This window comes from Streptomyces sp. NPDC051740, assembly GCF_044453165.1.
GTDB classification, from domain to species: Bacteria; Actinomycetota; Actinomycetes; order Streptomycetales; family Streptomycetaceae; genus Streptomyces; species Streptomyces atrovirens.
In genome coordinates this window covers 1-57,671 of sequence record NZ_JBITCL010000024.1, presented here as the reverse complement: position 1 = coordinate 57,671, position 57,671 = coordinate 1, and the positions used below count along the sequence as shown (strand labels likewise).

The 57,671-nt window shown below is 71.5% G+C and carries 29 protein-coding genes (1 of these 29 running past the window's edge); 7 read left to right on the top strand and 22 right to left on the bottom strand.

Going from position 1 to position 57,671, the window contains the following annotated elements; genetic code table 11:
• Together ACIA6T_RS30025 and ACIA6T_RS30020 are read right to left on the bottom strand one after the other, a co-directional pair.
• Positions 1–2,310, bottom strand: the start of a protein-coding gene (locus ACIA6T_RS30025) for a DEAD/DEAH box helicase (RefSeq protein ID WP_399449642.1). 2,385 nt of this gene lie to the left of the window's left edge; only the first 2,310 of its 4,695 coding nucleotides appear in the window; it begins with the start codon at positions 2,308–2,310; its stop codon lies beyond the left edge, outside the window.
• 90 nt (positions 2,311–2,400) lie between these two features.
• On the bottom strand, positions 2,401–5,436 hold the full coding sequence (locus ACIA6T_RS30020; RefSeq protein WP_399449641.1) for a hypothetical protein: 3,036 nt from the start codon (positions 5,434–5,436) through the stop codon (positions 2,401–2,403).
• A 187-nt stretch (positions 5,437–5,623) separates the two neighbouring features.
• On the opposite strand from ACIA6T_RS30020, the gene ACIA6T_RS30015 reads away from it, so the two are divergent.
• Entirely contained in the window at positions 5,624–6,361 is a 738-nt protein-coding gene (locus ACIA6T_RS30015; RefSeq protein ID WP_399449640.1) for a hypothetical protein, read from the top strand.
• A gap of 26 nt (positions 6,362–6,387) precedes the next feature.
• Here ACIA6T_RS30015 and ACIA6T_RS30010 read toward each other — a convergent pair whose 3' ends face one another.
• Positions 6,388–8,532: a UvrD-helicase domain-containing protein gene (locus tag ACIA6T_RS30010; protein WP_399449639.1), complete on the bottom strand. Its 2,145-nt coding sequence runs from the start codon at positions 8,530–8,532 to the stop codon at positions 6,388–6,390.
• 121 nt (positions 8,533–8,653) lie between these two features.
• Between ACIA6T_RS30010 and ACIA6T_RS30005 the strand changes: the two genes are divergently transcribed.
• Entirely contained in the window at positions 8,654–9,316 is a 663-nt protein-coding gene (locus tag ACIA6T_RS30005) for a hypothetical protein (protein WP_399449638.1), read from the top strand.
• Between the two features lie 23 nt (positions 9,317–9,339).
• On the opposite strand, the gene ACIA6T_RS30000 is transcribed toward ACIA6T_RS30005, so the two are convergent.
• The 5 genes from ACIA6T_RS30000 to ACIA6T_RS29980 all read right to left on the bottom strand — a co-directional run bounded on the left by ACIA6T_RS30000 (position 9,340) and on the right by ACIA6T_RS29980 (position 13,513).
• Entirely contained in the window at positions 9,340–9,885 is a 546-nt protein-coding gene (locus ACIA6T_RS30000) for a hypothetical protein (protein ID WP_399449637.1), read from the bottom strand.
• Complete coding sequence (locus ACIA6T_RS29995) at positions 9,882–10,952, bottom strand: ParA family protein (protein ID WP_399449636.1); 1,071 nt, start codon at positions 10,950–10,952, stop codon at positions 9,882–9,884. Before ACIA6T_RS29995 ends, ACIA6T_RS30000 begins: the two co-directional genes overlap by 4 nt.
• 207 nt (positions 10,953–11,159) lie before the next feature.
• The gene (locus tag ACIA6T_RS29990) at positions 11,160–11,696 is read right to left on the bottom strand and encodes a ComF family protein (RefSeq protein WP_399449635.1); all 537 of its coding nucleotides are present in this window, start codon (positions 11,694–11,696) and stop codon (positions 11,160–11,162) included.
• Between the two features lie 233 nt (positions 11,697–11,929).
• Positions 11,930–12,889, bottom strand: coding sequence for a DNA-processing protein DprA (dprA, locus tag ACIA6T_RS29985; RefSeq protein WP_399449634.1), 960 nt, complete (start codon positions 12,887–12,889; stop codon positions 11,930–11,932).
• Between the two features lie 135 nt (positions 12,890–13,024).
• Complete coding sequence (locus ACIA6T_RS29980; protein WP_399449633.1) at positions 13,025–13,513, bottom strand: ATP-binding protein; 489 nt, start codon at positions 13,511–13,513, stop codon at positions 13,025–13,027.
• 162 nt (positions 13,514–13,675) lie between these two features.
• On the opposite strand from ACIA6T_RS29980, the gene ACIA6T_RS29975 reads away from it, so the two are divergent.
• Both ACIA6T_RS29975 and ACIA6T_RS29970 read left to right on the top strand, forming a co-directional pair.
• Positions 13,676–14,548, top strand: a complete 873-nt coding sequence (locus tag ACIA6T_RS29975) for a Scr1 family TA system antitoxin-like transcriptional regulator (protein WP_399449632.1) — start codon at positions 13,676–13,678, stop codon at positions 14,546–14,548.
• Positions 14,545–14,745, top strand: a complete 201-nt coding sequence (locus ACIA6T_RS29970) for a DUF397 domain-containing protein (RefSeq protein WP_399449631.1) — start codon at positions 14,545–14,547, stop codon at positions 14,743–14,745. Before ACIA6T_RS29975 ends, ACIA6T_RS29970 begins: the two co-directional genes overlap by 4 nt.
• 24 nt (positions 14,746–14,769) lie before the next feature.
• Here ACIA6T_RS29970 and ACIA6T_RS29965 read toward each other — a convergent pair whose 3' ends face one another.
• The 3 genes from ACIA6T_RS29965 to ACIA6T_RS29955 form a co-directional block, all read right to left on the bottom strand.
• The gene (locus ACIA6T_RS29965) at positions 14,770–18,933 is read right to left on the bottom strand and encodes an Eco57I restriction-modification methylase domain-containing protein (protein ID WP_399449630.1); all 4,164 of its coding nucleotides are present in this window, start codon (positions 18,931–18,933) and stop codon (positions 14,770–14,772) included.
• On the bottom strand, positions 18,930–21,935 hold the full coding sequence (locus ACIA6T_RS29960) for a helicase-related protein (protein ID WP_399449629.1): 3,006 nt from the start codon (positions 21,933–21,935) through the stop codon (positions 18,930–18,932). The genes ACIA6T_RS29965 and ACIA6T_RS29960 overlap by 4 nt, the downstream gene beginning before the upstream one ends.
• A 213-nt stretch (positions 21,936–22,148) precedes the next feature.
• Complete coding sequence (locus tag ACIA6T_RS29955; RefSeq protein WP_399449628.1) at positions 22,149–27,428, bottom strand: DEAD/DEAH box helicase; 5,280 nt, start codon at positions 27,426–27,428, stop codon at positions 22,149–22,151.
• Positions 27,429–27,652: 224 nt separating this feature from the next.
• On the opposite strand from ACIA6T_RS29955, the gene ACIA6T_RS29950 reads away from it, so the two are divergent.
• Positions 27,653–28,633 carry a serine/threonine-protein kinase gene (locus ACIA6T_RS29950; protein WP_399449627.1) on the top strand — a complete coding sequence of 327 codons (981 nt, stop codon included), beginning with the start codon at positions 27,653–27,655 and terminating at the stop codon, positions 28,631–28,633.
• A gap of 57 nt (positions 28,634–28,690) precedes the next feature.
• Here ACIA6T_RS29950 and ACIA6T_RS29945 read toward each other — a convergent pair whose 3' ends face one another.
• Genes ACIA6T_RS29945 through ACIA6T_RS29930 form a run of 4 tightly spaced genes read right to left on the bottom strand, consistent with a single transcriptional unit; the run spans position 28,691 to position 38,310 of the window.
• A complete protein-coding gene (locus tag ACIA6T_RS29945; protein ID WP_399449625.1) occupies positions 28,691–31,768 on the bottom strand; it encodes a pPIWI_RE module domain-containing protein in 3,078 nt (1,025 codons plus the stop codon).
• Between the two features lie 56 nt (positions 31,769–31,824).
• Entirely contained in the window at positions 31,825–35,508 is a 3,684-nt protein-coding gene (locus ACIA6T_RS29940) for a hypothetical protein (RefSeq protein WP_399449624.1), read from the bottom strand.
• The gene (locus tag ACIA6T_RS29935) at positions 35,501–36,652 is read right to left on the bottom strand and encodes a hypothetical protein (RefSeq protein ID WP_399449623.1); all 1,152 of its coding nucleotides are present in this window, start codon (positions 36,650–36,652) and stop codon (positions 35,501–35,503) included. The genes ACIA6T_RS29940 and ACIA6T_RS29935 overlap by 8 nt, the downstream gene beginning before the upstream one ends.
• Complete coding sequence (locus ACIA6T_RS29930) at positions 36,649–38,310, bottom strand: PD-(D/E)XK nuclease family protein (protein ID WP_399449622.1); 1,662 nt, start codon at positions 38,308–38,310, stop codon at positions 36,649–36,651. Before ACIA6T_RS29930 ends, ACIA6T_RS29935 begins: the two co-directional genes overlap by 4 nt.
• A gap of 144 nt (positions 38,311–38,454) precedes the next feature.
• Here ACIA6T_RS29930 and ACIA6T_RS29925 point away from each other — a divergent pair, with 144 nt between their 5' ends.
• Positions 38,455–39,960 (top strand): serine/threonine-protein kinase, encoded by a 1,506-nt coding sequence (locus tag ACIA6T_RS29925; RefSeq protein ID WP_399449621.1) that lies wholly within the window; start codon positions 38,455–38,457, stop codon positions 39,958–39,960.
• A 56-nt stretch (positions 39,961–40,016) separates the two neighbouring features.
• On the opposite strand, the gene ACIA6T_RS29920 is transcribed toward ACIA6T_RS29925, so the two are convergent.
• From ACIA6T_RS29920 to ACIA6T_RS29890, 7 genes are all read right to left on the bottom strand, one after another.
• Positions 40,017–42,029 (bottom strand): N-6 DNA methylase, encoded by a 2,013-nt coding sequence (locus tag ACIA6T_RS29920; RefSeq protein ID WP_399449619.1) that lies wholly within the window; start codon positions 42,027–42,029, stop codon positions 40,017–40,019.
• 222 nt (positions 42,030–42,251) lie between these two features.
• Entirely contained in the window at positions 42,252–43,550 is a 1,299-nt protein-coding gene (locus ACIA6T_RS29915) for a TIGR02679 family protein (protein ID WP_399449618.1), read from the bottom strand.
• Positions 43,547–47,752, bottom strand: coding sequence for a TIGR02680 family protein (locus ACIA6T_RS29910; protein ID WP_399449617.1), 4,206 nt, complete (start codon positions 47,750–47,752; stop codon positions 43,547–43,549). Before ACIA6T_RS29910 ends, ACIA6T_RS29915 begins: the two co-directional genes overlap by 4 nt.
• Positions 47,749–49,086, bottom strand: a complete 1,338-nt coding sequence (locus ACIA6T_RS29905) for a TIGR02678 family protein (RefSeq protein WP_399449616.1) — start codon at positions 49,084–49,086, stop codon at positions 47,749–47,751. Before ACIA6T_RS29905 ends, ACIA6T_RS29910 begins: the two co-directional genes overlap by 4 nt.
• On the bottom strand, positions 49,086–50,780 hold the full coding sequence (locus tag ACIA6T_RS29900) for a TIGR02677 family protein (protein ID WP_399449615.1): 1,695 nt from the start codon (positions 50,778–50,780) through the stop codon (positions 49,086–49,088). Before ACIA6T_RS29900 ends, ACIA6T_RS29905 begins: the two co-directional genes overlap by 1 nt.
• Positions 50,781–50,905: 125 nt before the next feature.
• Complete coding sequence (locus ACIA6T_RS29895; RefSeq protein ID WP_399449614.1) at positions 50,906–52,273, bottom strand: erythromycin esterase family protein; 1,368 nt, start codon at positions 52,271–52,273, stop codon at positions 50,906–50,908.
• A gap of 137 nt (positions 52,274–52,410) precedes the next feature.
• The gene (locus tag ACIA6T_RS29890) at positions 52,411–54,132 is read right to left on the bottom strand and encodes a carbohydrate-binding module family 20 domain-containing protein (RefSeq protein WP_399449613.1); all 1,722 of its coding nucleotides are present in this window, start codon (positions 54,130–54,132) and stop codon (positions 52,411–52,413) included.
• A gap of 377 nt (positions 54,133–54,509) precedes the next feature.
• Between ACIA6T_RS29890 and ACIA6T_RS29885 the strand changes: the two genes are divergently transcribed.
• A complete protein-coding gene (locus ACIA6T_RS29885) occupies positions 54,510–57,524 on the top strand; it encodes a carbohydrate binding domain-containing protein (RefSeq protein ID WP_399449612.1) in 3,015 nt (1,004 codons plus the stop codon).
• The last annotated feature ends 147 nt before the right edge of the window (positions 57,525–57,671 follow it).

Genomic DNA, 57,671 nt, shown 5'->3' with positions numbered 1-57,671 from the left:
CGCCAGCCACCAGGCCTCGTCGTCGGTCAGGCCGAGGGAGGTGAGCACGGCGGGCGGTTGCCAGAAGGGCTCGCGGTCGAGGTCGACCCGGAGCAGTCCGAGGCCTTCGAGCGACTGGCGGTCGTCGACGCTGAGCACTTCCTGCATCACCCACAGGGCGACCTCGCGCTGCTTGGCCTGACGGGAGTGGTTGCGGCGGAAGACGCCGGCACGGTCGGCGGCGCGGATGGTGTGGGCGACGAGGTCGTCGATGTGCAGCGGCTCGTCGGGATCGGGGCAGCCCTTCAGGGCTGCCTGGGTCATCAGGCGCCGGTGCTGGATACGGGTGTACGACCCCTCGAGGTAGGGGGCGAAGTAGGCGGCGGCCTGACGGCTGTCGCTGAAGAACAGCAGCTTGCGGCCACGTCCCGGCAGCGCGGCGGCGGGCCCGTCGGTCGCCGGGGGCAGCGCCTGGTAGAGGGCGGTGCCGAGGACCGAGGCAGCGGCCTCGTTGCCCGTCTCGAAGAGACGGATCATGCCGTGGCCGCGGGCGCCGCAGGCGAGGCAGGAGGCCGGGGTTCCCTCGCGGGTGTCGAGCTGGTGGACGCGGCGCAGTTCGGTCCCCCGGCAGTCGTCCGCCGTGCAGGCCGTCGTTCCGGCGGGGTGCACGGCGGCGCAACGGGTGCACAGCCTGCGTTCGCTGAGTCCGCCCTTGGCGCTCTCGCCGAGGGTTTCGTCGTCCTCGTCGACGCCCGCGCCCGAGTCGTCCCCGTCCAGGAGCAGCCAGGTGTGGGGCTTGTCGGGGGACTTGCGGTGCGCGAGGCGGGACCGGGCACCGGGGCCGTCGAGGGTGCCGTGCAGGTGGACGGCACCGCAGCGACGGCAGGCGCCGAGCTCGAAGGAGGGCCGTGCGCAGTGCGGGCAGACCTCGTGGCGGGCCAGGTCGAGGTGGGGACCCTCCGGGTCGAGGCAGGTGAACGCGCCTTCGGTGGCCCGTGCGAAGAGGTGATAGCGGGCGGAGAGGACCGGAGCGCCGTCGGTGTCGGTCATTTGGCTCGCGAGCTGGATGAGCGCGGTGACGGCGGCCGGTCCCACCGGATCACCGGGGAAGACGGCCTGGGCGATGTCACGCACGGGCCGGGGCCCCTCGGCGAGGGCTCGGCGCAGGGCGGCGGTGCCGGCTTCGGCGGCGAGGGCGGCGGCCGGGGTGGTGTCGGCGGGCAGCCCGTGCATGCGCGCGGCCGACACGATCTCGGGGCCGGGGTCGGCCGTGGCGGCCAGGCGCAGGTACTCGGTGGTCGGCAGCGGTCCCCAGTGCGGGCCGTCGGGCGTGGCCACCCGTGTCGCGGTGACGAGGTCCTGTAGAGCGGGGTCGTCGGCGTCCCAGTGGAAGGGGACGTCGAAGAGGGCCTGGGCGAAGGCGGTGACGGCGGCGGGGTTCTCCTCCGCGCCGACGGTGGCACTGGTGGCGATGGCCTGGATGTCGCGTCCTTGGGCCACCCGGTCCTTCAGCCGGCGCAGCAGCATGGCCAGTTCGGCGCCGCGCGCCCCGTCGTAGACGTGGGCCTCGTCGACGACGATGAACTTCCAGCCGCCCGCGTGGTCCCCTTCGAAGAGGTCCATGTCCTGGGGGCGGAGCAGCAGGTACTCCAGCATGGCGTAGTTGGTGAGCAGGAGGTGGGGTGGGGTGGCGCGCATCTCGCGGCGGCTGAGCAGTTCGTTGGGCAGGCGTGGTTCGCCGGGGTTGAGCTGCTCGAAGGTGTCGGCGGCTCGGCGCGGGTCGTCCTTGGTGTCGCCCGTGTAGCGGCCGAAGGTGATGTGGGGGGCTGCGGCGAGCAGGCGGCGCAGGCGTTTCATCTGGTCGTTGGCCAGCGCGTTCATGGGGTACAGCAGGAGAGCGCGGACGCCGGGGCCGAGGGTGCCGCGGGCGTGTTCGGCGGCGAGCGCATTGAGGATGGGCAGCAGGAAGCTCTCGGTCTTACCGGACCCCGTGCCGGTGGCGACGACCAGGTTGCGTCCGGCCGCGGCCTTGCGCAGTGCCTGCTCCTGATGCCGGTACAGGGGGCGGTCGGCGGGCAGCGCGGGACCCGTCAGCTGACGGAACGCCGGGTCCAGTACGCCTTCGCCGACGAGTTCGTTCAGGGTGGCGCCCGGCGCGTAGGCGGGGGTGGCCTCCAGCAGAGGGCCCTTGGTGAGCAACGGGCTGGTGTCGATGGCCTGGGCGAGGGCCTCGGCCAGGCGGGGTTCCCGCAGGGGCAGCAGGGAGCGCAGATAACGGCGGTAGGTGTCGCTGATCAGTGTGGACGTGGCGAGCGGGTCGAGGCTGTGCACGGGCTGACTCCGGATCTGCGGCGGGCGGGGCGGGCGTGACGGGGACGATGGCCGAAGACTGAAGGCCGGTACGGCTGTCTCCGGCCGGGCTCAGCCGGTGGCCTGCACGGTCTCCGCGGTGACCAGGCATTCCGCGAGGGCCAGGTCTACGGCGGTGAGGTCGGGCGCGTGGACGGCCACGGGCGTCCACAACGACCGTAGCCCTCGCTCCAGTTTGACGGCCCGAGGGTTTCCCGCGGCGGCGAGTCGGGCGATCAGCGCGCATCCCAGCGAGAACTGGGGCACCCGCATCCACGCTTCACCGGGGCCGCGCAGCGAACCCGGCCCCCGGTCGCGGAACGCTGTGGCCAGGAGGGGATGTCCGTCACCGAGGAAGTTCCCGACGGCCGTCAGCCACTCCTCCCACTCCTCACGCTCGGCGTAGTACTGAAGGGTGCGCCGGGCGCGGAACGCCTGCCAGGCGGCTGCGGCCCGGGTGTCGGTGTCCAGGAGTCCGCGCGGCACGACGCCCGCCGTGCGCCATACGGCCTGCTGTTGGATCTCGGGAAGCTCGCTCAGGGCTCGGGCAGGAGCGTCGAACCGGCCGACGGTGCGGCTGGGGTCGTCCTGCCCGGACAGGATCGCCGTACCGGCACTTCCCAGGAACTGTCCCACCTCGTCGAGGAGTTCCTTCTCCTCCGGATACAGCTCGTCGATCCCGTAGGCCGGGTCGCCGGACAGGTAGGGCAGCAGCGGCGCCGTGAGCAGCAGCGCGCACAGGGGTGCTCGCCGCCAGACGGGGCGGACCGCGGCTGGATCCGTCACCTCCCGGATGCGCAGCGCGGCCAGGCCGCTGCCCACCAGCGCGGCGGCCAGCTCGCCGGAGCGCAGGGAGCTGTCGGCCGCTCCCAGGAGGGCGTCGGGCCCGGCGTCCCCCAGGGCCTGCACGCACTCCGCCGGTGCGGTCTCCTTCGCGCCGCACGCCTGCAGGTCCCGGCCGCGAGCGGCCACGATCCACTGGTACGGAACGGCGTCGGTGCCGCGCGGCAGTGTTCCGCGCCCGCCCAGGTACTCCGTGGTCCGGGCCGCGACGGTGCCGTCGACGACCGAGGACGTCCAGGGGGAACGGCGCAGCACCAGGGTGTCGCGGTCACGCAGGCTGGGCCAGGCCGGTGCGGCGTCGGCCGTGTGGGTCCCGGCGTGCAGGCTCACGACGAGCGGGCCGGCCGACCGCCAGGCGGCGGGCAGCGGGACACGACCGCTGTCGTCGACCGGCACGCTCAGCGGCTGCCGCCACGGGGCGAGGACCTGGTAGAGCCGTGCGGTCAGCTCGCCGGGGTGGCGCAGCCCGCGCAGCAGCAGTCCGGTGCCGTCCGGCGCGACCCCCTCCGCGATGGGCTGGGTGCGGACGGTGCCGACGTGCACGTCCTGCCCCGCGACCAGCAGCCGCAGTTCGGCCTTGGCGCAGTCGCGGACGGTGTCCGTCAGGGCGGCCAGGGAGTAGCGCAGGTCGCCCTTGCGGGTCCGGATGCGCCGCTCCGGCCGCAGGCTGACCAGGGTCGTTCCCTCGACGACGAGCGCCAGTTCGGGGGTCACGGCCACCGCCTGCTCGGGCAGGCGCACGGTCAGGGCGCTGTCCCGCGCCAGGTCGGCCGCGTCGATGTCGAGCGGCCGGATTGACCAGGGAAGAGGACTGCCGTCGAGTTCCAGGCGGACCTCGGAGTACGGGACGAGCGCCTGGACCCGGAACCCGCGCGTACCGTCGCGCAGGACGAGGTCCCTGGTGGTCTCGTACGGGGCGAACTCGACCGCGCTCCGGGAGACGGCGACCGGTCCACCGGCACGGAGGTCCAGTCGCGTCGGCGCCAGTCCGCCCTGTGGGGCCAACAGACGCCATTCGACCGAAGGCGCGGCCTCGACGCCTTCGGCCAGGAAAGCGGTGAGACGGCGTCGGCCCCGCTGCCGCCCAGGGCGGTGGACGAGGATCTCGTACGGGCCGAGCAGTGGGCCGGGAACGTGCTCCCAGGGGTCGAGGAGGGCGCCGGGCGCGCCGGTGCGGCAGGCCAGGACCGCCTCGTGGCCGGGGCGGCGCACCTCCACCTGCCAGTGCTGTGCCTCCGGCTCCCCCGGCCGGCGCCGGAGCCGGAGCGCGGGCGGCCGGTTCCACACCGGTGCTCCGTCCTCACCGGTGAGCCAGGGCAGCGTCGCGCCCCCTTCCCAGCCGAGCGACCGCCCGACGGCCACCTCCAGCCATCTGCCCGGCGCGGCTTCGGAGGTACGGAGCCGGGTCACGTCGGCCAGGGACACCTGGCTCAGGGTCCACCCGCTCCAGCCGTACGGGGTGGGCAGTTCGACGACCGCGGCCTGCGTGCCCTCCGTCTCCAGGGTGCCCACGTGCAGCAGGTGGACCTCGGTGGAGGGCAGCGGCTCGTCGAGGGGGATGCGATGACCGTCGGCGGCGAAGGCCAGCAGGACGGTGTCCGGGTCGACGACGGCCGACGCGTGGACGGTGCCGGCCGGGTCGGTGGCCTCGACGCGGCGCACGGGACCGGGCAGAACCCAGTGCGGTGGTGACGCGGTGAACGACTCACCGTCGGCCGCCAGCTGCCAGGTGGCCGCGTCCAGGCTGCCGGGCAGGGTCAACAGGACGCTGCCGGCGCCGGGTCCGAGCCGGAGTTCCGGAGGAACCGTGGCTCCCCGGGCGGCGAGGGCAGGCGGAGGAATGTCCGCCAGGTGCGCGGTGGCTGGCGGGCGCCAGGTCCAGCCCAGTGAACGAGCCGCCTCCTGGGCGGCCGTGATCCAGACCTCGGTGGTCGTCGCTGCTTTCGGGTCGGCGCGACGGCGGCCCAGTTCGGGACGGGCCTCGATGACACGCTCCCGCGCTTCGGACAACAGTTGTGCAAGATCGGGGACTTCCCTCCACGCGCCGAGTGCCACGGCGTGGACCGTACAGGCCGGCCAGCGCGCGAACACGGTTGCCCTTCGCCGACCGGACCGCTGGGCGAACAGCGTGTAAGCCACCAGCGCCTCCAGGACAAGCGTGGTCCGCCACACGACGGATTCGGCGGGGCCGACGGCCGACGGCTCCCCCGCCTCGCGCCATGCCCGTTCGCAGTCGTCCAGCAGCTGCGCGGGATCCACCAGCATGTTTCCCTCCCCGACCGGACCGTCCTCCCTTGCAGTCCGGACCGGCTGATGTTTACCTTTTTACCATTCCTTCACGTCAAAGCCGCACGGACTCCGCATGCGGCTCCGGCTATCACGTTGTCAGTGGCGGGTGGTCCAATACGAGAGGGTTCGTTGTACTGCTGTTCAAGCACATGGGGGCACGTCGATGACGCCAGACGTCAAGGCCGGAGCGTCGGCCGCGCTGTACGCCGAACTTCTGGCGGCGGCGGGTCCGGAGCGGACCCTGACGCTGATCGCCCTGCGGCGGCTGCTGGTCGGCGCGGACAAGGAGGCGCTCGTCGAGGTACTGGGCCGGGCCGCGCAAGAAGGGGTCACACTCCCCGGCTCTGTGACGGACTTGTTCGGTATCCCGGTCGGCGGTCCAGTGGCACCGTCCCGGCCGGACCACCCGACGCCCGTACCGACTCCGAACAAGGCACCCACCGCCGTGGGGCGACTCCCCGCCGTACCGGTCCAGAAGACGCCTGGTCCGCGCTTCAGTATCGCGCTGACCCCGGACAGTCGACTGGACCTGACAGCCCTGACAATACGAACACTGTGCCCGGAGGCCACATCCGCCGCCCCTCCGACGCCCAAGCCCGCAACAGCCCGATTCCGCTTTCCGACTGTCCCCGCCAAGGCTTCGCCACCGTCGGCTGACATGCTGGCATGTCCATCCGCGCTCTGCTCCGACCCCCCTCATACGCACCGAAAAGTCAACTTCATGGGTCAGATCAGGGTGGACGGGCAGACGATCGGTACCCTCGCGGAGCTCTCCGGGAAGATCGTCACCGTCCTGCTGGAAGACAGGTGGTTCCGGGTTCTGCACGAAGGCCGTGAGATCGCGGTCACGCCTCGGCGTCACCGGATCGAGGTCGGCAGATACCACGGCAACCCGCGCTGAGTCGCCTCGAATTCCGCGTCGCACCCTCACCTCGGCAGGAATTCGCTGGGCCGCCCGCTGTATGACACGTACAGCGCCTCTCGGGCCCGGGTGCAGGCCACGAAGAGCAGGCAGCGTTCGGCCGCCAGGTCGGTGGCGTTCTGGAGACCGTCCACATCGGCGGGGGTGATGGCCGGAGGGAACGGGAAGGCGCTCGCGGTCGCCCCGGCGACGGCGACGCACCGGTACTCCAGTCCCTTCATGCTGTGCAGGGTCGACACCCGCACCCCGACCGCGCTGTCGGGTTCGCCGTCGCGCACCCGGACCACGGGAATACCGGCCGCGGTGAGCCGGTCGGCGAGTTTACTCGTCAGGGTGTTGAAGCGGGCGCAGACCGCGATGTCCGACGGGGCGACTCCGGCGTCCGTCCAGCCGCGCACCTGCCGGACGACGGCGTCGGCCTCCTCGTTCTCCGACCCGTGCCCCTCGCACACCGGGTGGGCTCCGTGCAGCAGGGAGCGGTAGCCGGTGAGAGTGTCGTGGCCGTCACCGGCCAGGTCGGCGACGGGTTCGCTGTCGAGGAGGGAGCGGGACCAGCGCAGGATCTCCTCGGTGGAGCGGTAGTTGACGCGGAGTCTTCCGCTGCGGCCCGCGACGGCGATACCGAGGGAGCGCAGGGAGACCCGGGCGTCGTAGATCCGCTGGTGGGGGTCGCCGGTGACGAACAGGTCGTCGGGGCCCTCCGGGACCAGCGCGCGCAGCAGCCGCCACTGCGCCGGGTGCAGGTCCTGTGCCTCGTCGACGACGACGTGGTCGTACGACGGTCCCGCGCCGGGTTTGTCCCGCAGCAGCCGGGCCGCCTCGGCGCAGACCTGGAGCCAGGTGTGCGACCGGGTGCGCGCCAGCTCCTCCTCGAAGAGAGTGACGGCCTGCCAGATCCGTCGCCGCTGGGCCCGCCCGAGCGCGCTGCCGCGTCCGCGCCGTTCGCACGCGAGGTACTCCTCCTCGCCGCGCAGGTCCTGGGCGAGGATCACATGCCGGTACTCCTGCGCGAGGAACGCCTCGTTCCAGGGCAGGTCGAGACGGCGGAGCAAGCGCTGCCAGCGGGTCCGCTCGTCCTTGTCGCCGAGCGCGCCGCCGGGGTTGCCCCGCAACTGCCGTACGGTGCGGTGCGCGACGGCGTCCACGGTGGTGACGTCGACACGGGCGAGCAGTTCCTCGTCGTGGTCGAGCAGCAGCGCGAGACTGCTGTGCAGGGAACGGGCCAGGGCGTTGGTGTAGGTGGTGAGGAGGATCCGCGTGTCCGGGGCCCGGTCCAGCAGGTGCTTGACACGGTGCAGGGCGACGACCGTCTTGCCGGTGCCCGGTCCGCCGGTGATCTGGGCCGGGCCGGCGTAGGCGGGCCGGTAGGCGATGCGCCGCTGGGTGGGGTGGAGGAAGATCCGCCAGGCCGCGAAGGGCTTGGCCAGGACGTCGGCGAGCTCGTCGGCTCCGGTGACGAGCGCGATCCGGCTCCTGGTGCGGGTGACGGCGGCGGCCAGGTCGTCCCCGGCTCCGTCGTCCGTGGCCTCGGGCTCCTTCTGCCGCACGGCGACCAGTTCGCGGTAGATGTCGTTCGGGTCGAGGCCGTCGGCGAGCAGCCACAGCGCCTCGAACTGGTCCTCCGGCATCAGCGAGCCGAACGCCTCCAGCTGCGCCTTGCTGGTGACGGTGCGGGCGGCGCGCAACGTGACGTCGTCGATGCCGAGGTGCCGCAGCACAGTGTCCGACCAAGGGGCGAAAAGGAGTTGGGGAGCGGCCGCGGCCTCCTGCGCGAAGAGCGGGGTGATCTGCTCCATCGCGGTCAGGTCGCGCACCTCCAGGCAGCGGGTGACGCTGTTGACCGTGTAGAGCCGCCGCTTGGCCCAGGAGTAGGCCTTGTCGTGGCTGACGACGTGCACGAAGACGAAGAGGTCGCTGCCGTCGTCGGGCGCGAGCAGCACGATCCGCAGTCCGTCGTCGACGCGTATCGTGCGCATCCGGGGATCGCGGGAGCTGACCACCGACTCCAGGTGCAGCCCCTTGTCCGCGTGCAGCTGCGCGACCGTCAGCTGCTGGAACTTGGCCATCGCCTTGTGGACGCGGGCGCGGGCCGGCCGGTCCAGCCGGTCGACGCCCTCCCAGAACGTGTTGGTGATCGCGATCTGCGGCATGCTCCCCACCCTCGTCGGCGTCGGCCCACGGTAATGCTGTTGACTGAGTTTACGAAAGCCATGATGATCGTCGCGCACGATGCCGCACATCACGTGGGCACCCTGAGTACGGGAGTGGAGCATGGATCTGGAGCTGTCGGCCGATTCCTTCGGTCCACCCGGTGATCCGCTGGACGAGGTGATGGCACGGCTCCGGCCCGGCTTCGTGCCGAGCCCCGAGGACGTCAGCCTCCTTTTCGAGGCCGCCCGCACAGTTCAGCGCGCGTTCGAGGAGGTCGGGCGGGCGAACACCGTTCTGGACGAGGTCTCCGACCTCGGTGAGCAGATCGAGGCGGCGCTGGAGGACGGCCTGGGCCGGCGGGCGCGGGCGGAGATTCCCGTCCTGCTGAGCGCTCTGCGCACCCAGGCGGCGCGCGTCGAGCGGTCCGAAGCGGTGCGCACGGTCGCCAACCGCATCCTCGGCAACGACGACGGGGACGAGCCCGAGTCCCTCGATCCCGTCCCCGCCCTCACCTCCGACCTCCTGCCCCGGGTGCCCTCGGTCTACGACGACGAGGAGGAACCCGGCAGCAGCCTCGCCGACCTGTGGGAGCGCCAGGAGCGGCTCGAGCGGGTCCAGGACCGGGTCCGCCGGGAGCGCGTGGAGCGCGTCGCCGCCCACCTCGTCTCCCTCGCGGAGAAGGTCGTCGACCGCTCCTTCACCGACACCCGCTTCACCCGGGCCGCGCTGGACGAGATGGACCGGTCGTACGCCTTGTGGTGTGCGTGCCTGGACGAGGGCTGAGGACGGTCCCGCGCCTCCTTACTTCACGCCGACGGGTCCTCGGCCTTCAGGCCACCGGCCTCGCCGTGCGGCGTCGCGGACTGCTCCGGCCGCCCGCGGAAGGCGGCTCCCTTCGCGGTCCGCGACTCGACGCGCTCCACGATGCGGTCGATGACGCGTCGGGGGTCCTTCCACTTCATCGCCAGCCGGTCGTGGTCCATTCCGTGTTCCGAGATGATGTCCCGCAGCTGTTCGAGGTCGAGTTCCCCCAGGCTCGATCGGAGTCCCGCCTCGCCGTACTCGGCGAACACCGCGAACGGCTCGATCGCTCCCGGAGCTCGCCGGCTCCGTCTCGGACGTTCGGCCGGACGGGGTGCGGTCTGCGGGTCAGGAGTGAGTGCCTTGCCCAGCGCCCGGGCGAAGCGTGGCGTGCGTGCGGCTTCGGACGCCACTACGCCGAAGACGCGTGCGAGGGTCGCCGCGAGCTCCGGATCGGACGCACCGAGCTTGATCAGGGCTTCTCCGGCCTCCCTCACCGGGGCGGGCAGCGGGCTGCTGCCGTCGGGCCGAGTGTCACTCTGTTCGGTCACGCCTTCCCCTCGACCAGCTCGATGAACTCCTTCGTCATGGCACGGAAGGCATCGAATCCGCCCTGGTATCCGTACTTCTGCCGCAGGGTACCGCGACCGACGAACTCCGCCGAACCGGCGATGTCGTTCTTCTCGGGGATGAAGGTCGGCAGCACGACAGGGAGCTTCTTGTCGTCCTCGAGCCGCCTGACGGTGTTCCAGTGGACCGTCGAGTTCGCCTTGTACTTCGTGATGACGATACCGATTTCGTTGATGGTCTCCCCCAGGCTGTCGGCGAAGGCCTGCACACGCCGCTGGATCTGGGGGATTCCGTACGTGGACAGGACGTCCGGAATCGTCGGGATGATGTATCCCTCGGAGATGCGCAGACCGTTCAGCGTCACGATGCCGAGGTTGGGAGGGCAGTCGACCAGTACGTAGTCGTAGTCATCAATGATCTTGCGGATCGCCTTGTGCAGGAGATCGGTCGGGGTATTGGAGTGGAAGCGACCCCTGGGCATGGATGCCAGACGGTCCTGGACGTCGATGAGGTCAAGCGACGAGGGCAGGAGGTCCACCTTCGTCACCGCGTCCACCGATGAGACATTGCGCTGGAGCGTCTTCTCCAGGTCGAACTCCAGGGGTTCGTCCTCGGGCCGGAGGGCATCCTTGAACAAGGTCGCCAGGGTGTACCCGTCGTCGTTGAGCACCTCCCACTTCTTCTCCCCGATCAGCACGGTGGTCAGGTTGGTCTGCGGATCGAGGTCGACCACCAGCACCCGCTTGCCGAACTCCGCGGAGAGGAACTCCGCGAGGCCGGCCGTGGTGGTGGTCTTCCCGACGCCGCCCTTCAGGTTGATGGTCGAGATGACATGAGCTTTGGGTGCCACGTACTTCTTCCTCCCTCTGAGGTAGCGCCGAATCTGACTCGCCCGGAAAACCGGACCGCTCCGCAGCTCCGCGACGGGAGCGGGAAAGTGTTTGTCGCGGGCGCGCCAATTCGCTACGACCGTCCGGCCGACCCCCGCCATTTCCGCCGCTTCGAAGAGGCCGACGAGTTGGTCGTTCGCCTCGGGTGTGCCTTCCACGACATCCCCCCGTGAACGGCCTTCACGTTTACCCGCCAAGCGTGAAGGGCGTTCACGGTTGCGGTCAATCGTGAACGCCCTTCAGTGGATGCACAGTTACACTCGTGCGCCCCCTGGTACACATTCGCGCCGGGCGTTACGGGACGGACAGGGCGCGGCGGTGGCGAAGCATGCGGCCGGAGCCTGGGGCCCGCCTGTGGCCCGCGGTCAGGCGCCGAACAAGGTTCCCTGGCCGCCCGGTTGGCGGTCCGCTCCGCGCCAGGGTGCCCGTGCGAGGACGAGCCCCCTCACCTCGGTGGCGCCCGCCTCCCTCAGGAGTCGGGCGACGGCCTGCATCTGCTGACCGGTGGTGAACAGGTCGTCGAAGAGCAGGACGGTACGGTCCCGCACTCGGCGCTCGATCCGGACGGCCTGCGCGTGCGCCCTCGCTGCGAGACGCTTGGCCTCACGGCTCTTGCCGGCCGAGCGTTCGGTGTCGGTCGGTTTGACCAGTACCGGCGACGCGGGGAAGGGCCATCGACCGGCCACGTCCTCAATGGCGGCGGCCTTCAGGATCTCCTCGACGTGCCGGATCGGTGTGCGGCCCGTCCATGTGGGATTGCCGGCGATCAGGTCGACACCGGCCATCCGGTCCGGGTTGCGCTCCATCCAGCCGACGACCAGGCGGCCGAAAATGGTGGCCCACCCCCAGGCCCCGTCGTACTTGAGGCGCCGCACAGCGCTCTCCAGATCACCCGAGAACATCGCGACGGCGTCGACCCGACTGAATCCCCGCTCGGCCTCGGGCCGTTCGCACAAGGCGTTGGAGCAGCGGCGCCCTGCCCCGAGCGCCTGACTGCACACCGCGCAGTGGGCCTCCGGGACGGGTTCGAGGGAACGCGCCGCGCAGCCGGCGCATATGGAGGCGCTTCCGCCCAGGTAGTACGGACATCGGGAGCAACGCGGGAACCCGAGGGGCTCCAACCCCTCCACACGCCTCACAGGATGGCCAGCGCCAACTGCTGGCGCTGCTCGCCCGCCCTGCGCATCCGCTCCGCTCCGGCCAGCCCTTCCAGGACGTCGTCCAGTTCGTCCACCACGGCCGCGCGCCCCTCCTCCAGCATCTTCGCCGCCCAGGGCTGGACATCGACCAGGGAGCGCAGCAGGAAGACCCGCTTGCCGTGCTCCGAGGCGATGCGCGCCTGCATCTTCGCCCCCGAGGTACGGGACGCCTCTATGACGACCGTGCCCTGGGTGAAGCCGCTCATGGTGACGTTGCGCCGCGGGAAGGTCCACCGGGCCGGCCCGGCCGTCGGCCAGAACTGGGAGACGACGGCTCCGCCTTCCGCGACGATGCGCTCGGCCAGGCGCCGGTTCTCCGCCGGGTACATGGGCGCCGCGATCCCGGTGCCGACCACGGCAACCGTCCTGCCCCCCGCGTCGAGCGTCGCCGTATGAGCCGAGGTGTCCACCCCCCGGGCCAGACCGGAGGTGATCACCACTTCGCGGTCGACGAGCCCCCGGGCCATGCGTGCCGCTCGCCTGCGTCCGTCCTGACTGACCTCGCGTGTACCCACCACGGCGACGGACCGGGCGTCCCGCTCCTCCAGACGTCCACGGACCCACAGGAAGGGCGGCAGGTCGGGGATGAGCCGCAGATTAGCCGGGTAGTCGTCGTCCAGCACGGTGGTGAGGCGGGCGCCGGCCCGCTCGGCGGCCTCCAGCTCGGCGGCGACCCGCTCCTTCTCATCCTGGAAGGAACCGAGTGCCGCACCGAGCAGCGCTTCGGCCTTGGCCGCCGCCTTGGACCGCTCGGCCACCCGCCCTCGGTACAGCTCGTCGAGCCCTCCGGGCCGCTGCGCCACGCGGGCGAGCAGCTTCCAGTCCAGCGTCTCGCCCTCGTGCCGCAGAGCGCAGAGCAGGAGCAGCCGGTGCTGCTCCTCCGTGATCGTCGTCATCCTTCTACTCCGTGTTACTTGTTCGAAGGACACAAGGGCATCAGCCCTTGGTGTGGTGCCGTCAGTATGGGCCGCCAGGCCCGGCCTTTCGAATCGAACACTGAATAGCTCGCGTGTTCTATTTCTTGAGGCATCTTACCGACGGGCCGCCGCGCCTCGCCAGACGCACTCGGCCCAGACCGTCTTCCCTCCCGGATGGTGGGATTCACAGCCCCAGGCGTCCGCGAGCGAGGCGACGAGGAGCAGGCCCCGGCCGGACTCGTCGTCCCTTTCGGTGTCCGGGGTCGGCACGGGCCGACGGTCGCCCCGCGCGTCGGTGACCTCGATACGGAGCACGGTGGGAGTGAGGGTGAGCACGAGGCGTGCGTTCCTGCCCTGCACCCGGCCGTGCAGAGCGGCGTTCGCGGTCAGCTCCGCGATGAGGAGGGAGACCGTGGACGCCTCGTCGGCGTCGACGCCGGTGTCGGTACCGGCGGGGTCCGGCCCTCCCCGCTGCGCGGCGAGCCAGCGTTCGGCGGCGTGGCGGGCGGTGTGCGCCCCGTGCCGGGTGGTGGGGAACAGGGTGCGGAAGTGACATGCGACGACGGTCGGTTCACCGGTTGCGGTGACGGTTTCCTGGTTCACCTCACCGAGGGTGATGGAGCGGTCCTACTGTGTGCAGACCACGGGGCGGTACGCACGATGACTGTCCCGGCGCGGACGGTGTGACGTACGGGCGTACGGCCGTGACCTGGCCGGAGCCTCGCCGGTTCGTCACCGGGACAAGAAACAGGGCGGTGGTACGGCATGGCGGCACAACCGGGTGCGGGGGTTCCGACGAGCGGCGAGGCGGACGGCACGGACGAGGTCGCGGATCTGTTCCGGGCGCTCGGCCGGCAGATCAAGGTGGCCCGGGAGCGGGCCGGGCTGAGCCAGAAGGAGCTGGGCGACCGGCTCGGGTACGGGGAGGAGACGATCTCCTCGGTCGAGCGGGCGCGGCGGACGCCTCAGCCGGAGCTGCTGGTCGCGGTGGACCGATTGCTTGAGTGCGGGGGCCTGTTGGCTTCTGCGGCGGAGGATGTGGAGCGGGCGAAGACTCGGCGGAGGGTGCGGCATCCGGAGTGGTTCCGGGACTATGCGCGGTTGGAGACTGAGGCGGTGGAGCTGCGTTACTTCGCCAACCAGGCGGTGCCCGGCTTGTTCCAGACCCCGGACTACGCCCGTGCCGTCTTCGCCAGCCGACAGCCGTACTTCGACGAGGAGACCATCGAACAGCGCGTAGCCGCGAGGATGGATCGGCAGGGGCTGATGACACGGTGGCCACCACCGACCGTGAGCGCCACCATCCAGGAAAGCATTCTGCGACAGCCCTTCGGCGGGCCGAACGTACAGCGCGGACAGCTGGAACAGCTACTGCGGGTGGGACGTTTGCGCCATGTGGAGATCCAAGTCATGCCGACCGCAAGTGAGGAACACGCAGGTATGGGCGGGCCGTTCACGCTGCTCACCCCGAAAGGCAAGCCGCAGGTGGCCTACCTGGAGGTCCAGCACATCAGCCGCCTCATCACTGACCAGGAAGAGGTGCGCATCCTGGCCGCAAAACATGGCAGCATCCGAGGACAGGCGCTCACCCCACGCGAGTCCCTGCGCCTGATCGAGAAGATGCTGGGAGACCTATGAACACCGAACAGCCCACACAGCTCAACTGGTTCAAGAGCAGCTACAGCGGCGACGAGGGCGGCGAATGCGTCGAGGTCGCCACCGACGCGACCGCCATACATGTACGGGACTCCAAGGAACGCGGTGGACCTCAGCTTGCGTTCGCGCGGAGCGCATGGACCGGGTTCGTCGCGGACCTCGGGCGGAACCGGGCCTGACCGGCCCGCCCGAGGTCACGGCGCTCAGGCCTCGTGGCGCGGCCCCTCCCCCGGCGGTGGGTCCAGTACGGTCCGGTACTCGCCGCCGGTTGCTCGCGCCTCGGCCATGCGGTCGTAGACATCGAGGATGAGCTCCTTGGTGCGGTAGGCGCCGTCATGGGCGGCCTCATCCTCACGCTTGACCACCGGGAACGTCTCCATGACGTACTCGACATCGGCGCGGCTGAGCCCGTAAAGATGGAAGAAGGCAGCGTCCACTTCCGCCCACAGGAGGTCCCGACGCCTCTCATTCCACTTGAATGGCTCCCCCTTATCCCTTAGAGAGCGGGCCATCGGGGCCATGTCCTTCGCCGTGTAGATGAGTTCCTTGACGCGCTGATCGAACCAATCACCGAGCGTCCCAGTGCCATCGAAAGAGCGATCTTCGTAGGCTTCCGGGGGCAGGACAGCAAGCTGCTGGAACTGGAAGAAGTTCAGATTCGTGCCCGCCAGCTTCTGGCGCAGCACGTAGTCCAGCATGAATGACGTGGTGTTGGCGTACAACGCAGCAGCATGCCCCTCAGCCGTGGGCAGCATCAGGTTCGCTGAGTCCCCGAGGCCCACTGCAGGGAAAAGGAACGACAACACGGTCCGGCGGTCAGTCGACCGGCAGATCTTTCGGAAGCCCATGAGCCACGGCTGGTACCACTCCCTCTCCGCCAGCCTCGTAGCGACCCCCGGCCACATGATCCGGTTGCCCTTCTTGTCCCGCTTTCCGGAGTCCACGTCGTCCTCCGGCACCCAGTACCGGGGCAGCGGCGCGAAGTCGGGGTCGTCGTGCTGTTCCGGCGTCACACGCGGCAGCGTGCCCATGTTGGCCTGGGCCTGGGTCTGACCCTCGTACGTGCCCAGGCGGTGGTCGAAGTGGTGGAGCATCTTCGCCTCGTACAGCGGGAGGTACCGCCGCTTGTCCCCGGCCTCGGGGCGGACGAACACGTTGCCGGTGAGCCGCCAGCCCCCGCCCTCCAGCTCCTCCTTGCCCCGGAAGAGATGGGAGTCGTTGGACATGTCGAACATGCGCATGAACGTCAGGCCCCACGGGTTGGTGCCGCCCCAGCCGTTCTCGTCCGGCTCCTTCATCAGGACCGGAACACGGCGGTAGACGCCCAGGGTGATCTCGGCGTCCCGGCGGGTACGGAACACCGGGAGCGTGCCCGTGTTGGGGTTGACCAGCAGGATCTCCTCCGGCGGCATGGCGAAGCGCCGGCCGTCCAGGTCCTCCATGTAGCGGGTGCCGAAGGCGAAGGACGCCTCGTCGACCCGTGTGCCCACGCCGGTGGCGGTGAGCAGGGAGAAACGCACCCGGTGGTCCACGTCCCGGCTCAGGATGAACGACTCGTTCTCGAAGTCCAGGAACGACGCGAGCCGTGCCGTGCGCACCAGGTCGGAGAAGAACGGCGCCGTCGTGGCGTCGGTGGCGATGCCCGTCGGCAGGACCAGGCCCAGGCGCCCGGTCGGAGCGATGCCCAGGGAGCCCGCCTCGGCGAACACCGCGTACGTGTTGACGTCGCCCCGCCCGGCCAGCGGGAACCGGCCGGAGTCGCGCAGCAGATGGCTGACGCCCTCGGAGAGGCGGCGGGCGTCGATGAACTCGGTGTGCAGCGCCCGGTCCGTCTCCTCCTCGCTCTCGGCCAGCGCGTCGATCATGCGCTCGCGGGCCGCCTTGTTCGCGGCGTTCGCGATCTCCTCGTTCCGGGTCGCGAAGAACTCCTGCTCCTGGAGCTTGACCCGCTCCCACGGCGGATTCCCCAGCACGCAGCTGAACCCGCCCTGCCACCCGGTGCGTTCGTCCACGCCCGGCGCGTCCGGGTCCGCCGGGACCCGGAACACCTCGGGGAACTCCAGGTGCCAGTGGAAGAAGTGGTACTCCTCCCGCAGCCGCTCCAGTTCCTTCAGCGTGCCGTCCGGCAGGCGCGCGCCGCCGTCCTCCGAGTGGAGCGCGAGCAGCGACTTGGTGGTGAGGGCGGGCGGCGTGGCGGTCTTCGTCTTCTTCCAGACGAACGCCGCACACCACGCGTCCGCGAGCTCCAGAGCGCGGATGTAGTCGGGGGACGTGGTCAGCGCGTGGTACTCACGGGCCTGGCCCTGGACGTCCTCCAGTTCCTGCGAGTCCGCGCCGGTGATCAGGGAGATCTTCTCACCGAACTCGGCGTTGGAGCCCAGCACGAACGGCTCCTCGGCGAACAGCTCCTCCTGGCTCACCCCGCGCCGCAGCGCGGCCCGCCATGCCGCGCGCTCCGACGCGTTCCGCTTCTTCAGGTCGGTGACGTGCTTGCGGTCGTCACCCTCCAGCGGCTTGAACGCGTCATCCGGCAGGCCGCCGGCCAGCAGCTTCGGGGTCGTGCCGAGCAGGCCGTTGCCGTGCTTGATGTGGGCGTCGAGGAAGGTGAGGGGCCGGCCCGGCTCCATCGCCTCGATCCACAGGGAGACCTTGGCCAGTTCGACGGCCATGCGGTTGAGGTCGACGCCGTAGACGCAGCGGGAGACGACGTCGCGCAGGGCGTGCCGTACGTCCTCGGCGCTGGGCTCGGGGTCGTCCTTGCGGATCTCGGCGAGGCGGCGGGCGATGCGGCGGGCGGCGGCGACGAGGAAGTGGCCGGAGCCGCAGGCGGGGTCGCAGACCGTGAGGGCGAGCAGGGCGTCCTCGCGCTCCTTCGGTGTCGTACCGGAGCGGACCGCCTGGTCGATGACCGGGTCGAGCGTGGAGTCGAGGAGGCAGTCGATGAGCGGGGACGGGGTGTAGTACGAACCGGAGGTCTTGCGGTCGTTGCCGTCGAGCTTGGCGAGGACGTAGGTGTCGCCCTCGTCCAGGCGCGGTTCCAGCTCCAACAATGACTCGTAGACCGAACCGAGTTCGTCCGCGCCGAGGTGGCGGTAGTCGACCTTGCGGGGGCGGCCCAGCTTGGCGTCGTGGACGACCGAGAGGGCGCGCACGGCCTCGTACAGGGCCTGGTTGGACAGGCTGAGCCCGTCCAGGGTCTCGTCCGTCTTCGTCGGCTCGAAGAGGCCGCCGAGGGCGGGCAGGCCCAGTTCGGGACGGCCGCCGGGGGTGCCGAGGCCCTTGATGACCAGGGTCAGGGCGTGCCACTGGTCGCCGTGGAGGGTGCCGACGCGGCGGGCGAGGCGGCGCAGGCGGGCCGTGGAGAAGTACTTCTCGTAGGTGTCGCGGGCGGTCTCGGTCGCCTCGGGGTGCAGCAGCAGGTCCCGGTCCTCGGTGACGAAGAGGAAGAGCAGGCGGTAGGCGAGGCGGAGCAGGGCCGGGTGGAGGTGGTCGCGGACGTTCTTGTCGCGGCTGCGCAGGGCGTCGCGCAGGGCCGCGTTGTCGGGGTGGGTGATGAGGCCGTTGCCGATGGCGACGAGGGCCTTCTCCACTCCCTTGCGGAGTTCCTTCAGGGCGCGGGTGCCGCTGTCGATGGCCTCGGTGCGCCACTTCTCGAGCGGGCAGGTCGCGGCCGGCTCGCCCTTGGCACGGGGCTCGAAGCGGGTGCGGTGCAGCAGCCGCCACAGCAGCACGAAGTCGTCGGAGCGGTCGCCCGCGAACATCGCCTGGAGGTCGAACTCGATGAACGCGGCGCCGGTGAGGGACGCCGACTCGCGCAGCAGGCGCAGCTGGCGGCCGTTGGAGAGCACGCCCCACAGGGTGGAGTCCGCGGAGCGGTTGAGGTACTCCTGGACCATCGACTGCGGGATCTGCCTGGCCAGTTCCGGGGTGCGGTGGTCCAGGGGGACGTTCCAGCCGGTGAGGTGCACGGGGACATGCGCCCACTGGTGGCTGACGTCGAAGTCCTTCTCGCCGTCGCGGGAGCGCAGGCCGGGGGCGGGCACCGGGGTGAGGGCGCCGAAGCCGAGCTGTTCGAAGAGGGGCAGCAGCCAGCGTTCGGTGGTCAGGCCGACCGCGTGCACGCCGGGATCGGCGTCGGCGCCGTCGCGGACCAGCGCGTCCTGGTAGGAGGTCCACACGCCGCGCAGATAGCCCCAGGAGCGCTCGGCGGCGTCGCGTACGGAGTCGCCCTTGGCGTACAGGCGGTAGTCGGCGGGCTTGGAGCCGGTCTGCTCCTTGCCCTCCTTGATCCGTACCAGGAGGTCGTACGGGAGCAGGCCGCCGACGGTGGCGACGGTGTCGGTGACGAGGGTCCTGGCGAGGCTCATGCGTCCGCTCCCTGGGGGATCGTCGGGGCCGGGAGGTAGTGGTAGACGCCGAGGACGTCCGGGTCGCCCTGCGGGACGACCTTCAGGCCCGCCAGACGGGCCCGGGAGGCGGTGCGGACCCGGTGGTGCGAGGCCTCCAGCTTCTTGCCCAGGTCGGCGGAGTGAACGCGTAGTTCGGGCATGAGGACCGTGGGCAGGGCCTCCAGGATCTCGCTGATGCGCCCGGCGGCGAACGTCGGGTCGGTGTTCTGCGCGGCGCGGGCGTCCAGGAGCGCGAGCGCCTCGTCCTCCGGCAGCCACTGGGGCACGGTGGCGCTGCCGCGGAAGGCGACCACACGGGCGTCCTCGGCGAGCTGCTCGCGCACGGAGCCGTCGCGGGTCGGCAGGTGCAGCCGGAAGCGGTGGCGGACGAGCAGGAGCGTGGTGCGGCGGTCGACCGCCTTGGTGCGGACGACGCCGCAGCGGCGGGCGGGACGCTGCCACTGCGGGATCTTGTCGGCGTCGTCGAGCGCCGCGTCCAGGACGAAGCGGGCGGTGGCGGCGACCACCGGGTCGGTTCGGGTGAGGGCGGCCTCGCCGCGCGGGGCGCTCGGGGCGTCGTGGAAGACGACCGGGCGGGGGTGGCGGGGGCCGAGCGCGGCGGAGACGGCGTCGCGCAGGCCGAGCGGGAGGGCGTCGGTGTGGACGGTGAAACCGCCCTGCTTCGTCGGGGCGGGCATGCCGCGCAGCGCCGTCAGGGCGCGGCGGGTGAAGTCGCGCACCTCCTCGCCGGTGCCGAGCGCGGCACGGACCTCGGCGACCTCGGCGGCCACCTCGTCCTTCTTGATGCGGTGCTGGGCGTAGCGGGAACGGTTGCGCTTCTCGCGCTCGGCGGAGGACTGCCAGGCGATCTCCAGCTGCTCGGCGGCGGCCGCCTCCTCCTGCGGGAACAGGCCCTCCTGTTCGTAGGCCGTCTTCTCGCCGCGCAGGATCAGGCCCTCGAAGACGGCCTGCATCGCGCTCTCGGACTCCTGCGGCACGGGCACGGAGACGCCGGTGACGCGGCGGATCCGCTCGTGCTTGCGCAGCAGGACGTTCAGGACGATGCCGTCGACGGGGTTGTCGGCGCCGTACAGGGTGAGCGCCTTGACGACGTCGGTGCGCTGGCCGAAGCGGTCGACGCGGCCCTCGCGCTGCTCGTGCCGGGTGGGGTTCCAGGCGAGGTCGTAGTGGACGACGGCGTCGAAGGACTCCTGGAGGTTGACGCCCTCGGAGAGGCAGTCGGTGGCGACCAGGACGCGACGCTCGGCCGGCGGGTTGCCGTCCTCGTCGGCACCGGTCAGCTCGGCGATGCGGGTGACGCGCTGGTCGGGCGAGAGTTCGCCGGTGACGGAGGCGACGGCGACCGGGTGCTCGGCGCCCTTCTTGTTGAAGACCTTGGTGAGGTGCTTGGCCACGTAGTCGGCGGTCGCGATGTAGCGGCAGAAGATGATGGGACGGTAACCGTCGTCGAGGAGGTCGGTGACGGTGGCGATCAACTTCTTGAGCTTGGCGTCGCGGGTGGGGCCCTCGAGCTTCTTGGCCGCCGCGGACATGGCGATCAGGCGGGCCTTCTCCTCGTCGTCCTCCGCGGTGTCCTCGTGCTCGGGAGTGTCGTGCTCGGGAATCTTGTCGGGGCCGTCGGCCGTCTCCGCGGCGGCGGGCAGCCGGGTGCCGGGGACCGCGTCGGCGGACTCGGCGCCCTCGCTGTCGGCCGGGTCGGAGACGGTGCGCTCGCCGGTGCGGTCGGCCTCCTCCGGGGAGCCTGCCTCCTCGACGCCGGCCCGGGTGTTCAGGGACTGCACGGCGGCGGCCGGGGAGGAGGACAGAGTGCGCAGCAGGGCGAGGGTGGACCACCAGCGCTGACGCTGCTGGAGGGCGCCGTCGGCCGCGCGGACGGTCTCGCGGGCGTACGCCAGCACCTCGTCGAGGAGCTTCTTGTAGTCGCGGTGCAGGGTGTACGGGGACTCGGCGGTGTCCCGGGAGGAGGGGAAGTGCGCGCCGTCGCCGAAGTCGTCGCGGATGTCGGCGCGGCGGCGCTGCACGAAGTACTCCGCGAGGAGTCGGCGGCCCGCCTCCGTGTCGAAGCTCACCGTGGCGAGGCGGTCGTCGAGCAGGCCGAGCAGACGGCGGAAGGGTTCCTCCTTGCCGCTGTGCGGGGTGGCCGTGACCAGCAGGAGGTGGCGGTCCGCCCGGTCGGCGAGGGCGCGCAGCAGGGAGTACCGCTGCTGGGAGGTGCGCGCGGAGGCGCCGATCGCGGTGTCGGCGACGCAGGAGTGCGCCTCGTCGACGATCACCAGGTCGGGGCAGTTCTTCAGGAAGTCCTCGCGGTGACGGGGGGACTTGATGAAGTCGGTGGAGACGACGTAGGCGCCGTCGGAGCGGAACACCGACTGGCCGTACGGCGTCTCACGGAGCAGCCGGCCGATCGTGGACGGCAGCACGAGACGGGCGTCCACGCCGAACTTGCCGTACAGCTCGGCCCGCCACTGCTCGGCCAGGGCCGGCGAGCACAGCACGACCAGGCCGCGGGCGTCGCCCTGGGCCAGCAGCTCGGCGGCGATCAGCCCGGCCTCCACCGTCTTGCCGATGCCGACGTCGTCGGCGATCAGCAGCCGGACGGTGTCCTGGCGGAGCGCCATCAGCAGCGGCACCAGCTGGTACGGGCGGGGGTCCACGGAGACCGAGGCGAGCGAGCGGAAAGGGCCGGCGCCGGAGCGGAAACCGATGCGCAGGGCGGTGCGCAGCAGCCCTGCGGCCTGCTGGTCGCCCAGGTCGGAGGGGGTGGGCGGGGCGAAGGTGGCGGGGACCACCTGCTCCAGTGCGGGCAGGATGCCCGCGACGTCGTCGTCGGCGCCGCCGAGAGGGCGCAGGACGAGGAGCTCCGGCGTGGAGTCCGGCAGTACGACCCACTCACGGCCCCGGACGTGGACGAGGGAGCCGACCGCGTACTGCTGCTGGGTCGGCTGGACGGCGGTGGTCATGCGGGCCTCTCGGATCGGGGCGGACGGGCGCGGGGTGGCCGGCCGCGGGCCGGCGGACAGGAACAGGGCTCTCAGGGGGGGGCGGGCAGGAACAGGGTTGGCGGGCGGGCTGCGGTCGGGGCGGGCCGGGTGCGTCGGCGCGGAAGGCCCGGCCGCCCAGCACCGTACGCCGTGCATCCGGTGGGTCGGGCCTGTGGCCCGCCCCACCGCAGGTCAGCGGCGGGCCTCGCCGAACACCGAAGGGTACTCGGCGACGGCCTTGGCCCAGTCGTCGTCGTACCGGATGCGGATGACCTCCCAGCCGATCTCCTTCAGCCGCTCGGCGGCCTCCTCGTCCCGCAGGGCGGTCTCGGCGTGGTCGTGGTGCGGGCCGTCGACGAACACGGCGACCGGGCCGTAGCCGGTGTCGTAGACGAAGTCCGGCTTGGACAGGGCCTCGCTCACCTTCAGCTGCTGGCGCTGCGGCAGATGGTGGCCGTGGGCGCGGAGGTAGGCGATGAACCGCTCCTCCAGGGAGGAGTCGGCGCCCTCGATGAGCGCGTCGGCGTGCTCGTCACGGGTGCGGCCGACGTGGCCGCCGCCGACCTCACCGTCCTTGAGCTCCATCAGCAGGTCGCGGACCAGACGGCGGTCGATCGCCCGGTGGTGGCGCTGGTTGCCGAAGGAGAGCAGGCAGTGGTAACAGCCCTTCTCGCACGGGTCGCCGTTCTCCTTCTCCGCTCCCCGGTCGCGGCCGTGCTGGTCGAAGTGTGCGATCTCCAAGGCCCGCCGTGCGGCAGCGGCGAGCGCCTTGGGCTCGGCCTGCAGCCGGCGCAGGACGCCCGCGCCGCCCTCCGCGCTCTCGATGAACAGCAGCCGCTCGCGGGGACCGTCGTGCGGCGGCAGCTCCCAGGTGTCCAGCTCGGAGTCCTCCAGCTGGAACTCGGCCTCGATGCCCCGCTCCAGCGCGTACTGGAGGGTGATCGCGGTGTCCCGGTCGACGGGGGCCGCGAGCTGGAGCACGAGGATGTTGCGGGTGTCCTGCACGTAGGGGATGACGGGGACCTTGCGCAGCGCCTTGTCCGCGTCGGCCAGGCCCTCCTGTTCCTCCGGGGTCTCCCGGCCGGCCGTGCCGGTGCCCTTGGCGCCGGTGGAGCCGGCCAGCCACTCCCCCGTGACCGGGTCGATCCAGAAGCCGATCTCGCCCTTGGCGACCGAGCGGCGGTAGCCGAGGTTGGTGAGCCGGACCGTGGCGCTGTCGCCGTAGGCGAGGTGCGCGAGGAGCGTACCGGCCGCGGACTTGGCCTCGGCCCGCAGGGAGCCGTCCCGGCCGTCCTCGTGCTTCTTGAAACGGTAGGAGATCTCCACTGCGTAGCCGGTGCGCTGGCGCTCCTCCTCGTCTGAGGAGATCCGGTCGCGGCGCTGGGTGAAGACCGTGTGCAGCTGCAGCAGACCGGTGCGGGCGTCGCCGAGCGTGCCCTGGCAGCCGGGGCAGGTGTCCTCGCGCTGGTCCTCCGGCGACAGGTAGCCGCAGCTCTGGCACACCTTGGCGCTGTCGGTGGTCAGCTCGCCGGAGGTGTCCGGCGGCAGCTGGACCCGGTTCACCTTGAAGCGGCTGCCCTCGTGGTAGATCAGCGCGCCGGGGCCGAACTCGCGGATCGCGATGAACCGGGACCGCTGGAGGTAGTCGCCGTCGTAGCCGCGGCTGGTGCGGCCGGTGCCGGGGATGTACGCGGCCAGCGGCAGCCGGGGGAAGGAGTAGCCGGGCAGGAAGCCCTCGGAGGCGAAGTAGCGGTACGGGTAGAAGTCGGACAACACCGTGCGCTCGCCGCCCTGGCGGTTCTCCAGGAGCGCTATCTGGTTCTCCGCCTGGGCGCGGCGGCGTACGGCCTGCTGCTGGGAGCGGCCGGTCGCCGTACGGTTGCGGATGTTGTCGTGCTGGAGCTCCCGCTCCTCCAGCGCCTTCCGGTAGAGGGTGCGCCAGCGGCCGCAGGCCAGGTCGAAGGCGCCCGGAGCACTGCTGACGGTGTCCTCCAGCCACTGCTCGTGCCACCACGAGGTGTCCCGCAGGGTGTCGGCGCAGCCGGCGAGGACGGTCCGGGCACGGGCCAGGGCCCGTGCCTGCGCCCTCTTGTTGGCGATCTGCTCGCGCACCCCGGTCAGCAGGGCCAGGGAGGGGGCCTTGCCGTCCGCGTCGATGATCTTCGTCATGGAGCGGCCCAGTTCCAGACCGGTCTCGGCGAGCCAGATGGCGTGCACGTGCGAGGCGAGCAGGTCCTCGTTGGCCAGGTCCAGGCGCGGCGGGGCGACGGTACCGGCGACCATCTGGTCGGAGCGGGTGAAGTAGTACTGGTCGTGGCTGTTGCCGGTGGCGCAGTACGTGGTGACCAGCGCGGGCTGACCCGAGCGGCCGGCACGGCCCGAACGCTGGGCGTAGTTGGCGGGGGTCGGCGGCACGTTGCGCAGGTTGACCGAGTTGAGGCTGGCGATGTCGACGCCCAGTTCCATCGTCGGCGAGCAGTACAGCAGGGGTAGCGGAACGCCCTTGCTGAACAGCTGCTCCCGTTCCTCGCGGATGTCGGGGTGGACCTGGGCGGTGTGCTCGGCCGCGTGCAGGCCGGCGAAGGTGCCGGCGACCTCCTTGTAGAGCCCCTTGAAGAAGGCGTTGACGCGGGGTCCTCGCCCGGTGCGGTAGGTGCGGCGCAGCCGGTCCACGGTGCCGTGGTCGTCGTCGCGGGCGTGCCAGCGGATCACGGTGTGGTTGATCCGGTAACCGGGGTCCTCGTTCCGGCCCTGGGTGACGCGGGTGAGGACACCGCCGTCGGCGAGGACGTCGAGCAGGTCGGTGATGACGTCCTGGGCGTCGGCGAGGGAGAGGTCGTGCCGCCAGTCGGGGAAAGTTCCCGGCTTGCGCACGAAGCGGCCGAAGGCGCCCCGGCCGGTGAGGTTCTTCTCGCTGCGGCTGCGGCCCGGCCGCCCCGCCCGCGGCAGGGCGACGGTCGGCGCGGGGGGAGCGGCCTCGGTGTCGGCGATCCCCCAGGCGTCGTTGAGCTTCGCCGACTCCTTGCGCAGCTCGTTGAACTTGGCCTCGGTGAAGTACGGCGTGTCGACGGCCCGCTGGCGGCGCAGTTCGTCCATGAGGACCCGGGCGAGGTCGAGGCGGGTGGCGGGGGCGGCGGTACGCAGCGGGCCCGCGGCCCGCTGCCAGCGCTCCTCGTCCTCGGCGATCTCGTCGAGGCCGGCGTACTCCAGGCCGAGCAGACCGGTCTGCTCCAGGTTGGGCATGGTGACCCGCCAGCCGCGCTCCAGGTCCAGGAAGAGCCGGTACTCGGCGATCTGGGCCAACGCGTCCTTGGTCTCCTCGGCGAGCGCCGTCACCTCGGTGGGGTTGTTGGCGTACTCGTGCGGGGCCAGTCCCATGGCCTCCACGACTTCCTCGCCGAGCCGCTTCCAGCGCAGCCCCTTCTTCCCCGCCTCCAGCATCGCGCGGTACAGCGCACCGCGCAGCTGGGTGACCATCACGAAGTCGTTGAAGTGCCCGGACTGCAGGCTGGCGTCCTGCCGGTTGTCGACGAAGGTGAGCAACTTGCGTGCGTCCTTGCCGAGTTCCTTCTCGGGAAGACCCTTGAGGTGGCGCACGATGGAGGCGCTGACGACGGACGTGGCCGTGGAGCGGCCCTCCTGGTCGAGCGTCATCAGCTTGGCGAAGTCGCGCTCCCGCACCTCCTCATAGCTGACCCCGCACTCCAGGCAGAACAGGAACGGGGCGGGCAGATAGGCAGCGTACAGGCCGTCCTTGTGGTCCTTGTCCACGGTTTCGCCGTCGGGTCGCACCCACACCGGCTGGGGCGCGCGCTTCCTGCGACTCGCGGTGAGGACGGTCGTCGCCTTCTTCGGGTCGAGGGTGAGCCAGCTGTCGGGGAACCGACGCTGCTCGACGGCGTCGCCCAGATGCTCGGGCCAAGGATTGGTGGCGGAGACGTAGAGGTACCCCTGGTCGTCGTCCTCGTCCTCACGGGTGCGGAAGGCCACCGTGCCGTCGTCGCGCTGGTCCCGGGCCACGGTCAGGTACTCCTGGCCGCATTCGCGGCAGAAGGAGAGCGGGAGAAGCAGCTTCTCCGGCTGCCCGGGCACCCGCTGCTGGTAGGTGCGGGTGATGTAGCGGCTCTCGGCCGGCTCCAGGGAGACGTACGCCGAGCCGCCCTTGGACAGGAACTGGTGCAGCCGGAAGGCGAACAGGGGCCGGTCGGTCTGCAGGTCACGGGCCTGCGAACCGGCCTGCAGGGTGGCGCGGATGGCGTTCATGCAGGCGGTGTACGGCTCGTCGTCGGGCGCCTCCTCCGGGATGTCGAAGGCCTTCTCGCGCAGGGCGCGCGCGGCGAGTTCCACGGTGACGGGAGCGGCGCGGACCAGCAGTTCCGTACCGTCCTCGTCGGTGACCTTGGTGAGCCCGAACGTGGTCTCGATCCAGCGGGCCAACGGGTCGGCGGCGAGCGCCTTGTACTCCTGCGGCGGGTTGTTCTCCCGTACCCGGGCGGCGAGTTCGGCGGAGGTGGGCACGGCGTCCCCGGTCGCCCGGACCAGAGTCTCGCCCACCACCCGCTCCGGGAGGATCTCCGTGTCGAACAGCGTGGAGGCGACATCGGCGACGGCACGGCGCCGGGCGGCCGGGGTGCCGTCGGTGGCCATGGTGGCGGAGGTGCCGACGCACTGGAGGTCGGGCGACTCGCACGCCTCACGCACGCGCCGCACCAGCACGGCGACGTCGGCGCCCTGCCGGCCGCGGTAGGTGTGCAACTCGTCCAGGACGAGGAAACGCAGGCCCTTGGCCCGACCGATGAGGTGCTTGCGCTCCTCGGGCCGGGTGAGCATCAGCTCCAGCATCACGTAGTTGGTGAGCAGGATGTCCGGCGGGCTGTCGAGCACCGCCTCCTTCTCGGACTTCTTCTCCTGGCCGGTGTAACGGGCGTAGGTGACCGGTGGCTCCTCACCTTCGCCGTAGCCGGCGGTGAGGAACTTCTTCAGCTCGCCCATCTGACTGTTGGCCAGGGCGTTCATCGGGTAGACGATGATCGCCTTGATGCCGGAGGGCGCTCCGGCGGCCTTCTCCCGCAGCACCCGGTCGACGATGGGCACGATGTAGCCGAGGCTCTTGCCGGAGCCGGTGCCGGTGGTCAGGACGTAGGACTGCCGGGAGGCGGCGGCCTCGATGGCGTCGTACTGGTGGCGGTGGAAGGTGATGGGGCGCACGGTCGCGTCCGGCCTGTCCTTGCCGACCCGGAAGATGCGCTTGCACTCGGGATGCAGAAGGCCCAGGTCGTCGGCGAGGTGGTCGACGGTGCCGCCGCGCTCGAAGCTCGGGTTCAGTGAGAGCCAGGGATCGGGCCACTGGTCTCCGTCGGCAAGGGATTTGGAGACTTTCTCGCCGATGCGCGGATCGTCGATCACCACCGATCCGGACGTGTACTCCTTGTAGTCCTGGATGAGTCGGCGGTGCACTCCGAAGACGTCCACGTGATCCTCACTTGTTCCCGACGCGATCCACACGTCACCGTAGCGGGTGGAGACACCAGTGGTACCGCCCCTCCCTCGACCATTAGAACAGCGTCACGTGAACACAGTCAACGCACGCAACCTTCCCGATTAATGCGCCATGCGCGCCATCGTGCCAAACTCTCCTCCGACGACCGCCCGGGGCGCGGCGCCACGGGCACGGAGGGGACGGGGCCACAGCGCGGATGAACACGGGATCGCTGATCGCCGGTAGATACCGGATCAAGAACCTCATCGGCCGGGGTGGCATGGGCGTCGTCTGGCTCGCGCACGACGAGAACCTCGGCCGCGACGTGGCACTGAAGACCATGAGCGCCGCCCTCGGTCTCACCGAGGAACAACGCGCCCGCGACGCCGAACGGTTCCGCCGTGAGGCGCAGGCCGTCGCCCGGCTCGACCACCCCGGGCTGGCGACCGTCTACGACCTCGGCCAGGAGAACGGTACGCGTTTCCTCGTGATGCAGTACGTGATCGGGCTCTCGCTCGGCGACCGGATCGTCGAGGAGGGCCCACTCCCCGTCGAGGAGACCGCGTCGATCGGCGTGCAGATCGCCTCCGTCCTGGGCACCGTGCACGCCCGGGACGTCGTGCACCGGGACCTCAAGGGCAGCAACGTCGTCATCCGCACGGACGGGGTGGTGAAGGTCCTGGACTTCGGTGTCGCCGCCTTCCTCGGCCCCGGGACGACGTCACTCACCACGACCGGCGAGCGCCCCGGAAGCCTGGAATGCATGGCGCCGGAACAGATCCGGGGCAAGCCGGTCGACGCGCGCACGGACCTGTACGCGCTCGGCTGTCTGCTCTACTCGATGCTGACGGGCGAGCCCGTCTTCGCCCACGACTCCGAACTCATGCTGCCCGGCATGATCCTGGAGAAGCCGCCCGCGCCACCTCGGGAACTGCGCCGCGGAATCCCCACCGCGCTGGAGGAACTCGTGCTCCAACTGCTGGCCAAGGAACCCGACGAGCGCCCCGTGCACGCGGGTGAGGTGTGGCGACGTCTCTCCGCGTGGTTGCCCGCACGCCGTGCGCCCGAGGAGGCGCTGGTGCCGTGGGCGGAGGTGGACCCACTGCGGCCCTTCACCCACCCGATGGGTCCCGACGCACGACCGGTGCGGGCCTGGGCCCGGGAGGCCGGCCGGCGAGGGCGCGGTCCGGGCCGCTGACCGCACGCGGCGACCACCCGGACCGCGCACACCCGCCGGCCATGCCCCCCTTCGGCGTCAGAAGCCGAACAACGCCAACTGCTCCTGCTCGTCAGAGGGGTCGGACTGCTCCGGTTCGAGGGCGAGACCCGCTGCCGCCGTCGTGGCCGGGTCGGGATCCGCCGCGGCGTCCGTCGCGCTCTCCTCCTCCGGCGGGGCCACCGGAACCTGTGCGCCTTCCGGCGGGGCTTCCACGCCGTCCACCACATCCTCTTCACCCTCAGGCCGCGTCGGCAGCACGTACTGCTGCCCCAGGCCCGCCAGGTGCAGCGGCAGCGGCAGGGCGAGCGCCTGAGGGTAGTCGGGGGGCTGACGCAGCAGATGGGCGGCGAGGGCGAGGGCCTGCGGGTCGTCCCCGTCGTCGGTGTGGCAGCCGAGGACCGCCAGTTCGACGAGGGCGGGCATCCAGCCCACCACCCCCGTATCGATGGTCGGCTCCCCCTTGCGCTTGCCCATCCTGAGCGGACGTGGCGCCAGTTTGTCCGCCTCCACCGCCGAGGAACTGAACTGCACGGGCTTGGGAGTCGTGCTGTAGAAGACCCGGCCCGTTCCCTCGCCTTCCGGGATCCACAGGTGCGGTGCGATGCCATTGGGTCCGTCCTTGGGGTTCACCCCCCACCACTGGGCGGTCTCGCGGCCCTTCCCCGTGCGCACCCGCACCAGTCGCAGGTCCGGAGCGAGCCGCCGCGGTTCGGCGTGCCCGTCGCGGATGCGGTCCCGCTCCGTACGGCCGTCCTGGAGCCAGGTCCAGTGCGACCGGGCGTTCTGCGCGTCGACCAGGAGCATCGTGGGCCGGCGGCGCAGCGACGCGCGTACCTTCTGCAGCCACTCCTCCGCGGTCCGCCGCTGCTCCTCACGGTCGGCGCGCCAGCTGCGGCGGCGTCCGGCGGGCACCGTCTCGCCCTCCGCCCGCGGCGCGGGGGGCCGCACCTCGGCGAGACGGGTCAGTGCGAGCAGCATGACCGGATACGGGACCCATGCCCCTGCGCCGTCGTCGGCGCCCGGGTCCCAGCCCTGGACCCGGGCCAGACCGCTCCCGGGGGCCTGCGGGGTGACCAGGACGGCGACCGGGACATCGGCGGCCCAGCGGTTGCGCGCGGTGTGGTTCTTGCGGACCATCCAGACCGCGGCGTACCGCATTCCCTGCGGAACGCCCTGCTCGATGCCGTGCTCGGGGTGGACCCGGGCGCCCAGCTGCCGCAGTCCGTCGTCCCAGGCCATCAGGGCCCGGTGGCCCATGTTCCCCAGGGAGTTGTACCCCTTGGTCTTCTTGGGGAGTGCCACGAACTGTGTGACGAAGCCGGCGGCGGCGCAGCCGAGCCGCAGGGCGAACTTGGGGTCGTGGTCCCGGGACGCGAAATCGGCGGGGCGGTCGATCTCCACCAGGGCCAGGGCGGGCGCGTCCCCGGTCCTGTCGCCGGCCAGCCACGTCGCCGTCTCGTCCCGCCGCTCCCCCACGGCCGCGGTGACCGCCTCCCGGGTGCGCCGTACGCCCTCCGGGAGGCCGAGGCCCGCGGTCAGGGCGCGGCCGGTGCCGTCGTCCTGGCGCACGACGGGCCGCAGGCACCGCACGCGGACGGTGAGTTCCGGCGCCTGCCACTCGTGCACCACCGGACGGCCCGGGTCGGCTGCGTCGTACTCCTGCTCGGTGAAGGAACCACCGTCGCCCTTGAGGCCGAGCCGCGTGCTGAGCGCCCCGAGGGCCGCGTCCCGCATCTCGGCCGACTGCCACAGCAGCCGCGCTTCCAGTACCGGCCGGCCGTCCTCGGTCCGTGGGGCGCCGAGTTCCCCGACGGCGAAGGCCACCGCCGCCCGACGCTCGGCGCAGCGACGGGCCTCCTCCTCTTCCCGTGCCGCCTTGGGGACACTGGAGGGCGGGGCGTTGAGCGGCTTGGCCGCGGCGAGCGCGGTGTGCGTGAGGTCCGGCGCCGTGCGCAGTTCGGCGGGAAGGGCCGCCTGCGCCCAGGCCGTCAGCTCCGAACACTGGTTCGGCATCAGGCCGGCCTTGACCTCGTGGCCGCCCATCGCAGTGCGGTACACGATCCCGGCCCGCGCGTCGCGCCGCAGCCACTCCTCCGGGTCCGTCAGGATCGCGTCGGCATCGGGGAACGGTTCACCGAGGGAGACGTCCTGGAGCAGCCGGGCCGGGCCGCCGTAGGCCCAGCCGTCGGCGAACTCGCTCCGTTCCTTGTCCCAGCGCCGCTCCAGCTGGGCGACGGCGTACCGCTCGCTGAGCGGCACTCCGGGCAGCACCGGCACCCGGGGGCGCAGCAGCACCGTGGTCCGGCTTCCGTACGGCAGCCGGACCCGGCCCGTCGCGGGCGACGTGCGCGTCGCCCAGCGGCGGATGGACCAGTGGAGGTGGAAACGGGGCAGGGGGTCGAACGGCACGGTGTGCAGGGTGATGTTGAGGACGACGGAGAACCACCAGGCGCCCTTGCCCGGCGACGGCTCGTACGGCAGGGGCTGCGAGACCAGCTCCGCGCCCTGGTCCCTGGGGCCGCGCGGCATGGCGCGGAAGTGCAGCTGCCCGCCCTCGTACGGGTACGGCCCCAGGGCCAGGACGCGGCGGGCCAGCCAGTCCGTGGTGAGGGTGAACTGGTGGGAGGCCGGCGCGGCGGTACCGCCCCGGGTGCTGCCGCAGGCCAGCAGTTCACGTTCGACGGGTTCCCACTCGGGTGGGTGCTCGGCGAGTTGGGCGCGGACGTCCTTGAGCAGGGCCCGGTGCTCCGGTTCGGGCCGCAGCTCGCGCAGCCAGCGGCCCAGCAGCGGGGTGAGGACGTGTGGGGGCAGCGGGTCGGGGGCGTCCTCGGCGACGTACAGCCAGCGCTCCGGTTCCTCCCCCCGCTCGTGGAAGGGCGGTCGGGGCAGCACGAGGACGTCCGGGGCGAAGGCCTGCAGGACCTGTTCCAGGCGGCGGGTGGGTACGGTCCGGTACGGCTCCGCCTGGGGGTCGCGGCCGGCGTTGCACAGGGCGAGGACCGCGTCCCGCCACTGTTCGGGGAAAGGCAGGGCGCGGTAGCGCGCGGTGAGGGTGGTCCGGGGGTCGGCCGGGAGCCAGGCGGCGGTGCGGACGGTGCGGTAGTTCACGGGCATAGTGGAACCTCCTTCGGAGGGATGCGGCGGTGACGTGCGGGCCGGTGCCGGCCGCCTCAGCGGACGGGCCGGTGATGGCCGAGAGTCAGCAGGGCGTCGTGGAAGGGCTGGTAGAGCAGCCGGGCCAGTGCCGGGTCGGCCGGGTCGGGAAAGGCGTCCGGATCGGCGTCGGGGGCGAAGTACGGTGACAGAACCGACTGCAGGGCCCGCAGCAGACCATCGGCGGCCGGGACGGCGGCGCCCGAGGCCGTGGGAGCGAGGGACCGCGCCAGCCGGGGGGCGAAGGCCGCGTCGACGAACACGACCCTGGCGGGTACTCCACCCCGTACCAGGCGGCCGATGACCTGCCACATGGTGACCAGTTGGTCCCATGCGAACGCGCGCTTCTCCCAGGGGGACAGCCGTGAGTAGATGTAACGCCGTGATAGCAGCCGGCGCCACTCCTGGCGGCCCGCGAACCTCAGATCACGGCCCGCCTGGTCCAGCGTGGTGGCCTGGGCCACCAGCTCGGTGAAGGTGGCGGGCCCCGGGAGGTCGTCGGCGCGCGGCCGGTCGCGGACGAAGCGGCTGATCCAGTCGTTGACGGCGAAGACCGACAGGGACAGCTCGTCGGGCCGGGGATGCGGGCGGGCGAGGAAGAGCGCGGTGCCGAAGGCGGCGTTGCGCCGGCCGTTGAGGATGTTGTGGCCGCGTTCGACCGCCAGCAGCGGGGCGACCAGGACTTCCGCGGCCGGGTCCTCGGCGAACAGCGCGAGATCGCCGCGGCGCAGGGTGGCCGAGGTGGTCCCGCCCTCCGCGGCGCCTGTGCCGTGCAGGGCATGGTCGAGGTCGGCGTCGTCCGGTACGAGCACCCGGACCCGGCCCTGCCACCGTTCCTCGGCGTTCAAGGTGTCGGCGACGGCGTAGGCCTCCCGGTAGCTGCCCACCAGCAGCAGGGCCCGCTTGCGGTGGTCGTCGGCGACCTTGGCCAGTTCCAGGTCGAGAGGACTGTCGCAGCCGCCGGGACCGGGCCGGCCCAGCTTCGCGGCGATCGCGCGCGCCTGAGTGGTCCGGGCCTTCGGGGCCGTCCCGGACAGGCTCATCGGCCTGCCCTCCTCGTCGTAGAGGAAGTGGGTGTCGAAACGGGTGCGTGCCACCGCTTCGAGCGACCGGGCGGACGGTTTCAGGACCGCTCCCACCGGAGCGAGCACATGGGCCCGGGTGGACTCGCCGGCCCAGCTGGTTCCCGACATCAGCACCACATGGGGTCCCGGGCGGCCGGCCGCGCGGTCCGCGCCCAGCTCCGGGAGGGAGAGGAGGAGTTCACGTCCGACGCCGGCACAACGGAAGAAGCGCAGAGTTCCGCTGGTGCGGCCGATCTCGTCACGCTCCCGGTCATCGGGGAGGTACTGGAAACCGAGGACGTTACCCATGGGCGCCTCCGGAATCAGCGGCGCGTAGTCCAGGGGAGCGCGGCGGGCCAGTTCCTTGCCCTGGGTGCCGAGGCGCAGCGCGGCCTCCACGTGCGGCCACAGGTGGGTGAGGCGGTCCAGACGCTGGTGCAGGGCGGACAGGAGCAGGGTGAACTCCAGGCGGCGGCAGGTCAGGTCCAGCCACTTCTCGTACGCCTTCCCGACCGACGCCCGGCCGTCGTCCGCGACCGGGGTTTCCCGCAGCATCTCGTCGAGAAGCCCGCGGACCCGGTCCCGGGTGCGGGGGGCGGAGAGGCCGTGCAGGAGGTCCTGGGCGGTTTCGACCATGGTGTCGGTGAGCGTGCCACGCCGCCCGCGACCGCCGAGCGGGTCGTCGCGGAAGGCGTCGAGCAGCGCGGCCAGTTCGTCCCGGCGCGGGTCGCGGGGTGCGGTGGGCGCCGCGTCGGGTCCCTCGCCGTCGGTGTCGTCCTCGTATCCCTCGTACAGCTCCTGTTCGTCGGCCACCGCTTCGAGTTCGTCCGCAGCGCGGAAGGCGTCGGGGCCTGGCACTTCGTCGAACCAGTCGGCGAGGAGTTTCTCCTGGAGCGCCCACGGGCTGAAGTACTCGGTGTCGACCCAGTCCCTCAACGGCTCGTCGGAGATCAGCAGTCGGTACAACCGGTCGGCGGCGACCGTGACGACTGCCAGGGCCGCATTCCACTGTTCGACCTGGCGGTCCGTCAGGGGAAGCCGTCCCTGGCGGGAGAGTTCCTCGATCTTGTGCGTGTGCAGCCGGTCGAGCCAGGACTCGAGACCGGGTTGGACAAGGGTGGCCGATGGGGCGAACAGCTCGTCGAATTTCATCTGCACGGAATCGGCCTCGTCGACGAAAATGATGTCGCTGCGGATGCAGGCCAGCTCCAGCTGCCGCAGCCGCTCGTCGTTGAGGTGCGAGGGCACCGCGCTCTGTACCAGGCTGGCCGGGTTCGCCACCCAGATCAGCGCGTCGACCTGCGCCCGGACCGACCGGTGGCGCGGGCACTCCGCCCAGATGGGACAGCCGTGGGGGGATCCCTTCGGTTCCTGGTCGGTGGGTGTGTTCTCGACGGTGCGGGGCGTGCCCGGTTCCCAGACGGCGGGGAGGGGATCAGGGCTCTGGGCCGCCTGCCCGACGCCTCGCTCCGGGGCGTTCCGCTCCGGATACAGGGTCGTGCACGGGGCGTCGGCATAGCGCAAAGGTCTGGCCGCCTCGGTTCCCCTGAGCGCGTCCACGACACACGCCGTACTCAGCTCGTCGAAACCCTGCGCGTCGTGGTCAAGGAGGTTGTCCAGGCCACGGGAAGCGAGCCGGCGGTGGAGCCGCTGCACATGTGTCTCGCGTGTGCTGGCCCCGAGCAGCGGAACGGCGGACAGACCGAGAGCGGTGAACAGCTCGCACAGGCGGAGCTGTTCGGCGGCGTCACCCACGACGATGGTGGTGCGCAGCGGGGTCTCACGGCGGGCGGCCCACACCGCGACCAGTGTCATCAGCGTGCTCTTGCCGGCGCCCACCATGCCCGCCAGATGCAGCAGGCCGTCCAGCCGCAGCGCGTCGCCGTCGGTGAAGCCACGCCCGTCCGCGTCCCGTGGCGCGATGCGTACCTCCGCCATGCGCGCCCCCCAGTTCCCCGGCCGTTCGATCCCCGCCTCTCTCTCGGCACTGTCCATCCACCGGGCGGTATCGACGAGTTCGTGCCGCATGACGGTGAGCGGCGCGGAACCCCCGGCACGCCCCACGGACAGGTCGTGTCCGGAAGGGCTCTTAAGGACGAGGAGCTCGGGAATCGTGACCGACGTCGTCCGACGCAGTTCCCGGAAACTGCTGCGGCCCGCCGGTGCCAGGGGAAGGGGCCTACGGACAAAGTCTGGGATCCCGGCCAGGGCCTGGTCGTACACGGCGATACGACCGGCCGCGACGGTCGGCAGCAGCGCTCGGGGCGCGCTCCGCTCACGAGGGTGCGGCAGCTCATAGGCACGCAGCCGTTCGGGGACCAAACGGTACGCGTTGAGGGCCTGGTGCCAGGCGCGTCCTCGCCGGAGCGTCCACAGCATGTGGCGGGCGGCGGTGAGCATCGTGTCGTGCTCGTGGGTGTGCGCCAGGCCGGCGGCACGGGCGAAGGGGTAGCCGCCCAGGAGTGTGTAGGCGCCCTCGGCCGGCTCCTGCGGCGCAAGACGCTGCAGCAGGCGCAGTGCCAGTTCGACCTGGCACACATGGACGGGCTTCACTCCGTCGAGCCCGGCGGGCAGCCCGTTCCACACTTGGGCCAGCTCGCGGCTCACCTGCCGGTGCCAGCTCTCACGGTCACGCACGGCGGTCTCCCTTGCAGGTGCGCAGCCGTCGCTTCGCACGGGTCACGAGGTCGGCATCGGTCAGCAGTGGCAGGTCACCGGCGCTCGCGGGCCGGGCCCGTTCGAAGGCCGCGACATAGTGAGGACGGGCCGCCGCCCGGTGCACCGGCACCGCCCAGAACGCCTCGTCGTACGGCGGATCCTGGGGGACGGGGCGGGCCGAGCGGCCGAGGAACGTCGGGTGTGCCCAGTCCTTGACGTCGACGGCCCAGCGCCAGCCGTCGGGGAACACCACCTGGAGGTCGTAGGCGTCGTAGCCGGGCCACATCCGCACCTGGAGTCCCAAGGCCAGCAGCTCGCGTTCCAGATCGACCTCGGCCCGCCCCGGGCCGGTAACGAACTGCCTTAGGGGACGCTCCAGTTGGCTGACCGTGAAAGTCCCGTCGTAAGTGATCCGGCGGCCCGGTGGTGGTGGTCCCTGGCGACGGCAGCGGTCCCGCTCGCACCACCATTCACCCACTCCGACCGGAGTCAGCAGGGTGAGGCACCGCCCGCAGGCCGTGTAGGCGCCGTCCCGCAGGTAGGACTCCGGCACGGGTTTGTAGACACGCCGGATGAGTTCGTGCACGGGTTCCAGTACCACGTCGCCGGTCACCTCGTACATCTCGGCGGCCGTGAGGACCGGTCGGTGCACGAGCAGCCCGCGGAAAGCGGTGTACGCGTCCTCCTCACCGTACTCACGGCACAGACGGAGGGCGGCGAGGACGACTTCGCGGTCGCGGAAGACCGCGGCCGAGTCGGGGCTCCGGCCAGCCCACTCATGACACAGTTCGGTGGGTCTGCCCGAGATCTCGTCGAGCAGTCGGTCCCCGGGTTCCACCAGGTCGGCGGGCAGGCTCAGAGGCCAGTCCTCGAGCGGCACCGTCCGGCAGCGGTCGACGAGTTCCGTCAGCCCGGCGGGCGGGCGGGCGCCGCGCAGCAGGCAGGCCAGCACCGTACGGTCCAGAGCTCGCTGCGCCTCGGCGTGGTAGGGGAGGGTGAAGGAGTCCAGGCCGGTCTGCGCCTCCAGGGCGAGAAGTGCCGTGGCGAGCGTCCGCAGCAGCGGTACGCCGTCGTGCGCCGTCCAGTTCGCGGCCGGTACGGCACCGTGGTCGTCGATGGTCACCGGGTCTCCCCCGTGGTGTCGGCGGCTCGCCGGGAGCGTCCCACGGAACACCAGCGCGCCGCCTCGCAGTCGGAGCAGTCGAAGTCCGGGGCGGGTTCGGCCGCGTAGGCCTCGTCGGCAGCCCAGTCGCTGGCGAGTTCGGCGATGACCTGCCGGGACCGGTCGAGGGTGAGGCCATCGCAGGGGTCGAGTTCCTCGAGGCGTGCTCCGTCCGGGCGCAGCACTTCCAGCTCGACACGGGAACGACGGGGATCGCCGCCCAGCACGCCGGATGCCAGCAGAAGCACCGCCAGCGCCAGTTGCGGGAACGTCTCCACGAGGCTCCGCCGCTCCCCGAAGCGGTGTGCGGCGGTCTTCGTCTCGCGGATCACCACACCGCCGTCATCCGTGTAGACCACATCGCAGGCGGCGATGACGACGACGTCCGCCTGTTCGTCGTACACGGCGACGCGGCGCTGCGGCTCGACCCGCTCCGTGGCGGGCAGACCGTCGAGCGGACACAGACCCCGGTGCGCACGGATCATGGCGCGGGCCGCGGGCAGTTCGGTCTCGTCGAGACCCGGCAAGGCGTCAGGTAACGGGATGTCCCGGCAGGGCACCGACGGCCGTGCTCCATGACATGCGTTGAGCCAGGCGTCGACCGCACGGCCACGCCGGATCGCCTCGTTCTCCGTCCGGCCGTCACGCAGCTTGAGCACCCTGGTCAGGTGGTACCTGGCCGGGCAGTCCCGGTATGCCCGCAGGTCGGAGACGGAGACACTGCGCCGCTTGCGGGGCCGGGCCGACCCCGGCGCACCAAGCAGGCCGGGTGCACGAGGAGTGTCCCGGCAGCCGGCGAGCGCCTCGCATCGGACACAGTCCGAGCCGGGACGCCGGCCTCGGCCGTCGGCCACCTTGGCCATCGGGCCACGCACGTGCAGGTCGAACAGCCACTGCACCTCCTCGACATCCCAGTCGCCGAGCACGGCGGTGGAGCCGTCACGGAGTCCGACGCCCAGAACGCGGACCCTGCTCGGTTGTGGCTGCGGGGACGCGAGAGGTTCGGAGCGCTCCATGTAGGGCGTTCGCGCCGGGACCCCCGTGGCGAGCACGTGCGCGGCGGCGACCACCTCCAGAAGCGGGCGGTCCGTCTTCACCTGCCCGAGGGACGGAATCCAGAGTTCCCGGACCGTTCCGTCCCCGGACGTGTACTGGCGCCCCCAGGCGGTGCGTTCGTACTGGTCGGCGCCCCGCACGTCGAGGACGTTCAATTTCTTTCCGCCCACCCAGCGCGGTTGCACGGGAGAAGTGGCCGGATGTCCGGAGGCCACGCGCGCCGACTGCTCCCGGTCACGCGCGGCAAGAAAGGTCCGGGCCGCTTCCCATGCCCATTCCGCGTGTGCGCTTGAGCAGTTGCGGACATGCCAGCGGTTCGCGGCGGCTTCGGTGATGGTCCTGCCCTCGTGCTCCACGGCGTCCAGCAGACGGTCCATCGGCTGGAACACGAAGTCCTCGACCGGCTTGCGACGGGAACGCCCGGGTTGCTGGACGAGCAGGGGGCGGGCCCGCAGCGCACGCCCTTCGGGACAAACGTCCGCTTCTTCGCGCAGCAGCGGCGGACCGATCCGGATCAGGGCACCGTCGCCGTCCACTCCCGGCGGATTCCCCAGAACAGTCACGAGAGCGCCTCCTTGCGCCTCGACGAGCAGAACGTGTGTCAGAGTGACCTACGCTGTGAACTAAGTCAAATGACTTGATGCGAACTGACGTGTCACCACTATCGTTGGACCGGGCCGCAGTTGACCACGGAGGAGGGCAGGACGATGGAGTCCGGGAAGGTGTTCGCCGGGAGATTCGAGATCACGGGCGGCCCGCGCAGCGGAGGAATGGGAAGCGTGTACCGGGCGCTGGACCCGACGACAGGACGGACCGTCGCCGTGAAGTTCCTGGCTCGCACCTTCTGGGAAGGACCGGCCGGCTACGGCGGCGTACGCCCCGGTGCGAACGACTTCAAGCGGTTCGAACGCGAGCGCGCGATGCACGAAAGACTGGGCGGGCAGGGGGTGCCCCGCCTCGTGGGCTACGACTTCGCGTGCGGAAGGCCCTATCTCGTCACGGAGTTCATCGAGGGAAAGAATCTCCGTGACTTCCTCGTCACCCATCGCCCTACGCTGACCGCCACCGTCGCCGTCATCGTCCAGGTGCTCCGCATCCTGACGCGCGTGCACGCCGCCGGCGTCATCCATCGCGATGTCAAGCCGCACAACATCGTTCTGGCCGATGACGGCACTGCGCATCTGGTCGACTTCGGCATCGCTCTTCCGACCGACCCCGATGCGACCCGGCACACCGAGGGCCGGACCCCCGGCAGCATCGGGTACAAAGCTCCGGAGATCATCCTCGGCGAACGCAACCCAGGACCGGCAGCCGACGTCTACGGCGTCGGCTGCACCCTGTTCCGGCTGGTCACCGGGGAGCATGTATTCATGATGAGCAGCCCCGATCACATGATCGAGTGGCACCACTGCGAAACCCCCGCCCCACGCCTGGACGCCTTTGTCGACGGACTCCCGAACAGCCTCGTCGACCTTGCCGCACGGATGCTCGACAAGGATCCCGCCGCCCGTCCCACCGCCGCAGAGGCCGAAACGACCCTTCAGCCGTTCCTTCCACGGCTTGACACCCCGGCCCCACATCCGGTCCTGGTGCCGGACCCCACTGCACCGTTCAGGGCCGGGAACACCACGACGGCCAGCGCGGTCGATGCCCGAGCCCGCCAGGCCGCTGCCGCCGGCCGACGTCGGCCCACAGTGCACCGCCCGTCATCGGTCGGGCCCACCCGAGCCGGTCTGCGATCCCTGATCGCGCAGACAGAGGCCGAACTGACCGAACACGGGCCGGGACCATACGCGCAGCAGCTCGCGCGGTGCCTGCCGGACGCCCGAAACCACTGGGGCGGACGCGACCCGGATGTGCTCCGAGCACTGCTCCTCCGCGCCGACGCCGCCCGGCTCTCGGGGGACTGGCCAGGCGCCGGTTCCCACTACCGTGCGGTGGCGCGCGAGGTGGCGGGAGCCGCCGTGGGAACGACAGAACACGTCCTGGCTCTGGAGGCCCGGATCGGAGCGGCCGAGTGCACCGTTCCGGAAGAGGACGACGCACGCGGTGCCCTGCTCTCCTGGAAACGCGTAGTCCTGGAGGCGTGCGCGCTCCTGCCGGATGTGCCCGACCGGCTCGTACGTCGCTGCCGCGAGGTGGGTCAGGAACTGGCCGAGTGGGGACACGCGACGGTCGTCGAGACGCTGCTCGAAAGGCTGCCCAGCAGCTGATCGAGGACGTGTTCTCCTGGTGTCACGAGTGATGGCCTGTGTCGCATGTCAGGCCCTCATCCACCGGCCAGCCCCCCACCCGCCAACAGCCCGGCGAGAACATCCCCCAGGACTTCACTCACCGAACTCATTTCCGCCGCGGCATGCTGGAACTCGACCAGTTGCCGGTGGATTTCACCATGGCGTCGCTGCTCCTCCAGGGGCAGTCTCAGCGCCCGCAGGCGTCGTACGTCGATGCGGGACGACACCGAGGCATGCGTACCCGCGCGTCGTGCGTTCGAACGCACCCGGAGGCATGCCGCCAGGAAGAACGGATCGAGGCGTTCGGGGTCGACACGCAATCGGTGCAGATGGGGCCCGAGCACTGTGGGTGCCTTGGTCTCCACCCAGGCGTCGTATCCCTGCGTGGCACCCACAACCACCACATCGCCGAATGCGGTGATCGTGAGTTCCCCTTTCCCGTGCAGGCGCTCCACATCCTCGGGAGTCATCCACTGCTGACCACCGTGCCCCTCACCCATGAGCAAAGGGGTGAGAGTCGGCACCGCTTCATCGGGCCGGGGACCACGTTGAACCAAGTCCGCAGGCAAAGGAGTCCCCGCGGCCAGAGTGACCGCACCCGTCTGCTCGAGTTCGGCCACACTCACATCGAGGCGGTCACCCGGCTCACGCACTACGGTGAGCGCGCGGAGCGCCTGGCTACTGTCACGCAACGCCAGCAAAGCAGCGTCGAAATCCGTCCATGACCGGCGTAGATCCACAGCAGTGGCGGCCACCGTGGCAGGCACGTGCCGGGCCGGCGTGAGATCGGTCTCGTCACCGAGCAGGTCCAGCACCGGAACCACGGCCGTCCCCTCAGCCGCGTCGCCTCTGAGTCCAGCCAGTATCCGATCGCGCACGGCGTCCCAGTCCACAGCTTGACCGCGTCCTGTAGCCGGAGTGTGACGACAATCGGCCGTGTCCACGAACAAGGCGGAAGAAGCAGTGTGCCCCCCCGCCGGCGAACCCAACAACCAGAGATGCAGACCCACTCCATAGGGCTGGGCCGCGCCGGCCGGTAGCGCCACCACCATGCGGACCGCACCCGCACGGACGAGCCCGGCCCGGATGCGCCGCCCGGCGCGACGCGAGGCGACGGCCGGCGGCAGCAGCACGACGGCCAGACCCTCCGGACCCAGCAAGGAGAGAATGTGCTGAACCCAAGCCAATTCGGGCTCGGTACGGGGTGGCTGCCCGAATTGCCAGCGTCGGTCGGTGGCGAGTTCGCCGTGGCCCCAGTCCCGCTCATTGGAAGGAGGGTTGCACAGAACCAGGTCCGCATCGGCCTGGGGCAGAGGATCGTCCCGCAGCGTGTCGGCCGCCAGCACCTTGCACTCTGTTTCCGGTGCTTCCAAGGCCAACCAGGCTTCCGCCAACCTCACGAGAACAGAGTCACGGTCATGGCCGACCAGTTCGAGGCCGTCCTCATCCGTCCACCTACGAGCTGCTGCGACGAGCAGCCCTCCGGTGCCGCAAGCCGGATCGACGACAGAACGCACACGTCCCCCGGCCCGCGCCGCCTGCGCGATTTCCGTCATGAGATCAGCGAGGGGAGGCGGAGTCGTGGCGATCTGTCGCACATGCGTGCCGAGCCAGCGCCCCAGGAGAAAAAGAAATCCGCTGCCTCCGCTCTCGCCGTCCTTCCGCGCCAGGCGAAGGGCTTCCTCTGCCAAAGCCCGCTCCGGTCCTGTCGCATCCGATGCGGCGTACTCCGCCGGCATCGCACCGCCCTTGCTCAACTGCATGCCCACATGAGCGATGAGAAGTCCCATGCGGTCCCGGTCACCCAAGTCCTCGATACGAGGCCACAAACGCTCCCAGCCACTGGCGACGGCATCGCCCTTTCCATGCCTGGTCAGCCACTCCTCGACCGAGTCGAGGGAGAACTGCGGACTGGCGTCCGTACCGGCCACCGGGGACGGGAAGTCATCATGCCGCCGACGCCAGTTGCTGACGGCTGCGCGCCCTACACCAGCCAGCCGGGCGATGCCGGCCAGTGTCACGGTCACCGGCTCGTCATGCTGGGCCATGGTGTCCTTCCGGTCTCATGGATGTCTCAATATCGCCGGGCAACGGTACGCCACAGCACCCCGTTTCGCACACATTCTCGCGAGCGATTAATTGACTGAGTTTTCACAGTACCTCGGCAGCAAGAAACGGTCACCAGACCGACGCCGACCTGCGTCACAGGTAGGCAGTGACTGTCGTCGTCACCGAGTCCGCCCACTTTGTTCGCGGGGTGCCTGAACCCTTCAGCCGAGGTCCTCCAGGAGCAGGTCCAGCGCCGCCTCCTCGTGCAGGGCGGTGTCCAGCGCCTCCATGGCGGGAGCCAGTTCCGGGTCCCAGGCGGCCTCCACCGGCGGGCCGGTGAGGGGGAGGTGCGGGGTGCCGTGCAACCGGGCGCGGGTCGCCAGGTGTTCGTAGTCGGGGGCGCGCATGCGCCACGGCTCGGCGGCGTAGCGCCGGATGACGCGGTTGGCGAGGGTGATGCCGGGCCAGTCGAAGTCGCCGTGGTAGGCGAAGGCGCAGCCGGCCGCCGCCAGGGCGTCGAGGAGGGTGAGGACGACCGTCGTCGCGCTGCCCGCGGTGCAGACCAGGGGCGCCGTGCGGGCGGCGTCGGCGGCGGCCTCGACCACGCGGGGGTTCTCGCAGACGTGGACCCGGGTGCCGGGCGGCAACCGCAGGGACAGGGTGCGTAGTTCGCGCAGGGTCAGGTGGGTTTCCCTGTGGTGGTCGGCGCGTTCGCGCAGGGCCGTCTCCTGCCAGGTGCCGCCGGTGGGGCGCAGGCCGTGGGTGAGGACCGTGCTGGAGACCTCGTCCGGGGTGACCGAGGCCGTGCGCCACAGGGCCCGGCGGGCGGGGGCGTCGGTGGGGAAGTCGGTGTCGTGCGCCAGGGCTATGCCCCGGAGGACCAGTCGGGACAGCAGGGTGCCGTCGTCCAGGCCGTGGGCGGAGCCGGTGGCGCGGGTGGCCAGTTCGCCGCGGCCCCAGGAGGCCGGGGCGGGGGACGCGTCGCCGTCCGGGAAGAGGGTCGCCAGGGTGCGGATCGCCTGGGTGACGACCGTGGTCGCGGTGTGCGGGTCCTGACGGGTGAGGGTGCCGCCGCGTCGTAGGTCCTCCAGCCACCGCTCCGTCCAGGGGCGGGACGACAGGGAGGTGGACTCCAGCTCCGTTCGCGCCGTCGACCAGACGCGAGTCCGTTCGGCCGCCGCCGCGTCGCGGATCGCCCTGCGGTCCGTCAGGGGCGGGCCCAGTTCCTCCAGGGTCGCGGCCAGGCCCCGGCCGGCCGCGCTGGCGCGCAGCCGGGCGTCCAGGTCCGGCAGGCGGACGGTGGCGGTGGGGCCGGTGACCGGCCGGGCCAGGAGGAGGGAGAGCGCCTCGCGTTCCGGTGCGTCCAGGTGCTGGAGCCTGAGGACACCGGTCGGCTGGAGGCCGTTGCGTTCGAGGCGGGCACGTACGGCCGTCCAGAGGCGGGTGAGGCCCGGCCGGGTGAGGAAGGCGAGGGCCCCGTCGTCCAGGGGACCCTCGTCGGCGCGTCCGGGGCCGCTCATACCGGCATCAGCCTTCGCTGCCGTCCGTTCCACGTGTAGTGGAGCGTCGCCACGCCCCGTACGTGCGGGTCTCGCAGGCACTCGTAGATGTGCAGGGAGGGCACGTCGGGCCAGTTGCCGATCAGGCGTTCGCTGGTGAGGACGAAGTCGAGGTCCAGGTCGACCAGGATGCGGCCGAGGCGGGCGTGGGTGGGCTCGTCGACCTTGGCGAACGCGTCGTCGAGGAGGATCAGACGGGGGGTGTGCGGGGCGGCGTCGGCGAGGCCGGTGAAGTGCGCCGCCGCCGCGGCGAAGAGGACCAGGTAGGACAGGACCCGTTGTTCGCCCTGGCTCAGGCCGGTGCGGCCGGAGAGCTTGCGGCGGCTGCCGGGGGCCGCGTCGTCCACCACCCAGGGGGTGAAGGTGAACCAGCCGCGGTAGTCCAGGGCGGTGCGCAGGTGGGCCGCGTAACCGGCGGCCGGGTCGGCGCGGCGGGCGTCCTCGATCCGGCGCTGGAGGACGTCGCGGAGCTGCTCGGACTGCTCGCGGGTGCGCAGGCCCGCGGGGCTGCGCAGGAGGTCCACGGCCGCCTTGACGTCCGCCTCCACCCCGTCGGCGAGCTTCCAGTCGAGGGTGACGCCGAGACCGTGCGAGGTGCGGACCGTGGCGAGGGTGGTGTTGAGGGCGGTGACCAGGGCGCCGGCGGCGAGCACCTGTGCGGACAGGTGGTCGCCCAGCTCTCCGGCCAGGAAGCGCTGGAAGACCTCGCTCTCGCGTTCCGTGAGGCGGTCGCGTGCTTCGGCGGCCTCGGCCGCGATGCGCTCGCCGACCCGGGCGACGTCGCTCGGGCCCTGGTCGTTGACGAGCCGGCACAGCTTGATGCCGTCGTGCTCCTCGAGGGTCGCGTCGTAGCCGCCGGAGAGCTGGTCGCGCAGTTCGGTGTGGCGGTTGAGGAGGGCGGTGTCCGAGAGGTCGTGGCGCTCGGCGTCCAGGCCGCGGCGCACGGCGCCGGTCAGCCGGTCCAGTGCGGTGAGGCGCTCCCGCACGTCGTGGTGGACGGGGTCCGGGGACTTCAGGGCGCCTTCGTCCGCTTCGGCGTCGAGCCCCGCCCCGCGCAGCAGACCCGGCAGCGCGAGTGCCGTGCGCAGTCGTCTGCCGCAGGCCAGCACCTCGTCCTCCTGGGCGGCGAGTGCCTCGCGCCGCCTCCTGTCGTCCTCCTCCGCCCGTACGCGCAGATCGTGCACCTCGGCCCGGTCGTCCCGCAGGCGCGGGAGCTGGCGTCCCACGGCGTCCAGGCGGCGCTTCGCCTCGGCCTCGTGGGCGAGGATCTCCTGTTCCGTGGCGCCGAGGGCCTCCTCCAGGGCCCGGACGGTGCGGCGGGCGGTCTCCAGGCGGTCGAGCGGCTCGGCGTAGTCCGTCTCGGCCTCCCGGCGGGCCGCGACGGCGTGCTCGTGGTCCGTCCGGCCGCCGCGGTGGCCTTCGACCGTGTCCAGGACCACGCGCATCCGTCGCCGCAGGTACTGGGTACCGCGTCCGAGGCGGTCCAGGGCGAGGCGGACCGTCTCGAGCGCGGCCGGGTCCGCCGGCAGGTCCTGGGCGTTCGCCGTCGCCTCGGTCTCGCGCCGGGCGGCGACCGCGCGGGCCCGCGCCCGCTGCGCCTCGCGGGCCGCCGTGGACGCCCGCGCGGTGAGGGACGTGACGGCGCCCTCGACCTCGGCGGTACGGGCCCACGCGTCCGTGAGTCCGCGCGGCGAGGGCGGTCTGCGCAGGGTCTCGCCGGCCCGGTCGCGGTGGTCGGTGAGGGCGCGCAGGGCCTGCCGGCGCTCCTCCAGCGTGGCGTCCGCGTCGGCCAGCCGGCGGTCGAGGTCCGCCAGTGCCCGGCGGCGGGTCTCCGCGCGGACCTCCGCGCCCACGTACTCGGCGGCCTGCTTGAGGTGGCGGCCGCGGGCGACGCCGAGCCGCCAGGAGCCGTCGGCGCCGGCCGCGGTGTGCGCACCGGTGTCCGCGGCGGTGTGCGGGTCGGTGTGCGGGGCGGCGGCGTCCTCGGCGAGGGCCACCGACTCCAGCAGGCGCTGGACCTGTTCCGCCGTCACGCCGCTGTCCGGTGCGTCGACCGGCCGCAGCACGCGGGTGAGCGACGGCCCCGCGACCGGGGCTCCCGGGACCAGGAGGGTGTCGTGCGTGGCCGGGTCGAGGGCCGTACCGTCGGCGTGCACCCAGGCGTCGAGCAGGCCGCTCGCCTCCAGCGCGGCCTCCACTCCCGCCCGCGCGTCCGGGGGCAGGCCGGGGACGAAGTCCACCAGGCGGTACAGGGGCGCCCCGGTGCCGGGGGCGCGGAGGGCCGCGCGGTGCGGCGGGGGCGGGGGCTCGGGGTCGGCACGGCGTTCCCACTCCTCGCGCCGGCGGCGGAGGTCGTCCCGCTCGGTCTCCAGCGCGCGGACGGCCAGGGCGAGGGTGTCGCGTTCCTCGCCCAGGGCCGCCAGCCACGGTTCCACGGCGGAGCGGGCCGTCTCCGCCACCTCGTCGGGGGTGCGGGCGGACAGTGGTCCGTCGGACGGGTCGTGTGCGAGCGGGGCGAGCACCTCGTCCAGGGGCAGCCCGGTGAGCTCGCGCAGCCGCCCGGTCCAGGCTCCGGCCTCCTCCGCGTAGGTCTTCGACGCGTGGGCCGTCTCCCGCCGGCACTGCTCCGCCCGGGTGCGGGCGTGCTCCACCTGGTCCTCCAGGTGCTCGCGCGCGGCGTCGGCCTCGTCCGCCTCGCGCCGGGCCTCGTTCGACCGTTCGATGAGGGCGGCCAGTTCGGTGACGAACCGGACCCGGTTCCTGATCACCGGCTGTACGGCGTCGAGCCGGGCGTCCCAGGCGTGCAGCGCGGTGGCGCAGATCCCGGTGTCGACCGCCCGCACCTCACTGTGCCGGACCAGGTGGAAGTCGCCGTCCGGGGCGGTCAGTTGCACCGTGGTGGCCGGTGCGACCGGGGCGGCCGGCGTCGCGACGGGCTCCCCGAGGTGCACGGGGTCCAGCCCGGCCCGTTCGGCTTCCCGTACCGACTCGGCGTGGGCGGTGCTCAGGTCGACCAGCTCCGCGCCGAGCCGCGCGGCCTCGGCGGTGAGGCGCCGCCCCGCCTCCTCCTCGCCCAGGTGTGCCTGGCGTACGGCCCGGAACGCGGCGCCGGCCGCGCTGTGCAGGGCGGTGACGGTGGCGCGTTTCTCCCCCAGTTCCCGCAGACTGCGGTAGCCGGCGCTCGCGTGCAGTGCGGCCAGGTCCGTCCCGGCCGCTTCCCGCTCCGCCACGAGGCGGTCGATGCGGGCGTCGAGATCCCGTTCGCGCCCGCGGAGTTCCTCCGCCGTGCGGGCGGCGTCGCCCGCGGCCCTGCGGTGCTCCCTGAGCCGCTCCAGTTCCGCGCCGGCCCGGTCCGTACGGCGGCGCAGCGCCCCGTGGAGGTAGCCGCGGTAGCCGGTGAGGAAGGTGCGCAGTGCCCGGTCGGTGCGTTCGAGGCGTCCGAGGTGGGCCCGGACGGAGTCCAGGTCGTCCAGGCTGCGGGCCACCTTCTCGACGACCTCGTCGTCGAGGGCGGGCAGGGTCTCGGCGAGGACCTGGACGAGTCCGCCGGAGTCGATGCGGTCGCCGATGGTGGGGCGGCGCAGCCGGTGCAGGAGGTGGAGCAGGTTGCGGTAGCGCGCCGGGTCGGTGAGGCCGAACAGGTCGCGGGCGACCCTGGCCCGGTGCTCGACGGCGCGGTCGGTGACGTTCTCCGGGCCGACCAGCGTCTTCAGCCGGTCCACGGGGAGGGGCTGGCCGGCGGGGGCGAGGTCGAGGTCCTCGCCGACCCGCAGCCGGGTGGTGAAGAAGAAGGGCCTCGCCGTCCGGGTCGACTGCGACGCGCGGACGGCCGCGCCGACGGTCAGGTGCTGCTCGTCGCCCTCCTCGTCCGTGCGCGCGAACTCCAGCCACAGGTAGCCCAGCCGGTTGGTCCGGGCGAAGCCGTCGAGCATGAGCCAGGCCAGGGTGGTGCGTCCGGTTCCCGTGGCGTCCAGCGCGCGGGCGTCGCCGTCGAGGAGGTAGGGCAGCAGCATCTCCAGGGCCTTGGACTTGCCGGCGCCGTTCTTGCCGCGCAGCAGCAGGCGGCCCTCGCCGAAGGTGAACTCCTGGTGGTCGTACTGCCACACGTTCCGGATGCCCGCGCGGTGCAGTCGGTAGCGGTGCGGGGACGGCGGGCGGTTCATCGGGGCGGCTCCTTGCCGGGGTCGTCCGTCGGGGAGGGGGCGGTACGCGGGGTGAGCGCCACCGTGGTGGCGTAGCGGGCGGCCGCGGCGAGCAGGATCCAGCCACTGCCGGCGGGGCCCTGGCCGCGTGCGCCCGAGACGTCGGTGACGGAGCGGCCGTCGGTGGCCGTCCCGTCGTACTCCTCGGGCAGGCCGTGGCCGTCCGCGCGGACGGGTCCCGCGGGCGCGATCAGGCGCATCCGGGCGAGGAGGTCGAGCACGGCGTCGAGGAATCCGTCCCGGTCCTCCAGGTGGCCGCGCTGCCAGGCGCCGCGCCTGCCGTACTCCTCGATCAGCTCGTCGAGCAGGCCGGGCAGCAGTCCGTCCGGGACGGGTACGCCGACGACGAGCCGGCCGCCGACCGCCGGATGGCCCGCCTCTTCGGGGCGCAGCCGGTCGACGAGGCGCTCCACGAGGAGCAGCGCGGCCTGGGCGACCGTGCCGGTGCCGGGGAAGCGCAGGTCGGTGAGTTCGTCGTCCGTGTCGATCAGCGCGATGCCCTCGGCGCGGATCTCGGCCTCCAGGCCGAGCAGTTCGGAGAATGCCTGCGCCTCGCGCCGCTGCCGGGTGCGCAGCCAATCGCGTTCGGCGTCGGTGAGGTCGTCGAGGTGGACGACGGGGGTCTCGACGAGACGGCGGCGGACGTACGTACGGGGCCCTCCGAAGCCGGGGTCGGCGGCCCGGCGCACGAGGTCCGCGCCGTCGCGGCTCCGGTTGAGCGGGCCGGCGACGACGGCGCGCGCGATGTCGCGGTCCACGGTGAGCAGCGCCTCCCCGGCCCGTTCCTCGGCGACGGCCGTCACCTGGCCCTCGGTCTCCACCAGGACGCCCCAGTCGACGAGCTGCCGCAGGGCGGCCGCCAGGGTCCGCCGTTCGGCCTGCCGTCCGGTGTCGGTGATCTCGATTCCGGCGTCGACGGCCGCGGCGCGCAGGTCGGCGACGAGCTGGGAGAGCAGGAGCTGTTCCGGGGCGGTGACGAGGACGGACAGGGCCAGGGCCAGGTAGGCGTACGTCCGCGGGGTGAACGGCGTGCCGGTCGACGGCCGCTGAAGGCGGTGGCCCGAGCCGGGGCCGAGGCCCGCCTTGAACAGCCTGGCGTAGGAGGCCTCGACCAGCAGGCGGTAGCCGAACACCTGCTGGAAGCGCTGGGCGAGCCAGTCGGCGTGGCGGCGGATCAGGGGGAACGTGTCGCTGTGCGGTCCGGTGCTGGTGACCAGGGGGTGGGCCAGCAGGAGCCGGGCGGCGGTGCGGCGCTCGGCCGCGAGGGCGACGTCGTGGGCGGAGGGCAGGGGCATCAGGCGCTCGCCTCCCCGGCCTCGGGCGTCGGCTCTCCCACCTTGGGCGTCGGCTCTCCCACCGCGGGCGTCGGCTCTCCCACCGCGGGCGTCGGCTCTCCCACCGCGGGCGTCGGCTCTCCCACCGCGGGCGCGGAGGTGCTCTCGACGGCCACGGTGAGGTCGTCCGCGGTCAGGTCGCCGTCCACGGACCGCAGGACGGTGGACCGGCCGGGCGTGCGCCACGCGGTCAGCCGGATGCCGAGGTCCGCGTCGGCCGCCTGTGCGCCGTGGAGCAGGAAGCCGTCCGCGTCCTGGTGCGGCCGGGCGTTGCCGAGGGCGGTGGTGAGCAGTTCCAGCAGCAGGCGCATGGCCGGGGCGCCGAGGCGCACCTGGTCGAACCGGCCGGAGGCGCTGCGCAGTTCGTCGGCCGCCGACCGGCGGGCCGCGGCCTGCCGCCGGGCCTGCTCCATGAGGCGGTGCTTCTGCTCGGAGTGGTCCTCGGCCGCCGCCGCGCGTCCGCGCGGGGTCCGGCTGCCGCGCTCGCGCAGGGCCACCGGCACGTCCACCACGGGCCCGGTCCACCAGCTCACGTAGGCCGGCACGGACCCGTCGGGGTCCGGCGCGACTCCCAGGTGGCGGGCGCCGTAGAGGCCGAAGGCGGCGACCGCCAGGTCGTGGGCCTCCTCCGGCTCCGCGGCGTCGAACCAGGCCGCCAGCCGCAGCAGGTCCTTGCGTCGGGACATCTCGCCGGAGGCCGAGCGCAGCATCCGCTTGGCGTTGGCGAGGAGGGAGTGCAGGGCGCGCAGGGTGGCGTCCCGCAGCTGGTCCACCTGGCTGGAGTGCGCTCCGCCGGTGGCGAACCACTCGCGCAGTCCCTCCCAGTCCGCCAGGTCCCGGCCGCGGCTGCGCTGCACCCGGGTCTCGGGCAGTGCGCCGGCGAGTGCTCCGATGCCCGCCGTGTGCTCGTCGATGCGGGCGAGCAGCGCGGGCAGGTGGGGCCGGACGGCGTCCAGGTGGGCGGCGATGCGCGGGGCCCGGAAGGAGACGTCCTCGGTGATGGCCTGCACGTAGTCGAGCAGCAGTTCCTTGAACCCCTGGTACTCGGCCGAGTCGAGGTCGTAGCGTGCCAGCACCTGGCCCAGGTAGGCGTAGAAGTCGCGGACGGAATCGGCGAAGCCGGTGAACTGGACGAAGAGGGTGCTGATCCGCTCCAGCGCCTGCTGCGGGTCCGCGCCGCCCGGCGCCGCGGCCATGGCGGCGATCTCGCGCAGACCGCGGTCGACCAGGGCCAGCAGCTCGCTGCTCACCTCGCGGGCCGCGTCCGCCCCGGACAGCACCTCGTCCGCGTCGCGCTGCACCCGCTCCCCCAGCTTGGAGAGCTGGTAGCGGGAGCGGGAGCGCTGGTACTCGGAGATGCTCGTCGCCCTGACGGTATGGGTGCTGCGCAGCAGGTTGCCCCAGCGCACGAGCTCCTCGAGCCTGCGGGTGAGCGTCTCCGCGTCCGGTACCGCCTGCGGGCCACCGCGCTCGGCCAGCTTGCCGATCAGGTCGGGTACGGACAGGTCCGCCAGCAGCGTGCCGCAGAACACGCGCATCACCGCGATGTACTCCAGACGCTCGGGCGCGCTGAGATAGGCGTACGCGCTGAGCCGCTGCCAGTCGTCCGCGTCCGTCTCCCGCCCCTGCGGTGCGTTTCCTTCTTTCCCCTCCACACCGTCGAGACTACGGACCGCCACTGACAGCGTGCAGCGGGGTGGGGGAGGACCGACCGATCAGGCGCCCTGTTCGATCACATACGGGCATGATCGGTATTTTTCGTGTCGGGTCCGGTCGGGAATCAGGGGCTGCCCAGGTACGTGGTCGCCTCGACCTCGTTCAGATGGATGAGGATGTCGTGGGCCTTGCCGAGGGCGATCCGGTACTCCATGGGGTCGGGCCAGCCGGCGCCGATGTTCCAGGTGGGGCGCGGTTCGGACAGCCAGGTGCGCAGGGAGCGGGGGACGGTGCGCAGGTCCAGGACGTAGTCGCGTGGGCGGGCCCGGTCCAGGGTGTGTTCGTTGGAGCCCGGCTTCGCGGCGTCCACGCGGTAGGTGCGGATCACGTCGTCGTCCGTGCCGAACGCCTTGAAGGCGCCGCTGTGGAAGGTGAAGCCGATGCTGACGTAGTCGCCGCCCAGCGTGTCGCGCAGGAAGGCTCCCTGGGTCTTCGGGTAGCGCGGGTCGAAGGCGTCGTAGGAGACGTGGGTGTTGTGGGCGGACAGCAGGATCCGGTCGCCGGTGTGCCGGTGCCACCAGGCCGTGTTCTCGGCCATCACCCGGTCGCGGTACCTCATCATCTCCGTGGCCTGGGCCTCGTCGGTGATGTCGTAGGAGTAGCCCTCGGCCATCTGGTGGACGGCCCGGGCGTGCTGGACCGCCCAGAGGTGTTCCTGCCGGCTCGTGCCGGGGGCCGGGGGCTGTTTCCGGAGCAGTTCGAGGACCTTCCGGGTGCGCTCGGCGCGCTTCTCGCGTTCCACCAGGGGCAGTTCGAGGTAACGCTCCAGGTAGGTGGCGGCGTCGGTGGTCGGGGCGAGGCCGTCGTAGAGGGCGGTGACGCGTGACCGCAGGCGCGGGTGGGCGCGGGCCACGTGGTCCGTCACCCGCCGGTACAGCTCCGGTCCGGCGTAGCCCATGTCGTTGCCCGTGAAGCGCACCGGGTCGGTGGGGTGGTGGCGGTTGTAGGCGCGCATCCACTCGATGAGGTTCAGGTAGTCCGCGTTGTTCCAGATGCGGTAGGAGCCCTGGAACTCCTCACGTGCTATGCGGGTGAGGTCGCCCCTGCCGTACAGCACGTACTCGTCGACGCGGACGCCGCTGCTCCAGGGCAGTTCCAGGGAGAAGGAGCGGAAGCCCTTCCGCTCGACCAGGTGGCGCAGGACCCGGTGCTTCATCCGGAAGAAGTCCCGGGAGCCGTGGGTGGCCTCGCCCAGGCCCACCACCTCGGCGTCCCCCACCATGCGGCCCAGCACGTCCAAGTCCCGCAGGCTGCCTTCGGGGTCTGTGCTCCTCAGTGTGTGGGCGCTGCGCTCGATCGCGTCGACCACGTTCGTCACGGTCCGGGCGGAAGGGTGCTTCGGTGTGCCCCCGGCAGCCGGGGTGGCAACCGCCACGGCACCCAGGGAGAGGAGGAGGGCCGAGGAGAGTACTGCCGCCTTGCGTGGTGTCATGCCAGTAGGTTTCCGCGTACGCCACCACCCGCGCCAACCCCCGTACTGCCCACCTCCCGGTACCGCAGGCACTACCGGACCGGGCCCGCGAGGGAGAGGCGGGGCCGGTCCGGTGCGGCGGCGGGACGCGAGGAACGTCAGCCGCGCCAGGTGTCGTCGAGGGTGGTCCGGGTCGAGGTGACGGTCGCGGTGCGGTTGGCGCCGCTCTCCCAGGTCACGTTCCCCGCCTCGTCCTTGCGGAGGTACTTGTACTCGAAGGACGTGCCTTCGGGGAGTTCCACGTCCAGCTTCCACACCGGGTAGGCGGCCGGGTCGAGCTCGAGGGCGCCGCCCGGGTTCCAGTCGCCGAGTTCCGGACGGTTGCCGGTCACGTAGATGTTCTGGCCCCAGCTGGTGGTGGCGTTGACGGCGAAGGAGACGCCGGAGGTCACCGGGTCAGGATCGGGGTCGGTGCCCCCGTCGCAGTTCCGGGCGCCCGCGTGCAGGGCCAGGGCCGTGCCGGCGCCGAGGGTGGCGGTGAACCGGCCGGACCCGTCGACGGTGACGCCCTTGCCGGACTGGACGTCGCAGTAGTCGCCGGCGGGCAGTGAGGTCTGGAAGGTGCGCGTCAGCGAGGAGCCTTCGTGGTTGATGGCGACGTACGCCTTGGAGCCGCGTCCGAAGGCGATCCGGTCGCCGCCGTTGTCCCACCAGTCGGTCACGGCCTGGCCGCGGGCGGTGTTGCGGAAGCCGACCATGGAGGAGATCTCGCGCCAGTCGTGCTGGCACTTCCAGCCGTCGCTGTGACAGGCGTTCACCTGGCCACCGTTCGGCGGGCCGGCGTCGCGGTCGGTGAACTCGTAGCCGGAGTGGACGTCGGGGCTGCCGTAGGGCCAGGCCAGCATGAAGACGTGGGCCAGGGTGTAGCTCGCGCCGTCCTTGTAGCTGAGGGTGTCGCCGCCGCGCTCGGTGTCGTGGTTGGCGACGAAGACGTCGGACTCGTCCGAGGGCATATAGCCCCAGCTCTCGCCGAAGTTCTTCAGGTACGCGAGGTTCTCGCCGGTGAAGATCCGCTTGAGGTCGCGTGCGTAGCGGAACTCCTGGACGTCGCCGCTGCCGAGGTACTCGGACGGGGAGACGGCCTCGCCCGCGCCGTGGATGGCCTCGTGCTTCCAGTACACGTTCGGATCGCCGAGCCGGGACTTGATGTCGGCCAGGTCGCCGGCGGCCATGTGCTTGGCCGCGTCGATCCGGAAGCCGTCGACGCCCAGGGACAGCAGGTCGTCGAGGTAACCGGCGATCTTCCCCCGTACGTGGTCCTCGCCGGTGTCCAGGTCGGCGAGGCCGACCAGCTCGCACTCCTGGACGTTGAAGCGGTCGCCGTAGTTGCTGATCCGCGAGGTGCAGTTGTCGAAGTCCGGCGCCGAGTAGATGCCCGGGTAGTCGTACTTGGTGTACGAGGAGCCGCCGGTCCCGGTGCCGTTGCCGGCCGACATGTGGTTGACGACCGAGTCGGCGATGACCTTCACACCCGCCGCGTGACACGTGTCGACCATGCCCTTGAACTGCCCCCGGTCACCGAGGCGGCCCGCGATCTCGTAGCTCACCGGCTGGTAGGAGGTCCACCACTGCCCGCCCTGGATGTGCTCCTGCGGCGGGGAGACCTGGACGAAGCCGTAGCCGGCCGGGCCGAGGGTGTCGGTGCACGCCTTGGCCACCGAGTCGAACTTCCACTCGAACATCACCGCGGTGACGTCCTTGTCGCCGGGCGGGGCCGCCTGCGCCGGTGCCGCGGCGGTGAGGAGGCCGCCGGCCACGCCGGCGGTGAGGGCGAGCGCCGCGGCGGTGGTTCTGCGTGCTCTGCTGGTACTCCGGTGCATGGAGTCTCCCGTGTGAGGATGCGGGTGTCCCGGGTGCCGGCCGACGGGTGACCGGGGAGTCGGCCCACCCTTGCAATGGCTTGCAGAAAGATGACTGCAAGATGTTGCGGTCGTGACCGTAAGGGCAACGTTCAATTACGGTCAACCCCTCCGACGCCCCCTCCGCCCTGGGTCCATGACGTGGCGTCAGGCGGCCTGCGAAGCGGGCACGTTCAGGGGCGGTACGGCGGAAAGTTGAAGCGAGACCCCTTTACGGCGCTGTTCCACGCCGGTAACTTGCCGCCACCGTAAGAGCTTTCTGCAATTTTCCGTTCGGACTTTCACAGTCCGGGGCGCTCCCCCTGCGGCCCCGCCGCCCGCCTTCTCTGGAGACACGCATGAGACGCACCCGCACACGGCTGCCCGGACGGCCGTCGGCCGCAGCCGTGGCCGTCGGCGCCGTCCTGGGGCTGCTTTCCGTCCCGTCGGCCGCCACCCCCTCCCCCGGGAACGTCCCCTCCCCCGGGACCGTCCCCGCCGCCGCCACGGCCGACGACACGGCGACCGTCTTCTACTACACGAAGACGAAGAACTGGGACCGGTACAACCTGCACTACGCGCCCGACGGCGGTTCCTGGACCTCGGCCCCCGGCGTGGCGATGGAGACCGCCTGCACCGACTGGGTGAAGAAGACGGTCACCCTGGGTACGGCGGAGGGCCTGCAGGCCACCTTCAACGACGGCTCGGACACCTGGGACAACAACTCCGGCGAGAACTACGCCCTCGGCACGGGGAACATCACGGTCAAGGACGGCGTGATCGCCCATTCCGACCCCTGCGCCGGCGGCGAGGACCCGGACCCGACGCCGGGGGACGGCAACCGGGCCACCGTCTACTACTCCACCCGGACCCTCGGCTGGACCACCGCCAACATCCACTACCAGCCGGCGGGCGGTTCGTGGACCACCGTGCCGGGGGCCGGCATGCAGGCCGCGTGCGCGGGCTGGTGGAAGAAGGACGTCGACCTCGGCACGGCCACCTCGATGAAGGCCGCGTTCAACAACGGCAACGGTGTGTGGGACAACAACAAGGGCGCCGACTACACCCTGCCCACCGGCGTCACCACCGTCTCCGACAACACGGTCACCGAGGACGCCGACGACCCGTGTGCCGACGAGGTGCCCGACACGCAGGCGCCGACCGCCCCGGCCGGGGTGACCGCCCGGGCGGACGGCGTGTCCGTCGTGCTGACCTGGGAGCCGTCCACCGACGACACGGGCGTCACCACGTACCAGGTCACCCGCACCGGCGGGACCGAGGGCGACGTCGTGACCGACGTCGGCTCGACCGTCCTCTCCGACACGGACCTGGAGGAGAGGACCGCCTACACCTACACCGTCCGGGCCGTGGACGCCGCCGGCAACGTCTCCGCGGCCTCGGCCGCCGCGACGGCGACCACCGGCACGAAGCCGCCGACACCCGCCGCCGGCAAGCCTCTTGCCACCGACCCGCGCAAGGACCCGATCTACTTCGTCCTCACCGCCCGCTTCAACGACGGCGACGGCTCCAATAACCGCGGCGGCAGCCAGCACGAGAAGTCCGGCAACGCGGCCAACGAGGACCCCATGTTCCGGGGCGACTTCAAGGGCCTGGTCGACAAGCTCGACTACATCAAGGGCCTGGGCTTCTCCGCCGTGTGGATCACCCCGGTGGTCCTCAACCGCTCGGACTACGACTACCACGGCTACCACGGCTACGACTTCTACAAGGTCGACCCGCGCCTGGAGTCCGCCGGCGCCTCCTACCAGGACCTCATCGACGCGGCCCACGCCAAGGGCATGAAGATCTACCAGGACGTCGTCTACAACCACTCCTCCCGCTGGGGCGCCAAGGGCCTGTTCACCCCGACCGTCTACGGTGTGCGCGACTCCCAGTGGAGCTGGTACTACGACGAGAAACAGCCCGGGTTCGAGTACGACGGCCTGACCGTCGACCCCAGGAGCGGCAAGTCCTACTACAACGGCGACCTGTGGTCCACCGCCGAGCCGTCCGGCAACACCTGTGTCAACTGGGGCACGCCCACCGGCGCCAAGAGCCCCGAGGGCTACACCCTCTACAACTGCCAGTGGCCCAGCCCGACGTCCGGCATGTTCCCCAAGGCGCTCTACCACAACTGCTGGATCGGCAACTGGGAGGGCGAGGACTCCCGTTCCTGCTGGCTGCACGAGGACCTCGCCGACTTCGACACCGAGAACGCGCAGGTGCAGAACTACCTGATCGGCGCGTACGACAAGTACATCGACATGGGCGTCGACGGCTTCCGCGTCGACACGGCCGTGCACATCCCGCGCACCACCTGGAACCGCCGCTTCCTGCCCGCGATCCAGGAGCGCGTCACCCAGCAGCACGGCGCCGAGGCGGCGAAGAACTTCTTCGTCTTCGGCGAGGTCGCCGCCTTCGTCAACGACAAGTGGAACCGGGGCTCGGTCAACCACTCCGCGCAGTTCTACACATGGAAGGAGCGCAAGGAGTACAGCGCCGACGACGCGAAGGCGGCCCTGGAGATGTACGAGTACGAGCAGCAGCAGGGGACGGGGAACCAGCCCACGTCCACCAACGCCTTCCTCGACGGCAACACGTACCACGCCCCGGACCACAGCCGCTTCTCCGGCATGAACGTCATCGACATGCGCATGCACATGAACTTCGGTGACGCGAGCAACGCCTTCCACAACGGCAAGGACTCCGACGACAGTTACCACGACGCCACGTACAACGTCGTCTACGTCGACAGTCACGACTACGGGCCCAACAAGAGCAGCGAACGCTACACGGGCGGCACCGACGCCTGGGCCGAGAACATGTCGCTGATGTGGACGTTCCGCGGCATCCCCACCCTCTACTACGGCTCGGAGATCGAGTTCCGGAAGGGCAGGAAGATCGACTGCGGCCCGAGTTGTCCGCTGGCCACGACCGGCCGGGCGTACTACGGCGCCCACGTCGCCGGCGAGGTGAGGGCCTCCGGCTTCTCCGAGGTCGACTCGGCCACCGGCGCCGTCGCCACGACGCTGGAACAGCCGCTGGTCAAGCACGTACAGCGGCTGAACCAGATCCGCCGGGGCGTCCCCGCACTGCAGACGGGCCAGTACTCCACGGACGGCATCACCGGTGACATGGCCTTCAAGCGGCGCTACACCGCGGGCGGCACGGACAGCTTCGCCCTCGTCACCGTCTCGGGCGGGGCGGCCTACACCGGCATTCCTAACGGCACCTACCGGGACGCGGTCACCGGCGACACCCGGACCGTCACCGACGGCAGCCTCACGGTGGCCGCGCCCGGGAAGGGGAACCTGCGGGTGTACGTGCTGAACGGCGGCGGGAAGATCGGGGCCGACGGTCCCTACCTGAAATAGGCGAGCGGATCTCTCCGACCGTGGGGGGGGGGGGGGGGGGCCGCGGGGCCCCGCGCCCCGACCCGCCAGGGGCCCTGGGGGGCGGGGGTAAATTTTATAAAAGAAAAACCCAGCGCCACGGAACCCCCCCCCACGGGACAAGATAAA

Excerpts from the sequence above, each read along its gene's own strand:
- ACIA6T_RS30020 (WP_399449641.1), bottom strand. The coding sequence starts at position 5,436 with ATGCTGGTGGATCCCGCGCAGCTGCTGGACGACTGCGAACGGGCATGG.
- ACIA6T_RS30015 (WP_399449640.1), top strand. The coding sequence starts at position 5,624 with ATGACGCCAGACGTCAAGGCCGGAGCGTCGGCCGCGCTGTACGCCGAA.
- ACIA6T_RS30010 (WP_399449639.1), bottom strand. The coding sequence starts at position 8,532 with ATGCCGCAGATCGCGATCACCAACACGTTCTGGGAGGGCGTCGACCGG.
- ACIA6T_RS30005 (WP_399449638.1), top strand. The coding sequence starts at position 8,654 with ATGGATCTGGAGCTGTCGGCCGATTCCTTCGGTCCACCCGGTGATCCG.
- ACIA6T_RS29990 (WP_399449635.1), bottom strand. The coding sequence starts at position 11,696 with ATGTTCTCGGGTGATCTGGAGAGCGCTGTGCGGCGCCTCAAGTACGAC.
- dprA (WP_399449634.1), bottom strand. The coding sequence starts at position 12,889 with ATGACGACGATCACGGAGGAGCAGCACCGGCTGCTCCTGCTCTGCGCT.
- ACIA6T_RS29975 (WP_399449632.1), top strand. The coding sequence starts at position 13,676 with ATGGCGGCACAACCGGGTGCGGGGGTTCCGACGAGCGGCGAGGCGGAC.
- ACIA6T_RS29970 (WP_399449631.1), top strand. The coding sequence starts at position 14,545 with ATGAACACCGAACAGCCCACACAGCTCAACTGGTTCAAGAGCAGCTAC.
- ACIA6T_RS29965 (WP_399449630.1), bottom strand. The coding sequence starts at position 18,933 with ATGAGCCTCGCCAGGACCCTCGTCACCGACACCGTCGCCACCGTCGGC.
- ACIA6T_RS29960 (WP_399449629.1), bottom strand. The coding sequence starts at position 21,935 with ATGACCACCGCCGTCCAGCCGACCCAGCAGCAGTACGCGGTCGGCTCC.
- ACIA6T_RS29950 (WP_399449627.1), top strand. The coding sequence starts at position 27,653 with ATGAACACGGGATCGCTGATCGCCGGTAGATACCGGATCAAGAACCTC.
- ACIA6T_RS29945 (WP_399449625.1), bottom strand. The coding sequence starts at position 31,768 with ATGCCCGTGAACTACCGCACCGTCCGCACCGCCGCCTGGCTCCCGGCC.
- ACIA6T_RS29925 (WP_399449621.1), top strand. The coding sequence starts at position 38,455 with ATGGAGTCCGGGAAGGTGTTCGCCGGGAGATTCGAGATCACGGGCGGC.
- ACIA6T_RS29920 (WP_399449619.1), bottom strand. The coding sequence starts at position 42,029 with ATGGCCCAGCATGACGAGCCGGTGACCGTGACACTGGCCGGCATCGCC.
- ACIA6T_RS29915 (WP_399449618.1), bottom strand. The coding sequence starts at position 43,550 with ATGAGCGGCCCCGGACGCGCCGACGAGGGTCCCCTGGACGACGGGGCC.
- ACIA6T_RS29910 (WP_399449617.1), bottom strand. The coding sequence starts at position 47,752 with ATGAACCGCCCGCCGTCCCCGCACCGCTACCGACTGCACCGCGCGGGC.
- ACIA6T_RS29905 (WP_399449616.1), bottom strand. The coding sequence starts at position 49,086 with ATGCCCCTGCCCTCCGCCCACGACGTCGCCCTCGCGGCCGAGCGCCGC.
- ACIA6T_RS29895 (WP_399449614.1), bottom strand. The coding sequence starts at position 52,273 with ATGACACCACGCAAGGCGGCAGTACTCTCCTCGGCCCTCCTCCTCTCC.
- ACIA6T_RS29890 (WP_399449613.1), bottom strand. The coding sequence starts at position 54,132 with ATGCACCGGAGTACCAGCAGAGCACGCAGAACCACCGCCGCGGCGCTC.
- ACIA6T_RS29885 (WP_399449612.1), top strand. The coding sequence starts at position 54,510 with ATGAGACGCACCCGCACACGGCTGCCCGGACGGCCGTCGGCCGCAGCC.